Genomic DNA, 57671 nt, shown 5'->3' with positions numbered 1-57671 from the left:
TCTCCTTGAAGCTCGGCGCCCCGGTCCACCTGGGAGGAGGACTCCAGCGGGGCGACAGCCTCGAGCGTTTCAAGCGGGGCTTCGCGAACGCGACCTCCCAGTTCTACACGCACGAGCTCATCTGCGACCCGGAGCGATATGCCAGCCTGTCGGCGGGCAGCGCCCGGACGGACTACTTCCCCGCCTACCGCGCGCCGCGGCCCTGATCAGCCAAGAGGTCCAGGCTGCTGCCACGCACCTGAGGGGCGCGCGGCCTGGGCAGGCGTGTACCCCAAAGGGGCTGAGCGGCCTGTCCACTGGCCGGGAGCATCGCTCGGGCGGCCCCGTCAGCGGTCCTCCTCGGCCCCTCTGCACCCTCCCTCCCCCTCAACAGGGCCCCCATCCCTCTGATGCGTCCGGGTCAGGTCGACGAAGACGCTCTCCCGATCGAAGACGATGTCCATCATCCCGCCGAGGTGCCGGTAGTTGCGCAGCAGCGGGTGGAAGCGGACGAACTCGCCCCGGAGGGCAGGTCATCTGTTGTCTGGGACTGGGGCCCTATTGCCTTCCGGACACCGGACTGTCCACGGCTTTGCTTGCGCGCCATCCGCCCACGAGGATTGAGCAGCCGAGAGATCAATCGCTTTCTTGCTCGAGGTCACAACAACGCGGGTTTGAAAGCATGGGTGGGAGCCCGGAGGAGATCAATGAGGTGCGTCCTGCTACTGGCCGGGGTGCTGTGCGCGAGCGCATGCGCGTGGGGCCCTGGCATGTATATGGACGAGTCTGCCTTCAGGAAGCGGCACGCCGAGATGGCAGACGCGGGCACCGATGGCGGCGCATATGAGATCATCCCGATCGATGCGGAGCTGTTGGGCAAGCAACAGGCGGCGCTCCTCCAGACGCGGCCCGCACCGAAGCAGGACCCGCTGGCGGAGGTCGCGACAGACTATCAGTACCGGGTGACCGCCCACGACGTGCTGAGCGTCATCGTCTGGGATCATCCCGAGCTCACCATCCCAGCGGGTGAGTTCCGGTCCCCCGAGGCCACCGGCCACCCGGTGTCGTCCGATGGGACGATGTTCTACCCGCATGTGGGGGTCGTCCAGGTCGCGGGCAAGACGCTGCAGGAGATCCGGGAGCTCCTGACGCAGCGGCTGGCCAGCGTCATCGAGCGGCCGCAGCTCGACGTGCGCGTGGTGGGCTTCCGTGGGCAGAAGGTCCAGGTCACCGGAGAGGTGGTCTCTCCCAGCAGCATTCCCGTCACGGATGTGCCTCTGCGGGTGCAGGACGCCATCAGCCAGGTGCGGGGACTCACCGCGGAGGCGGACCTGCGCGGCGTCACGCTCTCCCGGGGCGGTAAGACATTCACCCTGGACCTTCAGGCGCTCTACGAGCAGGGGGACGTCAGCCAGAACTGGCTCCTTCAGGACGGAGACATCATCAACGTCCCCGACCGGAGCCGTAACAAGGTCTTCATCCTCGGCGAGGTCCGCAGACCCTCCTCGCGCCTCATGGTGAAGGGCCGGATGACGCTCGCGGAGGCCATCGGCGACACCGAGGGCTTCGACCCGGTCAGCTCGAACCCGGCGAGGGTCTATGTCATCCGCGGGAACTTCAACCTTCCCACCATCTACAAGCTCGATGCCAGGTCGCCGGACGCGCTCCTGCTCGCGACGCAGTTCCAACTTCAACCCCAAGACGTCGTGTTCGTCTCGCCGCACGACCTGACGCGTTGGAACCGCATCATCTCCCAGATTCAGCCAACGGTTCAGGTGCTCTGGCAGGCAGTCGATCTCGGAAACAGGGCACTCACCTTCCAGCCGCAGAACCCACCATGACGCGCACCCCCGGCCGCAGCGCTCCCGCCCGTTCAAAACACAAAACACCCGACGACGAGCTCGATCTGGGCCGATACCTCGGCATCCTGCGCGAGTACCGTGGGTCGATCGCCGCGACGCTCGTCCTGACGCTGGGGGTGGGCGTCGCGTACATGACCGCCACGACACCCGTTTATCGTGCGAATGCCGTCATCCAGATAGAGAAGAAGGCCAACCCTCTCGGGCAGCTCGGCGAGCTGCTCTGGGACTTCTCCGGCGAGGCGTCCACCGAGATCGAGATCATCAGCTCGCGGGCGCTGCTGGGAAAGGTCGTCGAGGAGCTCCGGCTGGAGGTGGAGGCCACACCGCGGCACTTCCCGCTCGTGGGCTCGGCGCTCGCTCGCGCGTACGAGGGACCGGGCCTCGCCCGGCCCCTGTGGGGCATGGACACGTTCGCCTGGGGAGGTGAGCGCATCCGGGTGGCGCGGGTGAGCGTGCCGCCGGAGCTGGAGGATTTCCCGCTCACGCTCGTGGCGGGAGAGGCCGGTGCCTACACGCTCCTCGGCCCGGGCTCCACTCCGCTTTTCAGTGGGCGCGTGGGCGCCCCCGCCGCGACACCTCCGGGCTCGCCCCGGCAGGTGGAACTCCTCGTCTCCGAGCTCGAGGCACGCCCGGGGACGCGGTTCTCGGTGACCCGGCACTCCCGCCTCGAGGTGGTGGAGCGGCTCCAGGGCGCGCTGCGCGCGAGCGAGAAGGGCACCAACACCGGCGTCCTCTCCGTGGTCCTCGAGGGGCAAGATCCGGCGGAGCTCTCCGCGATGCTCGAGGCCATCACGCGCCACTACGTCCGGCACAACGTCGAGCGCAGGAGCGAGGAGGTCGAGCGGACACTGGTGTTCCTCGACAGCCAGCTGCCCGGGCTGCGCAAGGAGTTGGAGCGCGCGGAGGAGGCCCTGAGTGCCTACCGCGCCGGGAAGGGAGGCGTCGACCTGGGGATGGAGGCCCAGGCGCTCCTGAACCGCAGCGTCGACATCGAGAAGTCGATCTCCACGCTCTCGCTCGAGCGCTCCGAGCTGCGGCAGCGCTTCACCGAGAACCACCCGATGCTCACCGCCGCGGACCGCAAGATGGAGCGGCTGCTGGCCGACCGGACCACCCTCAACGCCCAGCTCAAGGGCCTGCCGAACACGGAGCTCGTGTCGACCCAGCTCATGCGGGACGTGAAGGTCGCCACCGAGCTGTACCTCCAGCTCAACAACAAGGCCCAGGAGTACCGGGTCCTGAAGTCGAGCATCGTCGGCAACGCGCGCGTCCTCGACGAGCCCGTGGTGACCCGCCAGCCGGTGCGCCCCAACAAGCCGGGCGTGCTCGCGCTCAGCCTCGTGCTGGGGCTGACGCTCGGCATCACGCTCGCCTTCACCCGGCAGGCGCTCCGCCGCAAGGGTGTCTCGGACCCGGTCGCGGTCGAGGCGGAGCTCGGTCTGCCGGTCTATGCCACCATCCCCCTCGGCCAGGTTCCGTCGCGCCGCCCCCGTTGGAAGCGGACCTCGTCCCAGGAGCTGCTCGCCATCCTGGCCCAGACGCATCCGCGCGACCTGGTCACCGAGAGCCTGCGCGGCCTGCGCACCCGCCTCCAGGTCGCGCTGAAGGACTCGCCCAACAACGTGGTTTCCATCACCGGACCGAGCCCGGGAGTGGGCACGTCCTACATCTCCATCAACCTCGCCTGGGTGCTGGCGGACTCCGGCAAGCGCGTCCTGCTCGTGGACGCCAACCTGCGTGGAGGCTGGCTCCACCGTTGCTTCCGCGTCGAGCGCTCCCCTGGCCTCACCGAGGTCCTCGGCGGCACGGTCGCGCTGGAACAGGCGCTCCTGCGGGCGCCCGGACAGAGCCTGTCCTTCCTGTCCGCCGGAGCCCTTCCTCCCAACCCAGCCGAGCTGCTGCTGAGTGAGGGGTTCACGGCGCTCGTGGCGCGGCTGTCGGCCGAGTACGACCTCGTCCTCATCGACACGCCGCCCATCCTGGCGGTGACCGACGCGGCGCTCGTGGGCCGGCACGCGGGCGTGAACCTCGCCGTGGTGCGCGCGGACGCCCACCCGATGAGGGAGGTCCGCGAGGCCGTCGACCGGCTCGAGCAGAACGGCGCTCCGGTGCGGGGCGTCATCCTCAACGGGGTGCCGCGCTCGTCGGCGGGACGCACCGTGAATGGCATCTACCAGTACGAGTACCCGACCGCGAGCTGAGCCCGGGCTGGAGCCTTCCCCATGAGCTGGATCCGCTGCACAGGTCTGGGCTTCATCTCCGCGCTCTACGTGCTCGCGGGCCGCTGGGGCCTCCACCGGCTGGCCTCCACGGAGGCCGAGCCGGATCCGTTCCTGGAGCTGCGGCTGTGGATCGTCATGGGGGGGCTGGTGCTCGCGTCCGTGGGGCTGGTCCACCGGGCCCACCGCGCGGCGAGGCCCGGCGAGACGCAGCCCGATACCCGGCTCACGAAGGCCCTGCTGCTGTTCTTCGGGTACATGTGCACCAGCGCGCTCTGGGCACCCGACGCGGGCTTCGCCCTGAGCAAGGTCTACGATCTCACCCTGGTCGTCGTGATGAGCGTGGGCTTCGGGCTCGCCGCGATCCGCCAGCCCACGGGGCGTGTGCTGGACGCGTTCTGGGGCGTGGTGGTCGCGGCCACGGCGGTGCTGGCGCTCACCGGCGTGCGCCAGTTGCTGGGGGGCGGTGGCGGCGCGCGGCTGGCCGTCCTGGGAGGAGGCCCGAACGTCTTCGCCCGGCTCATGGGGATGCTCTCGCTGGGTGCCCTGTACTTCTGGAGCCGGCGGGGGCAGGCGTGGCTCTGGATTCCGATGGCCGCCACCGGGGTGCTCCTCGCACTGCTCACTGGCTCTCGCGGCGGAACGGCCTCCATCCTGGTGGCCATCGCCATCTTCCTCGGAGTGGCGCGCATCCCGCTGCGCCGGCTCGCCCTCCTGGCGCTGCTCGCCACGGCCGCCAGCGTGGCGGTGATCACCCTCTCACCCCTGGGCAAGGCGCTCACCCAATCCATGGAAGAGCGCTTCCTCCGGCTGACCCTGAAGTACGAGGGGCACGGGGACTCGGAGAGCAAGGTGTACCTGTCGGGGCGCGAGTCCCTGTATGCCGCCGGGTACGACCTCGCGCTGCGCAACCCGGTGGCGGGTGCCGGGCTCGCGGCGTTCCCCGCGCTCGGGCTGGGCGTCTACCCCCACAACATCTTCCTCGAGGTGTTCTGCGAAGGCGGGGCACTGGGCCTCGCGTTCCTCGCGTGGCTCCTGCTCACCTTCGCGCACTCGGCGTTCCGAGGGCGCCGCGGCCTCGATGGCGCGACGACCGGCGCGGCGGTGCTGGTGCTGGTCGGCAGCCAGTCCAGCGGCGACCTCTACGACAGCCGGGCCCTCTTCCTGCTGATGGTGATGTCCACGTGTACCTCGGCCGCCGGCGAGGAGCCGGCGCGCCCCCTTCCTGACCTCTACTCCACCACCGCCCACGGAGCGACCTGACATGAAGATCACCTACCTCCACCAGTACTTCACCACGCCCTCGATGCAGGGAGGGACCCGATCCTACGAGCTCGCCCGCCGCCTGGTCGCCATGGGCCACGAGGTGCACATGGTGACGTCGGACACCCAGCCTTCCGCGGACACCAGCAAGGGCTGGCGCGAGACGAACGAGAGCGGCATCCACGTGCACTGGCTCCCGGTGCCCTACTCCAACTCGATGAGTTACCCGGACCGGATGCGGGCCTTCAGCCGCTTCGCCATCAACTCCTCGCAGCGGGCGATGCAGCTGGGGGGAGACGTGGTCTTCGCTACGAGCACGCCACTGACCATCGCGGTCCCCGGCATCCTGGCCTCGCGTTGGAACAGCAAGCCCATGGTCTTCGAGGTCCGCGACCTCTGGCCGGCCATCCCCATCGCGGTGGGCGCCCTCAAGAGCCGCCCGGCGATCCTCGCCGCCCAACTGCTCGAGCGCGCCGCCTACGCGGGAGCCGAGCACATCGTCGCGCTCTCACCGGGGATGAAGGCCGGAGTGGAGGCGGCGGGCGTATCCCCGGAGAAGATCACCATCATCCCGAACCTCTGCGACCCGGAGCGCTTCCAGGTGCCGGCCGAGGCGGGCGCGAAGTTCCGGCGGAAGTACCCGTGGCTCGAGGACCGGCCCATGGTGCTGTACGCGGGCACCCTGGGTCTGGTGAACGGAGTGGACTACCTCGTCCGGGTGGCCGCGGAGATGCTGAAGCGCGACCCGGAGGTGCGCTTCGTCATCATGGGGGAGGGGCGGGAGGAGGGCGCGCTGCACGCGCTGGCCGATCAGCTCGGCGTGCGCAACCGCAACCTCTTCTTCCTGCCCGCCGTGCCCAAGGCGGAGGTGCCCGCGGTGCTCTCCGCGGCCAGCATCGCCACCTCCTGCTTCACCGACGTGCCGGGCATGCAGGACAACTCCGCCAACAAGTTCTTCGACGCGCTCGCCGCCGGCCGCCCCATCGCCCTCAACTACGGCGGCTGGCAGGCGGAGCTCATCGCGCAGGAGCAGTTCGGCCTGTGCCTGCCGCCCAAGGACACGACCGCCGCGGCGGAGATGCTGGCGAGCAGGGTCCGCGACCCGAAGTGGCTCGCTGAGGCGGGGGCGCGGGCGGGACGGCTCGGCGTGGAGCGTTTCTCCGCGGATGCCGCGGCCCGCAGGCTCGCCGAGGTGCTGCGGCGCGCGGTGACCAGCGCATGAGACAGCGGTCGGTGGGGGGCAACTTCGCGTGGACGCTCACGGCCGGGCTCGTGTACGCGCTCGCCCAGTGGGGCGTGATGGTGGCCTGTGCCCGGCTCGGCACGATGGAACTGCTCGGCGAGTTCGCCCTCGGCCTGGCCATCACCGCCCCGGTGATGCTGCTGGCGCGGATGAACCTGCGCACGCTCCAGGCCACCGACGCCCGGAGCGCCTACGGGTTCGAGCACTACCTCGGGTTGATGGTGCTCAACGTGCTCGGGGGCGTGCTGCTGTGCTGTGCCATTGCCCTGGTGGCGGGGTACTCGGCACGCGCCAGCCTCGTCATCGCGCTGCTGGCGCTGGCCAAGGGCTTCGAGGCCATCAGCGAGGTGTTCTACGGAGCCCTGCAGAAGGCCGAGCGGATGGGCCTCATCGCCCGCTCGCTCATCGTCAAGAGCGTGCTCTCCGTGGTGTTCGTGGCGCTCGCGCTCCAGCTCACGGGGAGCGTGGTGGCAGCGGCGGCGGCCCTGGGGCTTGCCTGGGCCGTCGTGCTCTTCCTGTTCGACGCGCACGCGTACCGGCGCGAGTTCGGGGGAGGGAGTCCCTGGAGCCGGCTGTGGCGGACGCCCTGGAGCGACGAGGGCGTGCGGCTGAAGAGCCTGCTGGGGCTCTCCTACGCGCTGGGAATCACCGCGCTGCTGGGCTCACTGCGCCCCAACGTCCCCCGCTACCTGCTGGAGGCGAACTTCGGCCAGGAGGAGCTGGGCATGTACGCCGCGCTCGCGTACTTCACGGCGCTGGGGGGACGGGTGGTGCATGCGCTCGGGCAGGCGGTGAGCCCCCGGCTGGGGCGCTACCACGCGGCGGGAGATCAGCGCCGCTATGGCCGCATGCTGTTGGGCTTCGCGGGAGGGGCGGCGCTGGTGGGCGTGTGTGCCATCGCCGGTGCGGCGCTGTTCGGGCGCTGGGCGCTGACGCTCTTCTATGGGGCGGCCTACGCGCGCAACCTCGAGCTGTTCGTCTGGCTCATGGCGGCCGCCGCGCTGGAGTACGTCTGCGTGAGCTTGCAGACGGGGCTCACGGCGGCGCGGGAGTTGAAGGCACAGGCGCTGATGCTCACCGCCTCCGTCGTGGTGGTCGTGCTGGGGAGCGCGTGGTGGGTGCCCTCCATGGGGCCCATCGGGGCGGCATGGGCCCTGGCGCTGGGCTGGTTCGTCGAGCTGGCCGCCAGCGCATGGCTCTCCGTGCGTGCCTGGAGGCGGCTCGGACTCCAGGAGGCGGGCTCGGTGCCCGGAGTGGACACGGCATTCTGAGGCCCGCCGCGGGGCCGGGTGCTCAGACACCAACACATGGTTCCGGCTCCGGGGAGAGTGGTGAGCGAGCAGGGGGCCCCCTACCTTCTCGCTCGCTCCTGGCTCCTCTGGCCAGGCTGAGGGCAGACAGGCATGAAGATCGCGGTGATCGGTACGGGTTACGTGGGCCTGGTGGTGGGGGCCTGCTTCGCGGACTCGGGCAACGACGCAGTCTGCGTGGACATCAACTCCGAGAAGATCTCACGGCTGCGCGCGGGCGAGGTACCCATCTACGAGCCCGGGCTGGCGGAGCTCATCGAGCGCAACGTGCGCGAGGGACGGCTCGCCTTCACCACCGACCTTGCGGGCAGTGTGGGGGAGGCCCAGGTGGTCTTCATCGCCGTGGGGACACCCGAGGGCGAGAGCGGGGACGCGGATCTTCACTACGTCCTCGCCGCGGCGGAGGAGCTCGGACGCGCCCTGCGGCAGTACACCGTCGTCGTGGACAAGAGCACCGTCCCGGTGGGCACGGCGGAGCGGGTGCGGCGCACCATCGCCGCGGTGACGCGGGTGGAGTTCGACGTGGTGTCCAATCCCGAGTTCCTCAAGGAGGGCGCGGCCATCGAGGACTTCACCCGGCCGGACCGGGTGGTCATCGGGACGGACAGCGAGAGAGCGCGCGCCGTGATGGCCGACCTCTATGCTCCCTTTGTGCGCACGGGCAGCCCGCTGCTCTTCATGGATACGGCCAGTGCGGAGCTGACGAAGTACGCGGCCAACGCGATGCTCGCCACCCGCATTTCCTTCATGAACGACATCGCCTGTCTCTGTGAGAAGGTGGGCGCGGACGTGGAGATGGTGCGCAAGGGCATGGGGGCGGACAAGCGCATCGGGCACTCGTTCCTCTTCCCGGGCGTTGGCTACGGCGGGAGCTGCTTCCCCAAGGACGTGAAGGCGCTGGGAGCCACCGCGCGGGAGGTTGGCTTCGAGTTCGAGCTCCTGCGCGCCGTGGAGCGCACCAACGAGCGGCAGAAGCGGCTGCTCGTGCACAAGGCGCTGCGCCACCTCGGCCCCTCGCTCGAGGGGCGCCAGCTCGCGGTGTGGGGCCTGGCCTTCAAGCCGCGGACGGACGACATGCGGGAGGCGCCCTCCGTGGAGCTCATCGAGGGTCTGCTGGCCAAGGGCGCGCGCGTCGTCGTGCACGATCCCGTCGCGATGGTCAGCGCGCGGCGGGTGTTCGGCAACCGCATCACCTACGCGCCCGGCCCCTACGCGGCGGCCGAGGGCGCCGAGGCACTCTTCATCGTCACCGAGTGGAACGAGTTCCGCCAGCCGGACTTCGAGCGCCTGAAGAGTCTCATGAGGGCGCCCATCATCTTCGACGGCAGGAACCTCTTCGAGCCCGAGCGGATGCGCGCACGTGGGTTTACCTACTTCTGCCTGGGGCGGGGCTAGCACATGCAAAGACAGACCGGAGCGGGGTTGTTCTTCAAGAGGTGCATCGATCGGCTGGCCGCGGCCCTGGGGCTGCTGTGCCTCGCGCCGGTGATGGCCATCACGGCGCTGGCCATCCGGGCCACGATGGGCGGTCCCGTCCTCTTCCGACAGGTGCGGCCAGGCCGCGGGGGAAGGACGTTCCAGCTGGTGAAGTTCCGCACCATGCTCGATGCGAACGACGCGGATGGCAATCCGCTCCCCGACGAGCAGCGCCTCACGCGGACCGGGCAGTTCCTGCGCGCGACGAGTCTGGACGAGCTCCCGCAGCTGTGGAACGTGCTGCGCGGCGACATGAGCCTGGTGGGACCGCGGCCGCTGCTGGTCGAGTACCTGCCCCGCTACTCCCCCGAGCAGGCGCGGCGCCACGACGTGCTCCCGGGCATCACCGGCTGGGCCCAGGTGAACGGGCGCAACGCCCTGGGCTGGGACGAGCGCTTCCGGCTCGACGTCTGGTACGTGGACAACTGGAGCCTGGCGCTGGACGCGAAGATCCTCGCCCTGACGCTGCTGCGCGTCGTGCAGCGCCAGGGCATCTCCCACGAGGGGAGCGCGACGATGTTCAAGTTCCAGGGGGCCGGCGCCCTCAGCGTCGTGAGCGATGGGGCACGGCCTTCATCACCTCCACCACCCGCGCCAGGTCATCCGGGGTGAGGTTGGAGCCGGACGGCAGGCAGAGCCCGTTCTGGAACAGCTCCTCCGCGACGCCGCCCCCCCGCCGCTCGAACGCGGCGAAGACCGGCTGCAGGTGCATGGGCTTCCACACGGGCCTCGCCTCGATGTTCTCCCGCTCGAGCGCGACCCGCACCGCCTCCCGGTCCGCGCCGAACCGGGCCGGATCGATGGTGAGCGTCGTCAGCCAGCGCGTGTGGCGTCCCCAGGGGGCCTCGGGCATGAACGTCAGCCCCGGTACTCCGGCGAGGGCGCGCGCGTAGAACTCGTAGTTCCTGCGCCGCGCGGCGACCCGGTCCTCCAGCACCCGGAGCTGCCCCCGGCCGATCGCCGCCAGCACGTTGCTGAGGCGGTAGTTGTAGCCAATCTCCGAGTGCTCGTAGTGCGGCGCGGGATCGCGCGCCTGGGTGGAGAGCTTGAGGGCGTGGCGGACGAGCCCCTCGTCGGGCGACACCAGCATCCCTCCACTCGAGGTGGTGATGATCTTGTTGCCATTGAAGGAGTAGATGCCGGCGCGGCCCAGCGTGCCGGGGACCCGCCCCTTGTACGTGCTCCCCAGGGCCTCGGCCGCGTCCTCTACGAGCGGCACGCCGTAGCGGTCGCATGCGGCCAGGATGGGATCCAGATCGGCGCTCTGCCCGTAGAGGTGGACCACGACGACCGCGCGCGGCAGCCGTCCGCGCCGGGCTCGCGCCTCCAGCTCCTCGCTCAGCAGCGCGGGGTCCATGTTCCAGGAGGTGCGCTCGCTGTCGATGAAGACAGGGGAGGCGCCCAGGTACCGGATGGGGTTCACCGTGGCGGAGAAGGTGAGCGTGCTCACCAGCACCTCGTCTCCCGGGGAGACGCCGAGCAGCTGCAGGGCGAGGTGGAGCGCGGCCGTGCCGGAGCTCAGCGCGAGCGCGTGTGGCGCTCCAACGCAATGAGCGAACTCCGTCTGGAACGCATCGACGTGAGGCCCGAGCGGGGCGATCCAGTTGCTCGTGAACGCGTCGTCGACGAAACCGCGCTCGAGACTGCCCATGTGGGGCGATGACAGATAGATGCGTTGGGACATGCAAGGCTCCTGAAGGGGTGGTGCCGGGTTCTCCACCCGGCACCACTCTGGAGCCTGCGCCCCATCTCCCTCCCGCGCTCTCGGGCGGGAGGGAGGGGGAGGTGTTCGCTACATGCCGGCGGCCGCTTCGGACAGCTTCCTCACGTTGTACGCGGCGTTCCCGTAGAACTGGGTGTTGTTACCGACGTTGAGTGTCTCGAACCGGCGCTGGAGGTTGGCGTCGTAGCGGCCGAGCTTGATGAACCCGTCGTTGAACCAACCCGTGCCGCCGCCCGAGCCGTCGACGTAGTTGCCGTACCGGCCGGCCGAGGGCCAGATGACGGAGTTGAGCGTCTTGACGAACTTGCCGATGTCGTCGCTCGTCCACTCCATGCCCGCGTCGCGCGCCTCGACGATGTATGCCATTACGCCGTTGCCGTGCGCCACGTCCTGGCCGGGACGGGCGGTGAGACCCCACGAATCGTTCCAGTAGTACGCCGCCGAGTTGACCGGGCTGGCGCGCATCTGCCCGCGCAGGCCCGCGTTGTTGCCATAGTTCGGCAGATGGCGATTGATGTTGTTGAAGACAGTCAGGTAGGTGGCCTTGCGGTTCGCATCGGTGGTCATGCGCGACAGGTCCATCGCGATGTAGGCCCAGTGCGAGGCCATATGCGTGTTGACGCGGTAGATGTAGCTGTTCGCGCCGCGCTTGTACCACTTCTCGAACATGTTCTTCTCCGAGAAGGCCAGGAGCTTGTCGTACTGCGCACGGTACGTGGCGTTGTTGTAGAGTTCGGGCGTCTCACGGATGACGCGCAGCAGGCGGGTCACGTAGCGCCAGCAATAGCTCTCGAACAGCGGCACCTCCTGACCCAGCGTATCCGAGCGCGCCGAGGCCCAGCCGAGGTACGAATCCTTGAACTGGCTCTTGGAGAGCGACGAGGAAAGCCTGGCGTTGTTCACCACGTTGTTGACGTAGAGCAGGGCGCGGTCGAGGTACTGCGTCTTCCCGGTGGCCCGGTACATCGCGGTGTTGCCGTCGATGCCGTAGGCGAGGTTGTAGAACTGCCAGCTATCGAGCGAGGTGCTCATGGGCAGGAAGCTCGAGGTGTGCTCGGCGTTCCAGTTGCCCAGGAACAGCGTCTCCCAGGCCGCCACGGAGCGGAGCCCGGAGGGGGTCGGCAGGGGGGTGAGTGCGCTCTGCTGCGCGCCCAACTCCGGGGTACTCCCTTCGGTGTTGCCGGGGGCGGTCTCCCGTCCGGAGGCATCCAGCTCGCCCTGGGGACCACAGGCCACCACGAGCGGAAGCGAGAAAGACATGAGAGAGAACAGGGCGAAACCCCGGATGCTTCGACGACTGAAATTCAACATCAATGGTGTCCTTGGGGGAGGAACCCACCGGTCGCCCGGAGGGCTACTCTGCAATGGGAACGCCAGAGTGCGTTCATTCCGGCAGCCAGGAACGTATGTCCACGAATTGAATTCCAAACAGATTCCCGGGGCGGCAAGGACTCTCTTCCCGGGTAAGGGAGCGATTCGACGTGGGCCTGTCTGCTCAAGCCATTCCAGGCAGGGGAGCGCAGGATCGGGGGAGCAAGCGAGCACATGACGACGACGACGATGCAACCGAGGGCCGTCCTGGTCCCCGATGAGGGGAAGTCGGCACTGTCGGAGGACTACTTCCGCTCATCGCAGCACCTGCGTGCCGAGGGCGTGACGCACACCCTTCTCATTGACGGAGGAGTGGGAAGAACGCTGCGGCTTCCGCTCATCGTGCGGCCCATCGAGGGGACACCGTACCGCGACGCCATCTCTCCTTATGGCTACCCCGGCGCGCTACTGGAAGGGCCGGGCGAGGTCGACAAGGAAGCGGTGGATTGGCGAACCACCGAGCTCGTCAGCATCTTCGTGCGCGACCGCGTCACCGGTTCCCACTGCTTCGCGGGTGGGACGGTGCGCAACGAGGTGTTCTTCATCGACCCTCGCCTGCCCATCGAGTTCCGGGAGATGCACCGCCGGCACATCCGGCGCAACGCCCGGCTGGGCTTCGTGAGCACTTTCTGCCCAGCCCGCGAGGCCTCGAGCGAGGAGCGGGAGGGATTCAAGGACGCCTACCGGCAGACCATGGTCCGCGACGGGGCGAGCTCCCAGTACTTCTTCACGGATGCGTACTTCGAGGAGTTGTTCTCCTCACCCCTCGCCTGGCTCGCGACGACGCGCGCACCGGATGGCCACATCGCCTCCTCGGCGGTGGTCGTCTCCAGCGACGGGGTGATGCACTACTACCTCGGCGGGACGACGGACGCGGACCTGGCGCGCTCGCCGGCCAAGAATGGCTTCGCGGCTCAGGTCGAGCACTGCACGCGGCTGGGGCTCCCGCTCAACCTGGGGGGAGGCGTCCAGTCGGGTGACAGCCTCGAGGAGTTCAAGCGAGGCTTCTCCAACACGAGCTGCCGCCTGGTCACCCATGAGATCATCTGCGAGCCGGAGGTGTACGCCCTCCTGTCGGAGGGCGCAGCCGGCGGGAGCTACTTTCCTGCGTACCGTGCACCGCGTCGCTGAGCGCTCACGCCCGCTCGCCCACCTGGAGCTGCACCGGGGTTTTGTACGTCGGAATGAGGCCGCGGAGGGCGAGCTTCACGCCGGACGCGTCACCGGCCTGCGCCGCGTGCCGCAACCGCTCCAGCTGGAGCTCGAAGTCCGGCGGAGGGGCCGGGCTCTGGGCCACCTTGATGCGGTTGCGGACCTGCTGGGTGCGCTCCTCCTCCTCGCTCAGTAGAGTCTCCTCGAGCTTCTCGCCCGGACGCAGCCCCGTGTAGACGATGGGGATGTCCTTGCCCGGTACCAGGCCCGCCATGGTGATCAGGTTCGCGGCGAGCTCGGCGATGCGCACGGGGGTCCCCATGTCGAGGATGCACAGCTCTCCGTAGCCTCCCAGCCCCGCCAGCACCACGAGCCCGACCGCCTCGGGAATGGTCATGAAGTAGCGGGTGCAGTCCGGATGCGTCACCGTGACCGGCCCGCCGCGCTGGATCTGCTGCTTGAAGAGTGGCACCACGCTGCCAGCCGAGCCGAGCACGTTGCCGAAGCGGACGGCGGTGAACGCGGTGCGCGACTGGGTCGCGATGTCCCGGATGACCATCTCGGCGAGCCGCTTGGAGGCCCCCATGACCGAGGAGGGATGGACCGCCTTGTCGGTGGAGATGAGCACGAAGCGCTCCGCCCCACACGCGTCCGCCATGTGCGCGACGTTCCGGGTCCCGAAGATGTTGTTCTTGATGGCCTCCTCGGGCGAGTCCTCCATCAGGGGCACGTGCTTGTGCGCGGCCGCGTGGAACACGTACTGCGGCGCGTGCTCCCTTCCGAGGCGCATCAACCGGTCCTGGTCCCGGATATCCGCCACGATGGCATGCACCGGCAGCTGCGGGTAGCGCTCTTGGAGCTGGCGCACGAGGAAGTAGAGCTCGTTCTCGTTGATGTCGAGCAGCACGAGCGAGGCGGGCGCGTGCCCCGCCACCTGGCGTGCGATCTCACTGCCGATGGAGCCCGCGCCCCCGGTGACGAGGATGCGGCGGCCGGTGACGAGCCTGTGCACCTCCGCCTGGTCGAAGGAGATCGGATCCCGGGGCAGCAGATCCTCCGGGCTGAGGTCGTGCAGCATCGCGGTGGTGATCTTCTGGTCGAGATAGGCGAAGGAAGCGGGGATGATCTTGAAGCTGACGCTCTGATGCTTGCACAGGCCCAGGATGTGCCGGATCCGCTCGGGGGACAGGCGGGGTATGGCGATGAGCACCTGGCTCACGCGGTGCTTCATCACCAGGTCCGGCAGCTCCTCGATGGAGCCGAGCACCGGCCTGCCATTGAGGAAGGTGCAGCGCTTGCCCGGGTCGTCGTCCACGAGCCCGATGACGTGCCAGGGACTGTCGGCGCTGTGCAGCAGGTCGCGCAGCAGGAGGTCACCGGCGCTGCCAGCCCCGACGATGAGCGTCCGCTTCGCCCCCTGCGCCCGGGAGCGCAGCTGGTCGAGGTACCACTGCCGCGCCATCCGCGGGGCGAACCGGTGGGCCCCCATCAGCGCCGTGGTGAGGAAGAACTCGATGGCCACCACCGAGCGGGGCAGCGGCTCGACGAAGAGGGGCCGGAGCGCCTCGAGAATGAGGGTGGCGACCGAGTTGACCAGGACGAGCCGGCCCGCCTCGCTGAGGCCGGGGCTGCGGAACGACCAGTAGTGCAGCCCGAACCAGACCAGGGTGGTCAGACGTACCGCGAGCAGCAGGGGCAGACAGTGCTCGATCGCCACCAGCCATTGCGCGGGCAGCTCTCCCTCGAAGCGCAGCAGCACCGCGCCGAAGAGCGCACTGGAAATGATTGCCGCGTCCAACAAGACGACGAGCAACGAGCGCAGATGTGGCGAGTAACGTTGATGACCCTCCACCCGCTCCACCACGCGAAGGACGCCGCCTCTCATTGCTTGTGCCACGAGCCCGCCTCCTTGGGGAGGCAGAGGGTGGAGTTCGTGGACCGGATTTCCAATCTGCCCTGGAGCGCATGGAATTTCAGGGTGAGCTGCTTGATAGGTATTGGGCGGGAGTCCCCTCCTTGCCTGCTCGAGTCTCGGTTTCCAATCCGGTGAGTCAGCGGGAGGCGCAGCTGACGCCCTCGCAGTTGCCCGCCCCGTTGCCTCGAGCCGCGTTGCCGCCCCCGTCGATCACTCCCGGCACGTAGAGGCCCCACCCCGTGTTGTCGAACGCGCGGTTGCGGGACACCCTGAGGGTGCTGGGAACCGTCACCCGGAGGCCGTCACCCCGGTTGCGCAGGAATTGGTTGCCGCTGACCGTGCCCGTGAGCTCGGGGGGCACGTACTCCGGCAGGTCACCCAGGGTCAGGCCGCCCCCGTTTTCCCGCCAGGTATTGCCCTGGATGTCGACCGTCCGGGTCCGGACCTGGAGGCCATTGCCGTTGTCGGTGACCCGCGAGTCGCGCAGCACGAACTCGAATGGCTCCCAGTTCGGCTGATCGGTGGGGGCGAACGAGCCGTTGCTCGCGATCACCGTGTCGACGAAAGACGCCACGTTGCAGAAGCCATAGCCGAACTCGCCAATCGGAAGCCGGCCCACGGCCCCGTTCCGCTCGAGCCTGCTCGAGGTGAAGGCGACGCTGCCATAGGGACACCAGAACACGAGCTCGTTGTAGCTGAAGGTCGAGCGGGCCACGTCGACGGAGTGGAAGTTCGCGTCGAAGGCGAGCCGGTGGCCGATAAAGAGCGTCGACCGCACCTCGTACGTGCCGCTGCTCGCGTCCTGCTCACTGGCCACCCCCACGCCGTTCCACATCAGCCGCGAGTCCGTGAGTGTCAGCGTCGCATTGCCATTCCGGTGGGAGATGGCGGTCGCGTTGTGGACGAACGTGAGCTGGGACAGCCACACGTGGTCCGGTTGATACTCTCCGTCCGAGTCGAGCACGTACCCGGTCTCGAATCCCCGGATCGTGCCGTTCCTCAGCGTGCTGTTGGCCAGCACCACGATGCCCTCCGACCCATGCGATTCCGGGCCCACGCGGAGCACGGTGTGGCCGCCGAGGTCGAGGACGACACCTTCGCCGACGACCCGGAGCGCGGGACGGTCCGTCCCCGGGCACGCGAGATCGTGGGTGAGACGGGTACTCCGGGTGACCGTGTCGCCGCATCGGATGCCGCGAACCGTGAGCTCACCTTCGTTATCGGCCCGCGCGGCGGGCGGCCCCGCGAGAAACGTCGCCAGGCCCACGGCGACGGAGACAAGACCTCGTGCTCGGTGCATGACATCTCCCCCCAGAGGGTGCTCCGGCCTCGGTCGAGTGGGGAAGCCAGACACCGGCCCGGACCCCTGCCGCCGTCCCGTAAGCGGACAGAGAGTGATGCCTCGGGCAGCAGATGTCTCGCGACAGGAGCCGTGCTGTCCGAAAGAGGGCGGACCGCTCGTCCGGTTCCAGGCGTCAATGCGCCTGAGCCCCGGACCGGCCTGTCTCCGCTTTCCTGCCAGGGTCTGTGGCCCCCGGCTCCAGGACGGCTACTGTGCGGACTCGAGATGCGCTTCAAATTCGTCCACGCCGCCGATCTGCACCTGGATACCCCCTTCCGCGGCGTCCCCGCGGACTCGGGGCTGCTGGGCACCTTCCAACAGGCCACCTTCCGGGCCTTCTCCCGCATCGTGGACCTGTGCCTGCGCGAGCATGTGGCCTTCCTGTTGCTCGCGGGAGACCTCTTCGATGCGAAGGACCGCTCGGTGCGAGCACGCCTGGCGCTGCGGCGCGAGCTGGACCGGCTGGATGTGGCCGGCATCCAGACCTTCATCGTCCACGGCAACCATGACCCGTTGAGTGGAGACACAGGAGCGCTCGGACTGCCCGGCTCTGTGAAGGTGTTCGGCGCCGATTGGGAGGAGGTGGAGGTCCGCCGCGAGGGGAAGCTCCTGTGCCGGGTGCAGGGCATCTCCTATCCGGAGGTGGAGGTGCGCGAGAACCTGTCGGCGCGGTTCCGCAGGATGGCACCTGACTTCACGGTGGGCCTGCTGCACGCCAACCTGGGCGGAGCGGAGGGCCATGCCAACTATGCACCCTGCACGGTGGAGGACCTGGCCGCGCGCGGCCTGGACTACTGGGCGCTGGGCCATGTGCACACCCGTGCCGAGTACGTGCTCTCTGGTGGCGCGGTGGCCGTGTACCCGGGCAATCCGCAGGGGCGGCACGTGAACGAGCCGGGCGAGCGCGGCTGCGTGCTGGTGGAGGTCGAGGACGGGCGGACGCGGCGCCGCTTCGTGTCGGTGGACTGCGTGCGCTGGCACCGGCTGGAGGTGCCGCTCACCGGGCTCGGGTCGCTCGATGCACTCGTGGCCGCGGTGACGGAGCAGGTGGATGCGAGCTGCGCGGACGAGCTGGAGGGTCACGCGCTCCGCCTCACGCTCACGGGCCGGGGTCCCTTGCACCGGGAGCTGTCCCGGCCGGAGGCGCTCACCCAGCTCGAAGCGGACATGCGCGAGCAACTCGCCCGGCGTCACCCGCCCGTGCTGGTCGAGTCCCTGCGTGATGCGAGCCGGCCCGAGCTGGACCTAGAGACGGTGCGTCTGGCGGGAGGTTTCTCCGGGACGCTGCTGGCCGAGGCCGAGGCCCTGGCGGACCCCGAGGCCCTGGACGAGCTGTGGGCGGAGGACACGGAGCTGCGCTCGTTGAGCCAGCGCTTGCGGAGGCTGGGCGTGGACGCACTGGAGACGCGCCGGCCGGAGTTGGTGGAGCAGGCGGGATGGCAGGTGGTGGAGCTGCTCCACGAGGAGGACGCGTCGTGAAGGGAGGCCTGAGACTCGACGTGCTGCGCGTCCACGGCTTCGGCCACTTCTCCGGCTACGAGCTGGAGCTCGGGCCAGGGCTCAACCTGCTGTACGGGCCGAACGAGGCCGGCAAGAGCACACTGCTCTCATTCATCCGCGGCATGTTGTTCGGCCTCGAGAAGCGGGGCCGCTCGGAGTCCCGGTACGAGCCCGAGGCGGGGACCTTCGGGGGCGAGCTGTGCGTGAGCTCGGGGGCCGGGCCGCTGGTGGTGCGCCGCGTGGCGGACAGGCGAGGGAAGGCGGCGGTGACGGTGCTCAGCCCGGAGGGGCATGAGCTGCTCGCCTCGCGGCTGGACGAGGCGCTGGCGCATGTCTCCCGGGAGCTGTTCTGCGAGGTGTTCGCCTTCAGCCTGGATGAGCTGTCCAGCTTCGAGAAGCTGGCCGAGGAGGATGGCGTCTCCCGGGCGCTCTTCGCCGCCGGGCTGAGGGGCGCGCGCAGGCTGCCGGAAGTGGAGAAGCACCTGGAGAAGCGGGCCGGAGAGCTCTTCAAGGTGAGCGGGAAGAATCCCGAGCTCAACCAGGTCCTCCGGCAACTGGATGAAGTGCGGGCACAGCTCGACACACTGAAGGACCGCCCGGAGAAGTACTTCGAGGAGCGTGAGCGGCTGGCGTCGCTCGGACGGCAGCAGGAGGAGGCGGCGGCCCTCCAGGAGAACATCGCGCTCGAGCTGGAGCGGCTGTCCCGGCTGGAGGCGGCGCTCGGAGACCTGGGCGAGCTGGCGCGGTTGCGAGCGGAGCTGGCCACGTTGCCGGACCTGTCCGCCTTCCCGATGGGAGGCGAGGCGCGGCTGGAAGAGCTGCTCCAGCGCTCGAAGGAGGCTTGGGCCCAGCAGGCGCGCGTCGAGGACCTGTTGTCCACCTCCGGGGCCGAGCTGGACCGGCTGTCCGCGGCCTCGGCGGTTCGGGAGCGGGAAGTGGCTCTCCGCTCGGCACTGGTGGGTTTCACGGCGCGGGCCGAGCTCCTGCGCGCGTTGCCGGGCCGCCGCGCGGCGCTCGAGGCGAGGCGCCGGGAGGTGGAGCAGGCCCTCGGCGGTTTGGGATTGGAGGTGGACGCGGTGGGCCTGCTGGCGCTGGAGCTGGGAGCGGCGGCACGAGGCTCCCTGGAGGCCCTGGCGGATCGGTGGACGAAGGCGGAGGGGGAGCGGCGCGAGGCAGAGGTGGCGCTCGGGCGGGTCCGCGTGGAGCGCGAGCGCTTCGAGGCCTCCCTGGCGCGGCTCCAGGCGGAGCGCGCGAAGCTCCCGGACGTGTCCGCGGCGGAGCTGCGCCAGAGGCAGGCAGCCCTGGGACGCGCGAGGTTGCTGCGTGTGGAGCGGGACCAGGTCGCGGCGCAGCGGGCCGAGTTGCAGCAGCGGCTCCAGTCCCTGCGAGCCCAGGCCGAGCCCGAGCCCGGAGCGGCCCCCGCGCCCTGGACGGTGCTGCTCGGCGTGGGCGTGGCGGTGGTCTGGGTGGGCGCGATGTGGCTCCACGCGGGCGTGGTGGAGGCAGCCATGGCCCTGCTGGGAGCGCTGCTGCTCGTCGTGCCTCTAGCGCTCGGCTACCGGCGCTCGGTGAGGAGCCACCAGCAGACCGTGGAGTCCCACGCCACGCGCCAGCACCAGCGTGCGCAGGAGCTGGCCCGGTTGCAGTCGGCGCTGGACACCCTGTCGGGGCGGCTGGTGGGGCTGGATCGCGAGCTGGCGGCGGCCGCGAGCGAGGCGGGCGTGGCGGCCCAGGCGGCGGCGGCCGCGCTCGCCGGGGCGGATGCGGCGTTGGCGGAGGCGCTGCGGCAGGCGGAGCGCGTGGAGCACCTCGAGCGTGAGCGTGAGGCACGCGAGGCGGAGCGGGACGGCGTGGTGCGCGAGGCTCAGTCCGCCGAGGTGGCGGGACGCCGGGCGGACATGCTGCTGCGGACGCTCCGGGCCGAGCTGGCCGCACTGCTGGATGCGAGGGGCTTTCCCACGGACCTCTCTCCGCAGCGGGCGCTGGCGCTGTGGCGCGACGTGGCCGAGCAGCGGCAGCGGCTGGCGGACTTGAGAGCGGACGAGCGGGCCCAGGCGGTGGATGAGGCGGCCTGTCACGCGATTGTCTCTCGGTTGCTCGCGGAGGCCCGGGCCGCGGGACTTCCGGAGGGGCCGGCGGAGTCGGTCGCAGCCCAGGTGGCCTCGGCGCTGGAGGAGCTGAAGGCTCGGGACGTAGAGGCGCGGGCCCTTCGGGCGCGGAGGGACGAGTGGGCCGCGGACAAGGCCCGGTTCACGCGCCTTCGGGAGTCCGAGGAGCAGGCGGTGGCGGCGCTGCTGGCCCAGGGCGGAGGCGACACGGAGGAGACCTTCCGCCAGAGGGCGAGGCAGGCGGAGCGCTTCGAGTCCCTCACCCGCCGGGTGCGCGAGCTGTCCGGGCGCATCGAGGCCGCCACGGGCCTTTCGGAGGAGGTGGCGCGGGAGTCCATCCTGGCGGCGGGAGGCGAGGAGCGGCTGAAGGAGAAGCTGGGGCAGCTCCGGATGCAGGAGCCCGCCTGTGCCGAGCGTCTGAAGGTGCTGCACACCGAGTACGGCGCTGCCCGGAGCCAGCTCGCGCAGTGGGAGAGCGACGAGCAACTGGCCACGTTGCGCATCCAGGAGGAACAGTTGAGGGCGCGGGCGGCGGAGCTGGCCACGCGCTACGCCGCGGACAGACTGGGGCTGGCGCTGCTGGCCCGGGCGCGGCGGCGCTTCGAGGAGGAGCAGCAGCCCCGGGTCATCCAGCTGGCCTCGGAGCACTTCGCGGCGCTCACGGGAGGCCGGTACCGGCGCGTGTTCGTCCCTGCGGGGGGCAAGCGAGAGCTACGGGTGAGCGATGCTCGCCGCGACTGGAGCGCGGAGCAGCTCTCACGGGGCACTCGGGAGCAGCTCTACCTGGCGTTCCGGCTGGCGGTCATCCAGGACTTCGGGGAGACGCGCGGGGCGCTGCCGCTCATCCTGGACGACATCCTCGTCAACTTCGACCTGGAGCGCACGCGCGGCACACTGCGGCTGCTGGCGAGCCTGTCCGAGCACCATCAGGTCATCGCCTTCACCTGCCACCCGTGGCTGCGCGAGCTCTTCGAGGCCGAGGGCGCGCGGGTGGTGGAGCTGGCGCCGGGTGGGCCCACGAAGACCGAGGCCGCGAGCCCCCGGGGACAAGCCTCGGGAGTCGCGGCCCTGGTAGGGCGTCAGGGGTGAGGGAAGAGAGAGGAACAGAACCTCACCCGGCCCCGTTCACTAGAACTGGTGCGCCTCGGTGGAGTCGTTGAGGGCCAGGGTGCTGGCGCAGCCGCCGGAGATGACCTCGGCGACCTTGTCGAAGTAGCCGGTGCCCACCTCGCGCTGGTGCCGCGTGGCGGTGTACCCGTCCTTCTCCGAGGCGAACTCCCGCTGCTGGAGCTCGGAGTAGGCCGCCATGCCACGGTCCTTGTAGTTCCGGGCCAGCTCGTACATGCCGTAGTTGAGCGCGTGGAAGCCGGCGAGCGTGACGAACTGGAACTTGTAGCCCATGGCACCCAGCTCGCGCTGGAACTTCGCGATGGTCTTGTCGTCCAGGTTCTTCTTCCAGTTGAAGGACGGCGAGCAGTTGTAGGCCAGCAGCTTGTTGGGGAACTTCGCGCGGATGCTCTCGGCGAACTTCTTGGCCTGCTCGAGGTCCGGCGTGCTGGTCTCACACCAGATGAGGTCCGCGTAGGGCGCGTACGCCAGGCCGCGAGCGATGGCGCACTCCAGGCCGCCCTTGAGGCGGTAGAAGCCCTCGGCCGAGCGGCCCGCCTTGCGGTCGATATGGGCGTGGTCGTACTCGTCCGCGTCGCTCATCAGCAGCTTGGCGCTGTCGGCATCCGTGCGGGCCACGAGGACGGTGGGCACGCCCATCACGTCCGCGGCCAGGCGCGCCGCCGTCAGCGTGCGGATGAAGTTGTTGGTGGGCACCAGCACCTTGCCGCCCATGTGGCCACACTTCTTCTCGCTGGCCAGCTGGTCCTCGAAGTGCACGCCCGCGGCGCCCGCTTCAATCATCGACTTCATCAGCTCGTAGGCGTTGAGCGGCCCGCCGAAGCCCGCCTCCGCGTCCGCGATGATAGGGGCGAACCAGTAGCGCTCGTGCTTGCCCTCGGCGTGCTCGATTTGATCCGCGCGGCGGAAGGCGGCATTGATACGGCGCACCACGTTGGGCACGCTGTCCACCGGGTAGAGGCTCTGGTCCGGGTACATCTGCCCGGCGGTGTTGGCGTCGGCCGCCACCTGCCAGCCGGACAGGTAGATGGCCTCGAGGCCCGCGCGCACCATCTGCACCGCCTGGTTGCCGGTGAGGGCTCCGAGCGCGTGCACATAGTCCTTGGTATTCATCAGCTCCCACAGCCGCTTGGAGCCCATCTCGGCCAGCGTGTAGCTGATGCGGATGGAGCCGCGCAGCTTCTCGACATCCGCTTCCGAGTAGTTGCGGCTGATGCCCTCGAACCTGCGGGCATGGAGCTTGGAATGGGGCGAGGCATCGTTCTTCGTCGTCACGGCGTCGTACATGGCGGCTCCTCAGCTCGTTGGAAATGCGTTGAAAAGAGACAGAACTGCGGGTTTCACGACGGCCTCTCAGCCGTGGGACATCAGGGCTTCGTAGGCGGGCAGGGTGAGGAAGTCCTCGAACCGGGGTGCGGTGGAGAGCTTCTCGAACAGGTCTCGTGCTTCCTTCAGGCGCTCGGCGCCGTAGCGCTCGCTGGCGCCCTCGGCTTCAATGCGTTGCATCTCCTCGGTGAGCTCCTGGCGGAAGCGCTCCGGAGTGACGGGCTTGCCATCGGCGAGACGCACGTGGTGGTGGATCCACTGCCACACCTGGGCGCGGGAGATTTCGGCGGTGGCCGCGTCCTCCATGAGGTTGTAGAGCGGTACGCAGCCCAGACCCCCGAGCCATGCGGCCATGTACTGCACGCCCACGCGGATGTTGTGGCGCAGGCCCTCCTCGGTGCGCGTGCCCTGGGGCATGGCGATCAGGTCCGCCTCGCTGATGCGCACGTCCGGGCGCTTGTTGGCGAGCTGGTGGGGCCCCGGCATGTGCTTGTCGAAGATTTCCCGGGCCACCGGCACGAGGCCTGGATGGGCCACCCAGGTGCCGTCGTGGCCGTCGCGTACCTCGCGCTCCTTGTCCGCACGCACCTTGGCGAGCGCCGCCTCGTTGGCGGCCGGGTCGCTCTTGATGGGGATGAAGGCCGCCATACCACCCATGGCGTGCACGCCGCGGCGGTGGCACACCTGGATGAGGCGCAGCGAGTAGTTGTGCAGGAAGGCCTTGTCCATCGTCACCTGCCCGCGGTCGGGCAGGACGAACTGGGGATCCGCCTGGAGCTTCTTGATGAAGCTGAAGATGTAGTCCCAGCGGCCGCAGTTGAGCCCTGCCGAGTGCTCGCGCAGCTCGTAGAGGATTTCATCCATCTCGAAGGCGGCGGGCAGCGTCTCGATGAGGACGGTGGCCTTGATGGAGCCGCGGGCAATGCCCAGCTCGCTCTGGGCCAGGTGGAACACGTCGTTCCACAGCCGGGCCTCCAGGTGGCTCTCCATCTTGGGCAGGTAGAAGTAGGGGCCGCTGCCCTTCTCCAGCAGGGCGCGCGCGTTGTGGAAGAAGTAGAGGCCGAAGTCGAAGAGCGAGGCGGAGACGGGCTTGCCATCCACCTCCAGGTGGCGCTCCAGCAGGTGCCAGCCGCGCGGCCGGGCGAAGAGCACGGCTGTCTTCTCGTGCAGCGCGTAGTGCTTGCCGTTGTCGGCGGTGTAGCCGATGGTGCCGCGCACCGCGTCGCGCAGGTTGAGCTGCCCGCGCACCACGTTGTCCCAGGTGGGGCTGTTGGCGTCCTCGAAGTCCGCCATGAAGACGTTGGCCCCCGAGTTGAGCGCGTTGATGATCATCTTGCGCTCCACCGGGCCGGTGATCTCCACGCGCCGGTCCAGCAGATCCTTCGGCAGCGGGGCCACGGTCCACTCCGACTCGCGCAGCTCCCTCGTCTCGGGGAGGAACCGCGGACGCTCGCCCTTGTCGTAGGCGGCCTGCACGGCCTTGCGCCGCTCCAGGAGTGCCTCGCGCCGGGCCCCGAAGGTGCGCGCCAGCTTCACCACGAGCTCGACGGCCTCGGGCGTGAGGACCGTCGCATACTCGGGCAGCCAGGCCCCTCGGAGAATCACACCCGGTCCCAGGGTCCGAGGCTCTCCGGTACCCGGCGAAGAGGAGGAATCGGGAATGGCGGCGTCCATGAAAAGCTCCTTGACGGAGTGCGTTGTAAAAGTCGCCAACGGGGTCGAATCTGTGCCTTCTCAGAGGCAATGTGAAGCCCTTGCGTCCCATAGTCGACGATTTTGTAAGGATGTCAACAGGGCTGGGATTAAATTTGTAAATTCACCGGCCTGAGAAAAACGGTCGGCGAGCGGGCGATGGCGCAATGGAGGGGGACCGGGCGCGTAGGAAGGAATGAGGCCGGCGGTGAGCGCGCCTCCAGGAGGAGCGGAGTCATGGAAGAGACCAGGCAGTGCGTGGCGTGCAGGATGGACATCCGGGCCGATGCCACCAAGTGCCCCCACTGCAGGGAGCGGCAGCCCGGGGCCGAGCCGATGAATCGAGGAGGGCCGGGGCGGGTGGTGGGCGGCGTGTGCACGGCGTTGGCGAGGCAGCTCGGCCTGGACGTGGGGCTGGTTCGGTTGGCGTTCGTGCTGGCGCTGGTGGTGACGGGCGGGACGGCGCTCGGGGTCTACCTGCTGCTGTGGGTGCTCACGCCGGCGACGGCCGCGGGACGGGCGCCCGTGCAGCGTGTGATGGGTTGGGTGGGCAAGGTGGCGGGCACGCCCGTGGAGGAGCCCCGCTGGGAGCGCAGGGTCTGAAGCCCGCCTGCTCCCAGTAATTTTGTAAAAGCCCCGCCCGGGGCAGGCGTTCGAGCCCGTTGACGCGCTCCCCTGCCCGGGGAGCGACAGGATGTCAGAGGTCAGGTTCATGTTGGGCACATGAACCAGGGGCTGGGTGGGGAGTGGGGGGAGCGGCTTGCGGTTGCCGAGGTGAAACTGCATCCTGAGGGCATGAGCGACGAGCGGTCGCGGCGCGATGCGCTATACGCGGAGCTGGAGAAGCTCTCGCCCAACGTCACAGGTGAGATTGTTGGGGGCGAGCTGTACGTGAGCCCGCGGCCGAGGCCGAGGCACGCCCGGGCAACCGTCCGGCTCGCCCAAATATTGGAACCATTCGATCGAGACTCAGGGGGGGAGGGGCCCGGAGGCTGGGTCATCCTCTTCGAGCCCGAATTGCACCTGGGCAACGAGGTGCTGGTGCCGGACCTGGCTGCATGGCGCCGCGAGCGCATGCCCGTGCTGCCCGAGGAAGTGGGAATCGAACTCGCTCCGGATTGGGTCTGCGAGGTGCTCTCTCCCTCCACGGCCGCGCTCGACCGGGGCCGGAAGATGGGTTCGTACGCACGCGAGGGCGTGAAGCACCTGTGGCTCGTGGACCCGGTGTCGCGGTCGCTGGAGGTCTACCGACTGGAGAGCGGCCGTTGGTTGCTGACAGGCACGCACGTAGGCGAGGTGACGGTGCGAGCCGAGCCCTTCGAGGCGCTTGCCCTGGAGCTGGGCGCGCTCTGGCAACGCTGATCAGGGCAGCTTGGGACGGATGGGGCGGGGCGCGTCCGGGTTGACGTCGAGCAGGCGCACGCCGTCTCCCTCCCGCACCGTGCCGCCGCGCAGCACCTTCGCGAGCTGACCCCGCTGGCCCCACGACTCCTTGAGCAGGCCCGGGCGGAGCCGCTCGAGCTTCGAGCAGGGCACGCAGGGCTCGGTCAGCTCCACCACCACCTCGGTGCCCAGGGCCAGGCGCTGCCCTGGGGGCAGGGACTCCAGCGGCAGCCCGGCGATGACCACGTTCTCCTTCAGCTCGCCCGCCCCGAGCCGCAGCGAGACATGGGAGGCCTCATCCAGTAGCAGGAGTTGCCGCTTGCCGTGGGGCTTCTTCTTGGCGTGGCGGTCGCCGCTGAACCCCTGGCCCTCGAGTGCCTGGGCCTCGGGGACGCGCTTCATGGGGGTTCCCCGCTCCTGGGCGAGCAGCAGTGCGCGGATGGTGCCGGTGGGAATGTCCACTTCCAGAATCCTGTGCGCGGCCTCGTTCCATCGCAACACGGAAACGGGGGCTCGTGGACGGGCGAGACGGCTGGGCCCGTGTTATCGCACCGGCTCCCGCCGAGGAGGCAAGCACGTGAGCAAGCAGGACGTCCGCATCGAGAAGGACACGTTCGGTCCCATCGAGGTCCCCGCCGAGCGCCTGTGGGGCGCGCAGACGCAGCGCAGCCGGCAGAACTTCGCCATCTCCAGCGAGCGCATGCCGCTGGCCCTCATCCGAGCCCTGGCGCTGGTGAAGAAGGCCGCGGCGATCGCCAACATGGAGAATGGCACGCTGCCGAAGGACAAGGGCGAGGCCATCGTGAAGGCCGCCAACGAGGTGCTCGACGGCCAGCATGACGAGGAGTTCCCGCTGCTCGTCTGGCAGACGGGCAGTGGCACGCAGACGAACATGAACGTCAACGAGGTGCTGGCCAACCGCGCCTCGGAGTTGATGGGCGGCGAGCGGGGTGAAGCGCGCAAGGTGCACCCCAACGACGACGTCAACAAGGGCCAGAGCTCCAACGACGTCTTCCCCACCGCCATGAGCGTAGCCGCGGCCGAGGCCGTGGTGCGCAATGTGCTTCCCGAGCTGCAGGCATTGCGCGACGTGCTCGCGGAGAAGGCGGCGCGGTTCCGGGACATCGTGAAGATTGGCCGCACACACCTGCAGGACGCCACGCCGCTGACGCTGGGCCAGGAGTTCAGCGGCTACGTGGCGCAGCTGGAGCACGCGCGCAAGCACCTCGAGCTCGAGCTGCCGCACCTGTCCGAGCTGGCGCTCGGGGGCACCGCGGTGGGCACGGGCCTCAACGCGCCCAGGGGCTTCGCGGAGCGAGTGGCGCAGGAGCTCGCGCGCCTCACGGGCCACCCCTTCGTCACCGCGCCCAACAAGTTCGAGGCGCTCGCGGCCAACGACGCGCTGGTGCAGGCTCACGGCGCGCTCAAGGGCCTGGCGGCCGTGCTCTTCAAGATCGCGAACGACGTGCGATGGCTGGCGTCGGGGCCGCGCTCGGGCATCGGGGAGATCACCATCCCCGAGAACGAGCCGGGCAGCTCCATCATGCCGGGCAAGGTGAACCCCACGCAGTCCGAGGCGCTCACCATGCTGTGCGCGCAGGTGATGGGCAACGACGTGGCGGTGTCACTGGGCGGCGCGTCGGGCAACTTCGAGCTGAACGTCTTCAAGCCGTTGCTCATCCACAACTTCCTGCAGAGCTGCCGGCTGCTGGCGGATGGCATGCGCAGCTTCCGGCTGCACTGCGCGGTGGGGATTGAACCGAACCTGCCGCGCCTCAAGGAGAACCTGGAGCGCTCGCTGATGCTCGTCACCGCGCTCAACCCGCACATCGGCTACGACAACGCGGCGAAGATCGCCAAGAAGGCGCACAAGGAGGGCAAGACGCTCAAGGAGGTTGCGGTGGAACTCGGCCTGCTTACCCCCGAGCAGTTCGACCAGTGGGTGCGCCCGGAGAAGATGATCGGCAACCTGTAGGACATCAGGACGGGGCCTCCGAGGCTCTTGAACCCGGGCGGCACCTGGGGAGTCCAGAGCCGCCCGGGTTCACCCCTCCACCCGCCTCAGCCGCAGGTGCGGGTGGCGTACTGGCTGGGGAAATCCGTGAAGAGGGTGCACGCGAACGAGGCCATGGACTGGTTGAGGCGGACTGCCTTGTTGCGCGACGGCGTGCAGTAACCCGTGCCATACGCATGCGGACCGACGATCCATCGGCCCCCCTCATACCAGCGGTAGGTGGGCGAGCCGCTGGAGCCGGGCTCGGTGTCCGCCTGGTGTGTCAGCAGGTTGGGGCACGCGCTGGGGCCCGCGACGTCGATGATGGACGAGGCGTAGTACTGGAAGGCCCCGCACCGGCTGCTGGCGAGCGGCGAATCCACGCAGGTGTAGTTGGCGCCCGGGTACTGCAGCACTCCGATGGACACGCCCTGCAGCACCGTCTTCGGCTCCCACCAGCCGAACCCGAACCAGCCCAGAGACGCGGTGCGCGGCTCGTCCTCCAGCAGCATGAAGCCAACGTCATAGTTGGGGTCCTTATTGGACACCCAGCCATTCCAGGACCAGAGGCCCACCACGCGCCGGGGCGTCCCGTTGGCGAAGCGACTCGAGTCCTCGCCCCGGTGGCCGGGCGAGAACCACGTGTTCCAGCTCCACGCCTTGCTGTCTGGATCATACACACAGTGGCCCGCCGTCAGCACCAGCCGCGGACCGATGAGCGCGCCGCTGCACCAGCCGTTGATGTCCGTGGAGTTGGACAGGATGGTGCCCACGGCGCGGTACGGATAGGTGGTGTAGTTCGCGGTGCCGATGACCGTCTTGTCGTCCGTTCCGATGAGCGACTGGCCGCTCACGCCGCCGCCCTCCTTCTGGCTGGGTGGGGCCAGCAGGTCTCGCACCTCGGGTGGCAGCTCCGCGCGCGTCTTGCGGAACTGACGCCCGTCGGCGAGCACCAGGATGCCCTCCTCCGCGGTGCGTGCGTCCATCACCCCACGCGGAGCCGGCGCCTGCCCCTGGAGTTCCATGCGCCGGACATAGTTGTTGCCGAAGGCTGCTTCCGGCACCTCGAGCGAAGTGCGGGCGCGGCCCTCCGCCACGTAGCCCTTCAGCTTCAGCGGATCGAGCCCCGCCACCATCCCAGCGCGCAGGCGCGCTTCCGCCGCGGCGGCCTCTGGCGAGGGCCTTGCCTCCCGAACGACTCCCTCGGTGGCCTCCGAAGACAACTCCGTGTCCACCGTGCCACCACAGGCGGCCAGCGTACCGCCCATCGTCAGGCCTACCAGGGCCGCATACAGTCCCATGCGCATCATCGTTTTCCCCCTTGAAAGACAGGTGACTGGTTTCGTCAGGGAGAACGGGCGTCGCGGAGGATCTTCCCGGGCGGGGATTTCTTTCGCGATTCAGTCCGCCAACGGACCTCGCATTACGGCGAGGGCGTGGTCTGGTGGACCTTGCTGCCCATGTCGACCGCGCCGCCGGGCTTCATGGCCGGGCGCATGCTGGGCGTGGCGATATGGGCCAGCTCGATGGACTTCTTCCAGGCCAGCTTCGCGTAGGGCAGCCATTCACTCCCGTCGTGGATGGACGGCGGTGGCGGCGGTGGATCCCCACCTGGAAGCTGGCTGATATTCGAGATTTTGTCGCGCGGAGGAAGCCCCGCGTCCACCGGGTCGGAGGACCCATCGTCTGACAGCATGCCCCGGAACGTTGAAAGATCTCTCTTGTCGCCCGCGATGAAGAAGACGTTCCGGCTCTGCTGGACATCGAACCCGTACGCGAAAAAGCGGTTGGGGGCTCGCGGGCCGCTCTCGAAGATGATCGTGTAGAGGTTCTTCGCGACGTCCGGCTGCCAGCGACGCGGGATCCGGGACCACTCGGAGAACTCCACCGGTTGCTTTGGTACGGAGGGCATCGCCGGAATGATCAGTTCCGTGCCGGAGGTGCCTCCGTCAGTCTGGACGCGGACGGGCCCGGTGGACGTCTGTCCTTGCGTCCGGCCCTGGGTGCTCTGGCTCCTGGCCCCGGGCGTGCCAGCCATCGCCATGCCGGCGGCGACGAGCCCCCCCGAGATACACAACACACCTGTCCTGATTCGTTTCATTGGGGTTTGTCTCCTGACACCACTCATTCGAAGACGATGACGGTGCGGACCCAGCTCTGGGCATCCTTCGCCAGGAAGGCGGTCCGCTCATTCCGGACGGCGACTGCCGGAGACTCTCCCGCGCGGATGCGGGCGCGGACGGCCTCGAAGAAGGGGCCGGCCTGCTCGTCCGGAATGTCCGTGGGTGACGCGATCACGGCGCGTGCGCCCGCCGCCAGGAAGGCGTTGGGCAGGCTCCAGGGCTCATGAAGGAAGGGCGCGGTGTAGGCCGCCCGGCACGAGGCCAGCACCACCACCGGTGCGTGCTTCAGACGGTGGTGCCGCACCTGGCTGGCAGTGAGGGCGTAGGCGCCATCCGTCTCGGGCGCGAGGACGATCAGGGACGCGTCCGACAGGCCGAGGTTCACCAGCCCGTGCGCGTGGATGTCGATCTCGTCCGCATCCGCCATCTCCGCCACCACGCGCGAGGGCGTGGCCGAGGGACCCGTCAGTTCCACCTCGCGGCCCGTGCTCCGCGAGGGGGACCAGGGAGTGAGCCGGGGCAGGTTCAGCGAGGATGGAGCGGCCACGTCGCTGACCACGAGCCGCCGAAGCTCTCCTGTACCCGCCACGAGCGCATGCTCCGGGCCCGAGCGGTAGCTCCAGGCGAACGAGGGTGGCAGCAACCCGGCCCGGCCGTGCAGCGGGTAGCGTGCGAAGACGTCCACGTGCTCGCAAGGTCTCAGCGCCTCCAGCACTGGCACCGGCACGAGCCGCTCCACGTCGAAGTCCGGTGTCCGGCGCGAGCTGTCATACGTGCCCACCACGTCGCCAGCGGCGCCCCGGGCGACGAGGAGGGTCCGCTCGTCCGCCAGCTCCAGGCCCAGCGCGCAGCGCGAGGGCGCGGAGGCATGGAGCTCCTCGGCGAAGAGCGCGAGCGCCTCGGCGTACTCGCCGGCCTTGCCCGCATCGAGGATGAGCTCGGAGTAGCTGGCGGTGCGCGCCTTCTCCGCGCTGGTGTCCTCGTGCGGCAGCGCGTCCGCCGCCGTGATGACCTGCCGGAGCAGGCGCCGCCCGGTGGTTCGGTCGTGCGTCACCCGCACCCGACCTTCCAGGTGGTCCAGCAGCAGGCTCATCCCGGGTTGGAGATTCTTCGCGGCGCGCAGCGTGGAGAGCAGGCCCAGCACGCGCTCCGCGTCACCAGGCCGCGGCGCCATGCGGACCAGGTCCGCCAGTGCCCCCGCGCTCAGCAGCGAGGGCTGGGCGCCACAGTCGGGGATGCGATCCAGCTCGGCGCGGGCCTCGTCCGGGCGCAGCTCGAACATGCGGACGTTGGCGAGCGACTCATGCATGTACACCTGCGAGGGGCAGTAGTCCGGCTGCCGCAGCGCGGACTCTCCGAGGTAGGCACGCGTGAGCGCGAAGGCGTTGCGGAAGCGGGCCATCCATCCCAGCCGCTCGATGAACTGGTTCTCCAGGCCGGCGTCCCCCATGGACCGCGCCTGGGACAGGCCACGCAGGGCATGGCCGCGCGCCTCCGCCAGCCGGTGCTGCGTGATGTAGACCTTGGTCAGCAGCGACTCCATCTCGCCGCAGCGGTAGTCCAGCCGCTGCTGCTCGCACGCGGGCAGCGCCATGAGCAGCGTCGTCTCGGCCAGGGACAGCTCGCCCGCGCTGAACTGACCCAGGGCGCGCTGTATCTCCACGTTGGCCACGAACCAGGGGTCCCCCACCGAGCGCACTGCCGCCTCATAGTCCTGAAGCCGGGCTGGCAATTGGTTGAGCAGGACGAGTGCCCCGAGGAGGATGTCCTGCTCGCCGGCCGCCCGCAGTGCGCGCACGTAGGGCTCGGCCTGGTCTGGCGGGAGCCGCCCGGCGAGCACCTCGGCGAAGGTGGACGCCAGGGGTCCACGCCGCTGGAAATCGCGCTTCGCCGTGCGCTCCACGTACCGCTGGAGGACGTCCCCGTTGTAGATGCCGTCCAGCTCCTTCGCTATCGGGAGTAGCGCCCGCACGCGCTCGGCGGAGGGGGCGGACCAGGCGGCCAGATAGAGGTACTTGCGCACGAGTGATGGGGCGGTCCGCACCATGCCCTCGGGCAGAGGCGTGCCCTTGTCCGCGAGCGCCTTGCATGCCTCCCACGTGGCCTGCCAGCGCCGCTGGCGCTCCCGGGTCTGTTGCTCCACGGCGGCGGCGCGCTCGCGGGCCTCGTCGCTCCAGCCGGGCTCGTGGAGGGCCTCCACCTGGCGGAAGCTCTCCGCCGCCATCAGGTCCAGCTCCAGCTCGCGCAGCACGAGAGCGCGGTTCCACAGCGCCTGCGGGTGCTTCGGCTGCTTCTCCAGAATGCCCTCGAGGATGACGAGCGCCTCCTCCAACTCCCCCTTGGAGAGCGCGAGCACGGCCCTGTCGCTGACCACGTCCGGTGAGGCCCCCGCCTGTCGCAGGTACTCGGCGGCCCGGTCCGGGTCCCCGCCCAGCAGCGCGCCGGCGGCGAGCCCGTGGAAGTCCCTGGCCTCCTCCAGCCTCGCCAGCGTCTTCATGGGCACCAACTCTCGCGGGCGCTCGTCCCCGGAGCGTTTCACGGCATAGGGGCGGTAGCCGGCCGCACCGCCATAGGCCAGCCGTGCCTCCATGGCGCGCGTGGGCGCGAGCGCCAGCACCTCGGTGGGAAGGGGGCCAGCGGTCTCCAGGGAAGAGGTTCCCAGCAGGGCCAGGCTCACGGCCGCGGCGAGCGAGCCTCCCAGCACCATCGCCCGCACCGCTCGGCTCCGCCAGGCCGGACGGAAGGCGCGCGAGCGCGGGGCCATGGGCTCGGGGGGGCGCGCGAGCGGGGCTTCGTGTTCGGCCAGCCGGGTACCCAGAGCCTGGAGCTGGAGGATGTCCTCCAGTTCCGCCTGGCATTGCTCGCAGGTGCCCAGGTGCTCGCGGAAGGCCTCGGCCTCGGGGGGATCCAGCTCGCCGTCCGCGAAGGCATGCACGCTGTCGTGGAGGTCGCTCATGCTTCGGTCTCTTGGGGGGTGGGGCTCAACAGCTCTCGCAACTTGCGGCGTGCCCGGACGAGGCGCGTGCCGACGGTGGCCTTGGGGATGCCGAGCTGCTCGGCGATCTCGTTGTACGAGCGGCCCTCGATATCATGGAGCCGGTACGTCACGCGGAACTCCTCGGGGAGCTTCTCCAGCGCGGCGAGGAGCTGCTCGGGGCTGATGGAGGCCCAGTCCGGAGCCACGTCTGCCGCGGGGGCGGCGATGCGATCCGCCAGCTCCTCCACGGGCGTGTCGGAGTAGCGCTCGTGAGTGCGGGTGCGGTAGCGGTCGAAGAAGCGGTTCTTGAGGATGGTGAGGAGCCAGGCCCGCACGTCCGAGCCCGGGCGGAAGTGGGCGAGGTTGCGAAGTCCACGCTCGTAGGTGTCCTGCACCAGGTCGTGTGCGTCGGTGGCGTTGCCACACAGACGCAGCGCTGTTGTCCGCAGGGCGGCCTCATGCTGCCGGGCCATGGTGGCGAACCACCGTTCATCCACGACGGGGACGGCAGCGGCGGTCTGGGGTTGCACGCGCGAAGCGTGGACCGACCCCTCCTGGCCCGTCAAGGTTCGCTGCGGAAGCGTTCCCGGTGCTTCGATGACCCAGGGGGACGCGGCCGAGCTCATGGCCTTGTTCCCTCATTCCGCCACCCGACGATCGCCTTCTCCATGGTGAGCATCCCCCCTGCTGGCCTCGGCTTTCGCCGAGGCTGCGCAGGAAGAACGGAGCGGCCGGCAGATCTTCCCGCCGCTCTATTTCCACATGTTTTTTCCCGCCGGCTCTCATCTCGGAGCAGGTCGTTGGCACGTCAGGCGCTCGAGATGGCCCGAGGTCTCACGCGAAGCGAGGCCATGCGCGTGGGAAGAAATAATGCCTGCTCCGTTACTTCAGTGAAGCCGGCGGCGGACGGTCAGACAGCGTACGCCTCTCCGCCCCGCCATCCGGCTCAATCACACCAACACTGGAGTTCGGGGGGAATTCGATCATGAGCGGCATCGACACCAAATACGCGCAGCTTGGCGGGAGCAGTGGCCTCCTCGGTGCACCGAAGTCACCGGAGACGAGCTGCCCGGATGGAGTGGGCCGCTTCCGCCACTACGCCTTCGGGTCCATCTACTGGAGCCCCGACTCAGGGGCTCATGAGACCCACGGCGCGATTCGCAACCGGTGGGCTCAGCTCGGCTGGGAGAAGAGCTTCCTCGGTTATCCGACGACGGATGAGACGACGACGCCGGACCAGATCGGCCGCTTCAATCACTTCCAGCACGGCTCCATGTACTGGAAGCCCACCCTCTCCGCCCATGAGGTTCATGGCCTCATCCGCGATTACTGGGCGCAGCATGGCTGGGAGAAGAATCCGAACCTCGGCTACCCCATCTCCGATGAGCTGCCTGCCGCCGACGGCTCCAAGAACCGGTACAGCGATTTCGAGAACGGTGTGCTGTACTGGCGCTACGGAGCCTCCCACGCCTCGGAGCTCAGCAAGTTGACCCTGGGCAACGCCAGCAGGACCGCGGCCGAGGTGCTGGAGGAAATCAAGAAGATCGCCGTCCCGCTGATGACCAAGAAGGTCGATGGGCACCAGCTCTACATCACCAGTGGCCCGTTGCTCGGCGGCCAAGAGCCGCTGGGGGGCCCCTTCAACATGACGGAGTTCATCAAGCCGGTCACCGACTACTCGTTCAACGGCCAGCGCGTCATCAACCGGCTCTACAAGGTGCACACCTCGCTCGGTATCGAGGTGTCCGGCTCCGCGGACATCAGCGCCGTCCTCGACCTGCAGCTCGAGGTGTTCTTCGACAAGAAGACCCGGACGGTCAACGCGGCACCTCGGAAGTGGTGGGTCTACGTCAACGTGCCGTGGCCGACCTCGTGGGCCGTCTCCGCGGATGAGATTGTCGAGAAGTTCAAGGGCGTGGTGGGCCCGGAGATGAACAAGGTCCACCAGATCGCCACGGTCCCCAGCGGCATCAATGTCCTGTCCGTCAAGGTGATGCCCAATGGCGATCTGAACGTCTACATCGAGCCGCTGCTCTGACGTTCCTCTCGCTGGCTTCAGGCGCCCCCTTCGTCCACCGTGCGCTCACTGGCGGCGATGAGGGGGGCGCAGTAGCCTGAAAGACAATGTCAACCCCGGAAGACTCCGAACCCAAGGTGATTGCCGTTGTGGGCGGCCTTGTCGATGAGTCGAGTGCCTGCATCGCGCTCTACGGCACGGACCTCGACCCATCGGACATCACAGCACGGCTTGGCTGTCAGCCTACGTCCTCTCACCGACGGGGAGAACGTCGGTCGCCGAGGAGCAAACCCTACCACACCGGCGCATGGTTGCTTGAAGCGCGCGGGACGGCTCCGACAGGCCCGGATGCTCTCATCCGGCGCCTGTTCATGCGATTGCCACTCGATGCGGAGCTCTGGCGGTCGCTTTCAGACAAGAATGAACTCCAGGTCAGGATCGCCGTGCACATGTCCGGGTGGAACCAGGGGTTCAATCTTTCTCCAGAGGTGGTGGGTCTGATTCACCAGATTGGAGCCCAGGTCGTCTTCGACATCTACGCGTACGATGAGCAGGAGGAGTAGCTGGGGGCCGGGTTAGGCTGGGGCCCTGGCCGGAGGTCCGGCGCGGGGAGGTACAGCTCGGATGCGCGAGGAGCATGAAGTCGAGTTGCGCGTGGCTGTCGCCGAGGGACTCCTGTCCCGCGAAGAGGTGGACTCGCTGCGTGAGGAGGCCCGGCGCCTGGGGCACAGTCCCCTGCGGTTGCTCGTGGAGCGGGGCCGGCTCTCCGAGGAGAGTCTGGTGTCCCTGCGGGGGCTTGTGCTGGAGGCCGCCCGTCCGAAGGAGGCCAGGCCGAACGAGGAGCCCACCCAGACCGCGCCGCGAATGCCTCCGGCGCCCCGCCCGGACGAGCTGCCGTCCTTCCCCGTCCCGGGTTGGGACCGCTACCAGCCGGTGAGGTTCCTCGGCCAGGGAGGCATGGGGCGGGTGTTCCTCGCCTACGACCCCCGGCTGCGCCGCAACGTGGCCCTCAAGTTCGTCCGGGATGGCGACCCCGAGCTCACCCGCCGCTTCCTCTCCGAGGCTCGCGCCCAGGCCCGGGTGCGCCACGAGCGCGTCTGCGAGGTGTATGAGGTCGGCGAGGTCGAGGGGAAGGTCTTCATCGCCATGCAGTACATCGACGGGCAGCCGCTCGGCGTGGCCGCCCGCGAGCTCACCGTCGAGCAGAAGGCAATGATGCTCCGGGACGCGGCGCTGGGGGTGCACGAGGCCCACCGGGTGGGGCTCATCCACCGCGACCTCAAGCCCTCCAACATCCTGGTGGAGCGGACCTCGGACGGGGCCCTCAGGCCCTACGTCATGGACTTCGGGCTGGCGCGGGACTGGAACGAGCAGGACACCGCCTCCGGTACGGTGCTGGGCACGCCCCACTACATGGCTCCCGAGCAGGCCCGCGGCGAGGTGACGACGCTGGACAGACGCGCGGACGTCTACAGCCTGGGCGCCACGCTCTACAGCATCCTCACCGGTCAGCCTCCCATTCCGGGTAGCAACGGCTTGGAGGTGCTCAACAACATCCCCACGTGGGAGCCGCGCCCTCCGCGCGCCCTCGTCCCGGACCTGCCGGTGGACCTCGAGGCCATCGTCCTCAAGTGTCTGGAGAAGGACCGCTCCGCCCGCTACGGCTCGGCGCGTGCCCTGGCCGATGAGTTGGAGCGCTTCCTCGCGGGCGAGCCCGTCCAGGCCCGTGCCGCCGGGCTCGCGTACCGCCTGCGCAAGAGGCTCCGCAAGCACCGCGCCATCGCCTCGGTGGCGGCCGTGTCGCTCCTCGCCGTGGTGCTCGCCCTCGGGTGGGCGGGGCTCCAGCGCCGCGATGCCGTGCTGCGCGAACGTCTGGCGCGGCGCTTCACCGAGCTCGTCGAGCGCGTCGAGTCCGCCGCCCGCTACTCGGACCTCTCCCCCCTGCACGACACGCGCGCCGACCACGAGGCCCTCCGGGCGCAAATGGCCGAGCTCGAGGCGGAGATCCGCCAGGGCGGCGAGCGCGCGGTGGGGCCGGGTCATTACGCACTGGGGCGCGGCTACCTCGCCCTGGGCGATGAGGCGAAGGCCCGCGAGCTGCTCGAGTCCGCGTGGGCTCATGGCTTCCAGGAGCCTCGGGCCGCCTATTCTCTGGCGCTCGTGCTGGGCCGCCTCTACCAGGAGGCGCTCGATGCGGCGCGGCGGCTTCAGGATCGGGACTCGCGTGAGGCCCGCATGCGTGAGGCGGGACGCCGCTACCGCGACTCCGCGCTCACGTACCTGCGGCGGAGCGAGGGCGCGGCGGTCCCCTCCACCGACTACGTGGCGGCGCTCATCGCCTTCTACGAGGAGCGTCACGAGGACGCGCTGGCGCGGCTCGATGCCGTGGGGGACTCGCTGCCCTGGTTCTATGAGGCCCCCCTGCTGCGAGGAGACATTCTCGTGGCGCGTGCCTGGCGGCGCTGGGAGCGGGGCGAGCGCGACGGGGCCCTGGCGGACTTCGAGGCGGGCCGTCAGGCCTATGCGAAGGCCGCGCGCATCGGCGAGAGTGTGCCCTCCGTCCACCGGGCCCTGGCACGGCTCGAGTTCTTCGCGCTGGTGACGGAGCTGTACGGGCGGGGAGACGTCCTGCCTCCCTTCACCCGATGCCAGGAGGCGCTCACCCGCGCGCTCACCGCCGCGCCGGACCACTACCCTGGCTGGGTCCTCCAGGCCCTTCTCCACTTGCGGCTCGCCGAGTCCCGGCTCAACCAGGGCGGCGATGTCGAGACGCCCCTGGGCCAGGCCGAGGAGGCCGCGCGGGGTGCGCTCGCGCTCGCGCCCACGTTGCCCGAGGCCCCCTTGGAGCTGGCGCAGTTCCACTGGGTGTGGGGAAGCTATCTGGAGGGCCGTTCCCAGGATCCACGCGAGCACCTGCGTCAGGCTGCCGGGTTGTTCGGCGGTTGCTCAACGTGCTTCCGCGCGCATCACCCACTCCACGAAGCGCGAAGCAGCCCGTCGAGGCTGGAGGAAACGACATGACCATCTCCCGTTTGATTCAGATGAGCTTCGTCAACAACACGTCCGCAGCCCTGACCTACTTCCTGCCAGCGAACCAGCCCGTGCATGGGATTGGCCCGACGGTGACGAATTCGAACCTCGGTCCGCTGGGCTCGTCGGCCAATACCAGCACCGTGTCTTCCAACTGGAACAACGCACTCGCTCCGGGTCCGGAGGGGACGTATCAGTGGAACCTCGACGCGTCGAACGTCTTCACGGTGAGCTACGACCACCCCGCGGGTGCCAGGGAGACCTGGGTGAAGGTCGTCTGCCCGCCGGGGTACGTCTGCAGCTCCCCCAGCACCGGTTCGAATGGGGTCAACACCTTCACGGACCCCTCCCTGGAGCAGCACGAGGCCGCCATCACCATCACGATCTCGCCGGTGTGACAGGGATGTCACCGGGGCCGCTGAAGGGAGCCGGGCTGGAAATGGCCGGGGGGCCGGAGTGGAGTTATGGCTCCGAGTCATGGACAAGAAGCCCCTCCCGTCTCCTCCGCCCACTCCACCGGGGCAGCAGGCCAGCCCCGAGGTGGTGATGCGCACCTGTCCCAACTGCAGTGCGCGGCTCGAGGAGCGCAAGTGCAAGCTCCTCTGCACACGCTGCGGCTATTACATGAGCTGCGCGGACTACTACTGAAGCCCGCGCGTCGCGCTCACGGGGGTGTCAGCCGCTCGAGGATGCGCACCGTGTCCACCGCGGCGGTGGAAGGCACGAGCGCCGTGTCCGCGATACCCGACACCACGCGGGTGATGTCGTGGTCCACCGTCCCCGCCTGCGCCCAGGTGTCCACCGTGGGCGCGGTGATGTAGACGGAGAAGGCATGGTGTCCCGAGCCGGGCCGCTCGCCGATGATGTGCAGGATGGCCCGGCGCGAGCCCTTGTCCGGAAGCGAGCCGTACAGCACCTCGCCGATGTGGTAGCCGGCGCGCACCCGTCCGGAGGTCACCACGATGGGCTGGGGCGCCACCTTGTAGCCTGCGGCCTTCAACTCCGAGTGCAACCGCTCCAGGTACGGCGCGAGATGGCCCTCGTCCGTGAGGGCGAAGGCGTTGAGCCCGTCGGAGATGACGATCTGCACGTTGTACTGGCCCGCCTGTGCGTCCCGGAGGGCTCGCAGTGAGTCCAGCGCGGGCTCCGAGACCTGCTCTCCCGAGGGCGGGTGGAGGATGTAGTCCGAGCGGTCCTTGGATGCGGTGACCACGGTGACGGCGCCGGGCAGGGCGCTCGTGAAGGTGGCGGGCAGCTCGGCCCAGATGCTCTTCCTTCCATCCTCGTAGAGGTGACGGATCTCCTGGTCCAGCTCGGGGTTCAGGTCCCACGTGTTGACGCCGTGGCCCTCCGCGAGCCACACGCCGTGCTCGCGCACCTGCTCCATCTGTGTCCGGGCCTCCGCGAGGATGTCCGCGTCCGGGCGTGTGTCCCCCTTGCGCCGTCGGTACTGGAGGTACACCCAGGAGGGGTCGCCGAAGTGCTCGGTGGGCTGGCCCTGGGCGTCGATGACGCCGAGTTCCTGGAAGAAGGCCCACATCCGATCATCCACCTTGTAGCCGAACCTCTCGCGGATGCGGACGTGGTCCTGGAACGCCGTGGTCAGGTAGCTGAGCATCGGGTCGTTCTTGGTGGGCAGCGCCATGAGGTAGGCGGGGTTGGCGGGCATGATCTGCTCCAGGCACCAGTCGAGGTCGTCCAGGTTGACCTCCATGTGCAGGGTGGAGCAGACGTCCAGGCCGAGCGTCAGGCCGTGCAGCTTGCCCATGACGATGTCCTCGAGGCAGCAGCGCACGAGCTGCTCGCGGGTGCGGAACACCTCGGGGCCGATGAAGCCGGCCACGTCGTTGAGGTGCACCCAGGGGGCGGCCGCCCTGCCGGCCCCGAGCTGGGCCTGGGCCACGCGCTGCTTGAGCACGCGCGCGAAGCCGTACTTGCGTGACTCGTGCACCACCATGTCGAAGCCCTCGCCATGGCCGTTGGTGCCATCGGCGCCCTGACCCGTTTCGAAGTAGAGGCCGTATTTGCCGGTGCGCCGGGCCGCGTGGCCCAGCATCTTGGGGAGGGTGACGTCGAATGTCTGGTTGGCGCCCTCGGTGCCGCCGAGGCTCTGGAACCAGAGTGCGGTGGAGCCGGGTTCGAGCTCCTCCACCTGGGCCTGGATGTCGATATGGGACAGCACGCAGTGCGGCATCACCTCCGCGATGCCGAACGTCTCCAGGGTGTCCCGGAGCGCGTTCTCCACCTGGTGCACCGAGGCCACTTCGCTGGAGACGGGGTTGGTGCCGAGCACCACGTCACCCACGGCGAAGGCCCAGCCGTTGAAGACCTGCCAGCGGATGTCGTCGGGGTGGTCCGTGGGCGAGTTGGGTTGGATGCGTGCGCCCAGGTAGCCCTTGGCGCCGATGTGACTGCCGGGCAGCGGGTTGAAGACCTTGGCGCCCACGGCGATGAGCTCCTCGTTGGTCATCAGCTTCACGATGCAGCCGATGAGGTCGCTGCTCAGCCCGGGCATGATGGCCTTGATGTCCGCCTCGCCCTGGTCGAGCAGGAAGCGCTTGAGCTCACCCAGGGTCCAGCCCTTCACGGAGTTGGCCGCCGCGGAGTCCACGCCCTGCTCGATGAGCGTGAAGAGGCCGTCCTCGAAGAGCGGATGGGCGCGCAGGTCCCCGAGGCGGGTGTTGGCCAGCAGGGTGCGCGCGTTGGCGCGAGAGGTGTCGTCCGCGGCGGCCAGGCCCGCGGCCTCGTCGCCCTCCTTGTACGCGTTGGACGCGCCGATGAGCTGCCGGTACAGGGTGAGCTCGAAGCCTCCCTTCTTGCGCTCGAGGTAGGCGAAGAGGTCCTCTCCGGGCCGTACCTCGGGGACGTAGACTCCCGAGGGGGGCGGAGTCACCTCGGGTGGCTTCTCCTCCTTGCACCTCGCGAGGGCCAGCGCGGAGGCACCGAACAGCACCGAGCGCATGAATGTGCGGCGGCACATCCTCACCGCTGGCCAGAGCGGGCCCGTGGGTGGAGACATGGGGCTGCGAGGCATCCCCTGGCGTGGCCGGACCCGATTCATGGTCTTCATGGTTGTTCCTCTCGGCGAGTTGAGAGCGGAGCTCCGCGCGGCCCCCTCGCCGCGCGCGGAGTGACTGGAATTGTCGCGGGGCTCGGACACGGAAGGCAAAACAGCCCTGTCTGGCATTGCACAGCAGTGAGCGTTGCGCGGCGGCCGGATTCCGGAGACCCTCGGCCGTGCATGAAGGAGCCCGTCCCCCCACCTGGGAAGAGCGAAGACGATTCACTGGAGGACCTCGAGCTGCCGTTCCTCGAGGCCGTGGCGCTCCGGGTGTCCGTGTTGCTTATTGGTCTCTTCACCCGCGTTACGGATGTGCTCGTGCTGCTGGTGCGTCCCGGGCTGCTGCGGCCCTACCTGGGCATCTGGCTGGCCGAGCTGCTGCACTCGCCCTACCGGCCGCGGCGCACCTTCGAGATGACCCGTGCGCTGAAGGCCAGCGGGCAGGGGTTTCGCGAGCTCATCTATGGCGAGACACCGCTGCTCACGGCGTTGCGGCTCTTCCGGAGGGCCGGAGTGGGCCGGGGCAGCCGGGTAGTGGACGTGGGGGCGGGACGGGGGCGGGCGCTGCTCGCGGCGAGGCGGCTCGGAGCGGAGGCGCGAGGAGTGGAGCTGTTGGTGGACCACGTCGCGAGCGTGGCGGGACAGCTCCGGCCCGCAGGCATCACCCTCACCGTGGGGGATGCGACGCGGGAGGACCTGGGAGATGCGACCCATGTCTTCGCCAACTGGACGGCGTTGAGCCCCGAGACGAAGGCCCGGCTCACCGAGCGCTTCCGGGCCTGCCGTCCGGGGACGCGCTTCGTCGCAGTGACGCGGCCCATCGAGGGAACGGACTTCGCCACCCTGGGCCGGTACCGGATGCTCTTCACCTGGGGCTTCGAGTCGGTATGGCTCCAGGAGTACCGTCCCGGACCCGAATGAGCCTTCCATCCCTGGACAGCATCGAGACCCCGGCGGCGCTCGTGGACGAGGATCGCCTGGAGAAGAACCTGCACAAGGCCGCCACGTATATGCGCGAGCACGGATTGCGGTGGCGGCCGCACACGAAGACACACAAGGTGCCGGAACTGGCGGCGAGGCAGCTTCAGGCCGGCGCGACCGGCGTCACGGTGGCCACACCACGCGAGGCGGAGGTGATGGGCGCGGTGGCCGAGGACGTGCTCCTGGCCTATTCACCCGTGGGGGCCTCGAAGCTCACGCGGCTGATGGCGCTACCCCGGCGCGTGCGGCTCTCGGTGGGGCTGGACTCACGGGAGGTGCTGTCCGGGCTGGCCGGGGCCGCTCGAGGGGCGGGGCGCACCGTGGGGGTGCTGGTGGAGCTGGACCTGGGGATGCGCCGCGTGGGCGTGCAGACGCCGGAGGAGGCGGTGGCGCTGGCCCGCGAGGCCGCCGGGGCGGAGGGCCTCGAGTACCAGGGCGTGATGTTCTACCCGGGACACATCCGCATGCCGCTGGCCGAGCAGGGCCAGGCGCTCGCGGAGGTCTCGAGGCGGCTGGGGACGTTCCTGGACGCGCTGGGGGCGGCGGGGCTGAAGCCGGGCGTGGTGAGCGGTGGCTCCACGCCCACGCTGTGGCGCTCGCACGAGGTGGTGGGGATGAATGAGGTGCGTCCGGGCATCACGCCGTTCTTCGACCGGGCCAGCGCGTGGATGGGAGCGTGTGGCTGGGAGGAGGTGGCCTACTCGGTGCTGGCGACGGTGGTGAGCACGGCGGTACCGGGGCAGGCCGTCATCGACGCGGGCTCCAAGGCGCTGGCGAAGGAGGAGCTGCCCGTGGGTGGGTACGGGGCTCTGCTGGACAGGCCGGAGGTAGCGATGCATGCCATCTCCGAGGAGCACGGGATTCTGGACCTGTCGCGCACCACGTGGAGACCGCGCGTGGGCGAACGGGTGAGGGTGGTGCCCAACCATGTCTGTGTCTCGGTGAACCTGCAGGACGAGCTGTGGGCCGTGCGCGGCGAGCAGATCGTGGGCCACTGGGACGTGACGGGGCGGGGCCGGGGGCCGGCGTAGCGTGGAGGAGCAAATGCGCGAGGAGAGGTTCTCGACAGCGGTAGAGGCCGGTCACATGGGATGGGTCTACATCCGGATTCCGTTCGACCCGTCGGTGACTTGGGACGCACGGTCCCGCCACTTCGTCCGGGGGCGCTTGAACGGAGGAAGTGCTCCCCTCCGCCCTCACCCCGCGAGCGCTCGTGCTCGGCAGCCTCATCGGCGCGCTCATGTGTCTGTCCAACCTCTACGTGGGGTTGAAGAGCACAACCTGCTGGAAAAGCTGCAGCTGCCGGGACGCGCGCAAGCCATGCGGCGCGTGCGCGACGCGCCGTGGCTGGCGCCTTCCGCGCCGGGTAGGAAGCAGGGCGCTTAAAGGAAGTCGTTCAGGGTTTGATTTTGGAATCTGATACGTAAGCGGAAATTCATCTTCACTTTGTCCCGGTCCTTGGGCTCGAACAGCTGAAATGGCCGCAGGTGTGCGCCTGGAGCGAAGACGTCGTGGGTGCGACCAGGCAATCCTGGTCCGAAAGGAGCGCCAGGCCCGCGCCCGCGAGCGCCACCATCGCCGGATAGGGCGTTCCGAACCCGTCTGGCGGCCCGCTCGCTCCTCGACCGCTCGAACCGTGGAGCCAATGGGCTCTCGAGGTCTGCTTCATCAGGGAGCGCAGGAAGTCCCGCCCCGAGCGGGCGCCGGAGGACGGAGTCCCGCTCACTCGCCCAGCATCAACGCGGCACGCACGTGCCGGGCGAGGTGGTCGATCAACGCGCTCACGGGAGGCGGCAGGCCCCGGCGGCTGGTGAAGACAAGGTGCACCGTGCCCTCCGGCGCGTGCCAGTCCGGCAACACGTGGACGAGCCGCCCGGAGCGCAGGGCGGTGGCACAGACATGGTCGGGCAGCAGCGCCACGCCGAGCCCCGCGACCGCCGCCTCGCGCAGCGCATGGAAGTCCCCACACGCCATCCGCGGCTGATGGCGCACGGAGGCCCCGCGCTCCCCGGGCCCGATAAGCTCCCAGACGTCCCGGCCCTCCTGCTCGGTCGGGCTGAGCGTCGGAACTTCGCCCAGGACCTCCACTTCCTTCGCCCCACCGAGGCGCTCGGCCCACGCGGGGCCCGCCACGAGGATACGGCGGCTCTTCGCGAGCGAGCGCACGGTGAGCGTCGCATCCGTGTCGAGCGAGGTGCGCACCCGGAGCGCCACGTCGACGCGCTCGGCGATGAGGTCCACCCGCCGGTTCGTCGCCACCACCTGCAGGTTCACCCGGGGATGGCGCTCCATGAAGCCGGTGAGGATGTCCGTCAGGGGCACCATCAGGCCCAGCGGACAGCTGAAGCGCACCGTCCCGTGCGGCTCGCCCTGGGTTGCCGCCACCGCCGCCTCGGCCCGCTTCACCTCCGCCATCACGTTCTGACAGTGGTCGTAGAAGGCCTGCCCCACCTCGGTGATCCGGAAACGGCGCGAGGAGCGCTCGAGCAACCTCACTCCCAGCTGCTCCTCGAGCCGCGCCACCCGGCGGCTGAGCTTCGACTTGGGCTGCCGCAGCGCCCGGCCCGCCGAGGCGAAGCCCCCATGTGCGACGACCTCGGTGAAGAAGAACAAGTCGTTCAGGTCCTGCATGGCGCCCTCATCGTTCCAAAATCAGAACGTAGGGTGCCACAAAGGCCGCCTACCGACCTCATCGTTCCACCTTTAGGTTCTTCCGCGTGAACGGCGGGCTCCACCGCCGCACGGACCAGGAGCAGGACGATGAGCAACAGACTTCAGGGCAAGGTGGCGGTGGTGACGGGCGGCAGCGCGGGGATTGGTCTGGCCACGGCCAGGCGCTTCGCCGCCGAGGGCGCCACCGTCTTCATCACCGGCCGCCGCCAGGCGGAGCTGGACGCAGCGGTGAAGGCCATCGGCCCCCAGGCCACGGGCATCCGGGCGGACATGTCGAAGCTGGCCGACATCGACCGCCTCTACGAGGTGGTGAAGCAGAAGCAGGCCCCCATCGACATCCTCTTCGCCAACGCGGGCGGCGGCGAGTTCGCCCCCCTGGGCTCCATCACCGAGAAGCACTTCGACGACACCTTCGCCACCAACGTGAAGGGCGTCCTCTTCACGGTGCAGAAGGCGCTGCCGCTGCTGCGCGATGGGGCCTCCATCATCCTCACCAGCTCGACGACGAGCATCCAGGGCAACCCGGCGTTCAGCGTCTACAGCGCCACCAAGGCCGCCGTGCGCAACTTCGCCCGCAGCTGGATTCTGGACTTGAAGGACCGCCGCATCCGCGTCAACGCCATCAGCCCGGGCCCCATCAAGACGCCCGGCCTCGCGGGCCTCGCCAGGAGCGAGGAGGAGACGCGCGCGCTCTTCGACCACATGGCGAGCACCATCCCCCTGGGCCGCCTGGGCGACCCCGACGAGGTGGCCCGGGCCGCGGTGTTCCTGGGCTCGGAGGACAGCAGCTTCATCAACGGCATCGAGCTGTTCGTCGACGGCGGCGCGGCGCAGATTTGAGCGGGTCAGCCCTGCCGGATGGAGCGGAACGCCTTGCGCAGCTCGTCCGCGAACAGCATCGGCTGCTCGAAGGCGGCGAAGTGTCCGCCCTTGTCCACCTCACCCCAGTAGAAGAGATGGGGCCACATCGCCTCGGCCCAGCGCCGGGGCGCGCGGTAGAGCTCATGCGGGAAGATCGTCGCCGCCATGGGCAGCTCGATCCGCCCCGCCGAGAAGCCGCTCGGTTTGCCCTGCGAGTTCTGCCAGTAGATGCGTGCCGACGAGGCCGCCGTGTCGGTCAGCCAGTACAGCGTGATGTTGTCGAGCATCTCGTCCATCGACAGGGCGTCCTCGGGATTGCCCTGGTTGTCGGTCCAGGCCTGGAACTTCTCGTAGATCCACAGCGCCTGGCCTGACGGGGAGTCCGCCAGGGCATAGCCAATCGTCTGCGGGCGAGTGGCCTGCTCCTTGAAGTAGCCATACTGCTCGTTCGCGAAGCGCCCGGCGGCGTCGAGCGCGGCTTTCTCCTCGGGCGTCGGGTTGTCCGGCAGCTTCTCCGGAAACACGAGTGGCCAGTTGACGTGCGCCGCGGCCAGGCCAGCAGGACAGACATGGCCGAGCGCATGGGTGACGCCCGAGCCCCAGTCACCTCCCTGGGCGACCCACTTCGTGTAACCCAGTCGCTGCATCAGCACGCCCCAGGCCTTGGCGATGCGAACGACATCCCAGCCCGTCTCCGCAGGCTTGTCGGAGAAGCCAAATCCCGGGAGCGAGGGGATGACGACGTGGAAGGCGTCCTCCGCCCTTCCGCCGTGCTTCGTGGGCTCCGTGAGCGGGCCAATGGCCTTCAGGAACTCGACGATCGAGCCAGGCCAGCCATGGGTGAGAAGGATGGGCAGCGCGTCGGGATGGGGAGATTTGACGTGCAGGAAGTGAATGCCGAGCCCGTCGATCTGGGTCCGGAACTGGGGGAAGGCATTGAGCCGCGCCTCGAACTTCCGCCAGTCGTAATGGTCTCGCCAATAGGCGATCAGCGCCTGCGCCTTGGCGAGCGGAACACCCTGCGACCAGTCGTTCACCGTCTCGCGCTCGGGCCACCGCGTCGCCGCCAGCCGGCGCTTGAGGTCGGTCAGCGCCGCTTGCGGAATCGAGACGCGGAACGGTGTCACGTCCGGGGTTGCGGGAGATACGGTGGCTCCCGCCGCCTCGGCGCTCGTCTCGCCCCCCACGGCGGCGAGGGCCGTCGCTCCCGCCATCATCTGCAGGACGAGACGGCGAGAGGGAGTGCTCGCGGAACTCTTGATGTCGGTCATGATCTGCTCCGGATGAGACGCGGTGGCTATTTCAGGAAGTCGGAGAGGTAGCCGATGGTGGCCTCGGGCTTCTCCTCGGCGATGAAGTGCCCGCTGCCCTCGACCTTGAGCACACGCAGGTCCGTGGCCTTGCCCGTCAGGGTGGACTTCAGCCACCCGTACCCCGGGCCACCGAGGCCGAGCACCGGCATCGTCAGCTTCGCGTAGGTCCCGTCATCGACGATGTCCTGCGGAAAGGCCTGGTACCAGGCGTTGCCCGCGCGGATCGCCTCGCGGCTGGAATAGGCGGCGGCATAGACGGCGCGATCCCTCGCATCGATGGCGCGCTCGTCCTTGAGCAGATAGCGGAAGAACCATTCCTGCTCGAGCTGGACGCGGCCCTCGAGGAGCTGCTCGGGCAGGCCTTTCACCTGATGGAAGGCGAACCACCACGCGAAGGGGTGGGCCTCATCGATCTTGTCACCGAAGGTGCCCACGGCCGGGAGCAGCGGCCAGGTGGCCAGCTGGGTGTCCGGGTGTGGCACGTCGAGCATGACGAGCTTGCGCGTGGCCTCCGGATGATTGGCCGCGAAGCTGAACGCGACCTGCGCGCCGATGTCGTGGCCGACGAGGTCCACCTTGTCGTAGCCGAGTTGGTGGACCAGTTCGAACAGGTCCTGGGCCATCGTCTTCTTCTCGTAGCCGCCAGCCGGCTTGTCGGAGCCACCCATCCCGCGCAGGTCGACCGCGATCACCCGATGCTCGCGCGCCAGGGCGGGCATGATCTTATGGAAGGCCCACCACGTCTGGGGCCAACCCGGCAGCAGCAGGACCGGCTCGCCCTTGCCTCCAGCGACGTAGTGCAGCCGCACGCCGTTCACCGTCGCGGAGCCTTCGGTGAAGCCCGGCAGCGTGCGGACCAGCGCCGCATCGGATACGGCCGCGGGCTGCTTGTTGGCGGCCTGGGCCAGGGCCGGGCCGAAAATCGAGGTCGTGACTGCAAGCGCCTGGACGGCGAGTGCGATGCGGCTCTTCATGGGGTGCTCCTGTCGAGGTCCTGCTCTGGGGCAGAGGTATCGACACGCCCACCCGTGCGAAATAGAAAGGCCTGCAACTCATCGTTGCAGGATTGTCGATGTCGAAATTACCGGACTTCGAGGGACTGGCGATGTTCGCCAAGGTGGCGGAGGAGCGGTCCTTCGCATCCGCCGCCCGAGCCATGGGAGTGTCCGTCGCGACGGTCTCGCGAGGCGTCAGCCGGCTGGAGGAGCGGCTCGGGGCCCGGCTCTTCAATCGCACCTCGCGCAGGCTGGCGCTGACGGCGTTCGGGCAGAAGCTCTCGGAGAGCGCGATCCGCCTCTATCGCGACGCCGAGGAGGCGGAGGGCATGGCACGGGAGTTGTCCGCCCGACCGCGCGGCCTCATCCGCCTGGCGGTGCCCATGTCCTTCGGGTTGCGCTGGGTCGCGCCGATCCTGCCGGAGTTCTTCCGCGCCTATCCGGAGGTGTCCATCGATCTCCAACTCTCGGATGCGACCGTGGACATTGTGGGACAGGGCTTCGACGCGGCGCTCCGGATCGCGTTGGAGCTCGACGCATCGCTGGTCGCGCGGCGGCTCTGTCCGGTCTCGCGCTTCATCGTCGCGGCACCGGCCTATCTGAAGCAGCACGGCCGGCCGAAACACCCTCGCGACCTGAGAGGCCGGGCCTGCCTCGGTTACGCCTACCGTGCGCGGAGCGAAGCCTGGAGGTTCGCCAACGGAGAGGGCGAGGAGGAGGTCATCACGCCCCGCGGTCCGCTTCGCGTCACCAACGCGGATGCGCTGGTGCCCACCGTGCTCGCGGGACTCGCCATCGCCGAGCTGCCCGACTTCATCGCGGGCGAATACCTGGACGATGGGCGGATGGAGGTGCTCCTGAAGGACTGGCCCCTGCCGGTGGGCGGCCTCTACTTCGTCACGCCCTCGGCACGCGCGCGTCCGGCCAAGGTCGAGGCGCTCGCCGGGTTCCTCGCGAAGCACCTGTCGAAGCCCACGTGGCGTTGAACGCGCGGACGCAGCCGAGCATCTCCCGCACGAGCGGAACGACCTTGCGGGCATAGGGCCGGGCCGGTGGAGCGGCCGTGCAGCCCCCTTCAGGCGCACCCCTGCTCCGCTCCTGCCTCGCAGGTGCCAGGAGCGGCGCTCTGTCCTCTTGCGGCCCGGGCTCCGTTACCTCCTCTGGCCTCGGCCCCGCTTGGGGGAACGCTCCACAGCTCGTCTCCGAGCTGGATGAGAGAACACCCGCACCGACCTAGGCGCGCTTGAAGGCGGCTTCGAGATTCGGCAGGACCCCGAGCTGACCCAGCAGGACCGTTGCGGCGGTGTAGCAGTGGAACGACTGGACCTTGCCGTCCTTCAAGTGAAACACGTCACAGCATGGCGCGTGGATCTCCTTGCTCGTCGCGGGAATCGTTCCAGCAGGCAGCTCCAGCGGCCCCCTGTGCGTGCCATTCAGCGACAGCTCCACGATGACAACATCACCGCTCACGTAGAAGTCATAAAGCTCCCGGTGCATGTCAGGGAATGCCTTCGCGTAGATCTCGACCGTACGGCCGATCTCGTTGCCATGGTATTTACGGCCCGCGGACACATCGTAAAAATAGCCGTCGGCAGCGAACAAAGACACAAACTGCTTGACGTCCTGGACTTCCGCGGCCTGGTAGAGCGCGCGGATCACCTGTTCATTCGTAGGCATTGCAATCTCCTCGGTGGTGAGAGGTGATGCAGAGGTATCGGCACGCCCATCTTCGCGAAATAGAAAGTCCTGCAACTCATCGTTGCAAGATTGGTAGGTTGCACTGCCATGCCAGGAGGCGTCGAGATGGGTGTACAGAAGCAAGAGGTGGAGCTGTTCTCCGAAACGCTGCGGCTCGCCTTCACGGACGAAGGAGAGGGCCGCCCCTTCCTCCTCCTTCACGGGGGCGCGGGTCCTGCTTCGATGTCCGGGCTCGGCGGCGCGCTCGCGAAGCACGCGCGAGCCATCATCCCGACGCATCCGGGATTCAACGGCCAACCGAGGCCTGACAGGTTCGCGCGGATCGATGATCTCGTGCTGGCGTATCTGTCCTTGCTCGAGCGGCTCGACCTGAGGAACGTCGTCGTCGTCGGCAACTCCGTGGGAGGCTGGATCGCGGCCGAGCTGGCGCTCCGCAAGTCACCCCGCATCGCGGGGATCGTTCTTCTCAACGCGGTCGGAATCGATACGGGACGGGCCGACCGTTCGATCGTGGATCCAATGAAGCTGGCCCCCGCGGAACGGTCGGCGGTGTCCTTCCACAACCCGGCCCGGTTCGCGTTCGCCCCCTCCGGCCCCGAGGCCGCCGCCGCCATGGCCCACAATCAGCAGACCCTCCGCGTCTACGCGGGCGAGCCGTTCATGCACGAGCCGACCCTCCGGTCGCGGCTGGCGCAGCTGTCCGTCCCGGCCCTGGTGGCCTGGGGCGAAAGCGATCGCATCGTGGATGTGGATTACGGCCAGCTCTATGCCCACAGCATGCCGGGTGCTCGCTTCGAGCGGCTCCGCGAGGCGGGCCACTTTCCCCAGATCGAGCAGCTGGATGAGGTGGTGCGTCTCATCGGCGACTTCTCGGCCGGGCTCCGATAGGAAGGAAGGGGGTCCAGTCGCGGGGGGCAGCCCGGGGCACTGCGAGTCCGGCAGTTGTGCGCTCACCCCCTCCACTCGCTCCGGGCGGGCACAAGTGAGCTCGCGCACGGTGTCCGGACACCGTCTTGTCATGATGAACCCGAGCTGACCCGTTCCAACGCAGCTCGGATCCATCATGAAAAACATACAACTTCATACGAAAATCAATTGCTTCCTCATTCTCGCGGTGGGGCTCGCGCTGCGGCTTGCAACCGTTCCAGTCCAACGGGCGAATCCCCCCTCGAGACCGAGCCGGTCATCGGACGCCTGCTCAGCGACAACTACACTTCCAAGCTCCCGGACATGGCTACGGGGGGAAGAAAGTCACGACCATGACGACCTACGATGCCGCGGTGCGCTCGCTGAGCGAGAAGGTTCTCGAGCTTCTTCGCGAACGCGGATGGGGTGTGGACCGGAGTGTTCCCCTGGACGAGGCAAAGGCTTCATTGACGTCGCAGGGCGCCACGCTTCACGCCTACGCCGAAGAACTCCTCCACGCCTTCGAGGGGCTTCAATTCCACAATCCCGCCACGAGCCGGACCCTGAAGATGAGCGCTGTGGATACCTGCGCCTGGATGGACGAGGGGGAGTTGCCGTACGTCCAGGCCCTCTTCGCACCTTCCGCGTGTCCAGTTGCCCTGGGGGCCTACTCGTCTCCTGAGCTCCCCATCACGGATTCGCCCACCTTCTTCGGCAGCAGCTTTCCTGACTGCTTCTTCTTCGTCGCCGAGGATGGCCGATGGCTATGCATCGACATCTACTGGGCCGGGGCATGGTTCTTCCCCAAGCCACCATGCCTCCCGGCCCCGGGGGATTGCTTTCTCTTGGATGGCTTACAGGCTGCGCCCCTTTCGCGTATAGGAGGGATGGGCGCGGTGTTGAGGGAGAGGGCTGGATCCGAGGGGTGGAGACTGAGCAGCGGAGCCACTTGGGCCATGAGACTGCCCGGCAGCACCAGGTCCGCCACCCGCTTGACGAAGGACTCCGCCTCCCCATCCGCTATCCGCAACCCCTCGTACCGCACCAGGGAACTCACCAGGGAAATGTAGCGGGTGCGCGTGCGCACCAGCGCCTCACGCACCGCCAGCTGCGCCTTCATGTGCCTCTTGGCGTCCGAAGTGCGGTGCGCCGGCCGGTACGCCCCCAACTTGCACGCCTCCGCCAGGCTGCGCGCATCCCTCTTGTCTGTCTTCACTCGGCGGCTTCGCGTGGCGTACATGGGGGCGAAGTTGGGGTCGGCCACCACTACCTCATAGCCCAGCTCCTCCAAGTATCGCGCCACCCACTCGCTCTCGGTGGAGGCCTCCAGCAGCACCCGGGCCTTCGAGCGCTTGCTCAGCAACTCCCCCAACCGTCACAAATCGGTCCACCGGACTCTGTCTGGGAGATCCGCCCATGGGCGCTTCCAACAAGGCGCAGGCCTTGCCTTCGTGAAGAGGAGGAGGAGCGAAATGCACACGCTGCGCACCCTCGCCACAGGTGCTGTTCTCGTGGCCACGCTGGGCGCTCTCGCCGTCGCAGGCGAGGCGCGCGCCCAGCAACCCCTGGTTCAGGCTGATTCGAGCCCGAGCGAGAGTGCGCTGGGGCTGGGCGGCCAGAGGCGCCTGACCGATGACCTGGGGCGCTCCTACCCGGTACACGTCAGCCAGCACACCCGTCTGGTCGGACTCCATGACGGGAAGGCGCAGTTCGCCACCACCACCCTGCTCGGGGCCTTCCCGCTCCCCAGCATGAGAGCGGCAAGCTTCGTCCAGAGCAGTACCCTCGGTGGATGCGAGAACGACGGAAGCTACTCGGTCTTGATGTGCCTGACGCAGTTCTACGACCTGCGGAACGACGATGGCATTCCCTATGCCAGCGTCGACAAGTATGTCGCCAGTTGGACTCGCAACGACCTCCAGTTCGCGCTGCTCAAGGGCACCATCTTCGCTGGCGTCAACGGACCGTGTTCCCGGGACACGGAGCCTGCAGAGGGCTGTGGGAATGATCGTCAGCTCATGACCGTGAACTCTCCGAGCAGCGGAGCCGCCTACACGCTCTACCCGCGCTGGGCAGGCAGGTTCGTCCGTGTGGAGGCCTTCGCGCATTTCCAGTGTGCCTACAGCACGGTGACCGTGCGACGCGGCTCGCGCACCTGGACGATGACCCACTCGCACGTCTGCCAGGGGTCGACAGAATGGGACTGAGCGCCAGTGAGTGGGCAGGCCGGCCCGCGAACCGGTCGGTGGGGCGGCTGGTGTTGACTGTCCTCACCGCGTTCGCGGCACTCGTTCCATGGCTCCCTGCGACCGACGCCCACGCGGCGGTCGGCCCCGGCAACAACGTCCTCCAGATGATTCAAGGCTGGATTGACGGGCCCCACGCCCCTGCGCCCCACGCCCACGGGCCGGACGGCCCCTGCAACCGCACCGATAACATCTGGTACATCTGCAAGACGTACTACCGGGGCGAACAGAAGATCCATCTCCGTTACGGAATCCAGATTCAAGGTGGTGGAAGCGGGTGGGGCTACGAACACATCAAGGAACACGGCTGGAGCGCCATCCGTGACAGCTGGATAGAGCACACGCTCCAGGCAGGGACGCCTGAGTTCCAGAAAAAAAATCACCGGATGAGGTACACGTCCAATCCGGGCGGCGAGCCGGGGTGTGTGTTCTACGTCTACGTCTTGTTCGAGACGAAACCGGGGGAACCCGCGCCGCGCTTCATCGACACCGCGTTCGGCAACGACTTCTGCAGCATCCAGTGACATAGGCCTTCCAAACGGGAGGAAGGCATTGGACAGCAAGGAATGGCTGCACCAGGACGAGGACACCTGCCCTGCGGGCGTATAGGCGGGATGGGGGCGGTGTTGAGGGAGAGGGCTGGAGCCGAGGGGTGGAGGAGGGCTGCTGACGGGTGCCACGAGGGCTGTGCGCCGGGCCGGTGGAGAGGCGGTGCAGCCCCATGGGGCACACGCCGACCCAGTGGCCTCCCCAGGGGGAGGCAGCAGGGGCGTGGGCGTCTTTGGCACCGTGACTGCTCGAGGCTCAACACCACGCGTGCTGGGGTGGCCCCTGCGCTGCAGCCAGCTGAGCAGGCCGCGTGGGCAATGACAGGTGCGCCACCTCCGTTACAAAGGCGCGTCCCCCACTCTGTCTTGACGAAAGACCGACCACGGTGCGCGGCCGGTCAAACGACGAGCAAGCACATGACCGCATCGAAGACCGAAACCGCCATCGCTGGATTTCATGAACTCGAGCCATCCGAGCTGGAAATGGCCAGGGGGATGTTGAACCCGCAGCCGATACCGCCGGGGGTGGCGAGCCATCTCTCGTCGTTCTCCTGGGTGGCGCTGAATCCGCAGCCCCTGCCGCCGAGAGAACTCCCACTGCGCCAGGGGGTCATCGATTGGGGGTGAGCGCCCCTGAGGTCTACAGGTCCAGCCAGCGCAGCCGCAAGGCGTTGGAAATGACAGACACCGACGAGAGGCTCATCATCGCGGCTGAGAGGGTGTCAAAGAAGTTGGGTCTCGTTTGAGTCCCACCTTTCGAATCCTTTGACACCATCTCGGGGCACCCGGGACGACCGAGAGGTGGGGACGCGCTCGATCAGTGAGGAGAGGAAGCCGAGCTCGGCGCCGGCGTCTTGCCAGGGCTCGTCGTCTCTGGTGCCTTCTGGGGAGTGGGTGCCTTTGACTCCGCGCCCGCGCTCTCTGCCTTGGGTGCTGTCTGTTGCGTCGAGCCCGGGCCCGAACCCTCCGCCTGCGGAGCGGAGGACGTCGACCCGGTTGCCCGCATGAGGCCGCTCTTGTATTGGGTGTTGCCGTTCTCGTCGCCCTTGTGCATCCGGCCCGTCATGACATGCCGCGTTTCGGTGGTGTACCAGATGCCGGAGGACTCCTTGATCGTGTTGGAGGTTTTCGAGTCGATGACCTCGATGGCCCGTCCGTTGAGCGTGACGCGAGCGGGGCGATAGCGCGTGTTGCCGTTCTCATCGCCATCGTGCGCACGGCCGATCTCCGAGAGTGTCAAAGAAGTTGAGAGATGCGACGAGGGACAACACGCGGAGGGAAGGAGAAGAGAGGAAAGCGGGCCGAGAAATCTCCCCGCATCCACCGAGCGGCCGCCTCTCGGAATGCCGCGACGAAGGAACGGTACTGCACGCCAAGCTCCTTCAACGCCTGACGCGTGGAGGCATGTCCCAGGGGCCGAGGGCTGCGCTTGAGACGCTCGGGCCGGGTATGCGGGTGCTGCGCCTGCACGGCCCGCGCCCCCAGAACGGACTTCCCATGAGCACGGGCCTCGGCCTCCACCTCCTGCACCTCCCTCTGCCTGCGCTCTGCGAGGCCGAGTGCACCTCGCGGGCCAGCCCTCAAGGCCTTGAAAAGACTTGGAGAGCGGCAGGTCTACCCGTCCACGCCGAGTCCAGTCCTTGTTCGAGTCCCTCCTTTCGAATCCTTTGAACCATCTCGGGAGAATCCTTTGATAGCGGATTTCAGTTGAGTGTTCCGGTTAAACCATACAATCCACCCTGCTCGGCGCTCTCTCGGTAGAGCCTTCGATCGGATTCACTCGGGGATGAGGAATCCGCTCTCTGCGTGCGAGCAGGGCTTGATATAGAGAATAGGAACATTCAACTGAAATCCGCTATGACACCATCTCGGCTTGAGCTGGAACGAGTGCTCACCTTGGCCGGAATACGCACCCTGGCGGATCCGACCGGGCCTTGCGGGCCCAGCCGACGGAGACATTTACTCCCGAGCTTTCGCTGAGTCTGTCGCCCTTCCCAGCGTCGGGTATGACTACGATGGCATCTGGGTGCTTCCATCGATGGAACTTTCATCCATAAGAACGTTTGCTAGCTTCGCTGCACAGGGGATACCTCAGCCTACCAGGTCCACTCTCATGGAGCAGAACAAGGGCTGGGTCGCCCACTGGAGGAGCAATGGGGTAGCTACCCTATGCAGTGGGGGGACTCGCCCAGGGCCTGCTCGGTGGATACATAGAAAGAGCACATTGATCCAGGAGTCTCTAGCGACAGACTACTCTTGAACGTCAGCCAATTGAACTCATCCAGGAGTGGCTCTTGCGAAGTCCTCCTCACTTCCTGGCCTCATCGAGCTTCCGGAGGAAGCGCGACTGCTTGGAGTCTGTCTTAATCAAATCGCATCTGAAAATTGGGGGAATTCAGCTTCACGACGTGCGGAAAGTAGGCTCCGTATGACAAGTCAAAGAGTCATTCAAGCGCTCTGTCTCGCAGTCGTGGGCCTTCAGCAGACCGGCTACGGGGGGCCAACCGCTCTAGACTCCTCAAATGACAATGAACCTGAGCTGGGCATCACCCGGCAAGGCATCTCGGTGTCGTTGACCCGGCCGGATTACAGCGCGACCCATCTGCTTTTTCCGTCCAGCTTCACGAGCAAGGCAGCCGAAATACAAGCAGTCGAAGGCACTGGCAAGGTGACGGTCACGCCACTGGAGAGCTTGAGTCTCAACCGCACGCACAGCTCGGGCGCGGTGTACCCGACGACTGGCGGTCTGACCTTCTCGAGCTGGTTCCGTTGGAATACACAGGACAACGATGACGGCATCGTGGGCAGTGAATGGAATCCCCAGGGTATGTCCGGCACATGGGACTCGGGTGCTCAAATCGGCGCCGCTGACTGGATGGCCGTGACCTGGCCGCATCGCGATTACAACCTGAATGTGGATGATGCGCTCCGTATCTCATTCAGCAAGAGTCCATCGGCCACGGGTACCTACCGTCATGTGTTGCTCGTCAATACAGTGGCGGATAGTACCGTTCCAGGTGGTTACAATTTAACGGCCATCAAGCGGCACGGAGATGGTCTGGTCTGGTACAAGAAATACTTGTATGTCGCTGATGCGTGCAACGGGTTCATGGTTTTTGATACCCATCACGTCTGGCACATCTCCGACTACAATGACGAATCGGTTGGATGGGACACCGCGAGGAGCAGCTTTCACGCCAGATACCATCTTTACGCAATGCCGCTCATCGGCTGGTACCGATGGTCGACGGGTTGGAACTGCACCAACGGGGCCACGGGTACCGGGGAAAACCATCCCGCATTGGCTTCAGCGCATCTCGACCGTACGTCCGTACCGGGGGTACATACTTTGTACGGCACCTCGCTCGACGGAAGAGCCGTGGGCTGGACCCTCAACCAAACGACCGGTCTTCCAGTCCTCTCCTCCGACAACCTGGCTCACCCGAGCGTTGGCTACAAATTCGGCGGATTCGATGGCCTCACTCATCGACTGACGGCCTTCGCGGTTGTCGGCGGCAACGTCTATGCCGCGGACATAGATGGCGCGACGAGAGACCCCTACGGAACCGGTGGCTGCTTGCACTACACCGATTTGTACAAGGGAGCGAAGACGGGCAGCAGTCTCGCGTTCACCGGCTTCCTCAACTCGTGCACCGAGGCGCTCTCCTATCGGAGTGCAACCGGTCGCCTCTGGACCATCAACGAGACCCAGGGTCACAAGGAAATCAATTCATTCGTGCCGTAGCGTGGCAACGCCTCGAAGCGCACGCCGCATTCACATGTACAGCCAGCAGGTAGTAGACCGAGAAGTGCTTCGAGGCGCCCTCGGCGTATAGGAGGGATGGGGGCGGTGTTGAGGGAGAGGGCTGGAGCCGAGGGGTGGGGGAGGGCTGCTGAAGGGTGCCACGAGGCTGTGCGCCGGGCCGGTGGAGAGGCGGTGCAGCCCCATGGGGCACACATCGGCCCAGTGGCTTCCCCAGGGGGAGGCAGCAGGGGCGTGGGCGTCTTTGGCACCGAGACTGCTCGAGGCTCAACACCACGCGTGCTGGGGTGGCCCCTGCGCTGCAGCCAGCTGAGCAGGCCGCGTGGGCAGTGCCAGGTGCTCCAGAATGGCGCGCACTGCGTTGGGAGCCGTCAGGACGGCATCGACACACTGCCACGGGTCCGCCACCATTATTTGAGCGCGTGACCGTCACGCTGCCGGTCCATCCCCTCAAAGGAGTGATGCTGCCGGTCGCCCGGTTCATTCGCAGCCAG

The 57671-nt window shown here is 68.2% G+C and carries 45 protein-coding genes and 2 pseudogenes (1 of these 47 running past the window's edge); 29 read left to right on the top strand and 18 right to left on the bottom strand.

The genetic code is table 11. The annotated features are described in order from the left end of the window. From DAT35_RS23540 to DAT35_RS23500, 8 genes are all read left to right on the top strand, one after another. A protein-coding gene (locus DAT35_RS23540) for a GNAT family N-acetyltransferase (RefSeq protein ID WP_233261665.1) crosses the window boundary here: on the top strand, positions 1-206 show its final stretch. It extends 751 nt beyond the left edge of the window; 206 of the gene's 957 nt are visible here — the last part of the coding sequence; the start codon falls outside the window, past its left edge; it ends in the stop codon at positions 204-206. A 480-nt stretch (positions 207-686) separates the two neighbouring features. Continuing rightward, positions 687-1820 carry a polysaccharide export protein gene (locus tag DAT35_RS23530; RefSeq protein ID WP_108069382.1) on the top strand — a complete coding sequence of 378 codons (1134 nt, stop codon included), beginning with the start codon at positions 687-689 and terminating at the stop codon, positions 1818-1820. Continuing rightward, entirely contained in the window at positions 1817-4042 is a 2226-nt protein-coding gene (locus DAT35_RS23525; RefSeq protein WP_108069381.1) for a polysaccharide biosynthesis tyrosine autokinase, read from the top strand. Before DAT35_RS23530 ends, DAT35_RS23525 begins: the two co-directional genes overlap by 4 nt. A 21-nt stretch (positions 4043-4063) precedes the next feature. Next, positions 4064-5323 carry an O-antigen ligase gene (locus tag DAT35_RS23520; RefSeq protein WP_108069380.1) on the top strand — a complete coding sequence of 420 codons (1260 nt, stop codon included), beginning with the start codon at positions 4064-4066 and terminating at the stop codon, positions 5321-5323. Position 5324: 1 nt separating this feature from the next. Next, positions 5325-6545 (top strand): glycosyltransferase family 4 protein, encoded by a 1221-nt coding sequence (locus tag DAT35_RS23515; RefSeq protein ID WP_108069379.1) that lies wholly within the window; start codon positions 5325-5327, stop codon positions 6543-6545. Then, positions 6542-7837 carry a lipopolysaccharide biosynthesis protein gene (locus tag DAT35_RS23510; protein WP_108069378.1) on the top strand — a complete coding sequence of 432 codons (1296 nt, stop codon included), beginning with the start codon at positions 6542-6544 and terminating at the stop codon, positions 7835-7837. The genes DAT35_RS23515 and DAT35_RS23510 overlap by 4 nt, the downstream gene beginning before the upstream one ends. A gap of 132 nt (positions 7838-7969) precedes the next feature. Then, the gene (locus DAT35_RS23505) at positions 7970-9271 is read left to right on the top strand and encodes a UDP-glucose/GDP-mannose dehydrogenase family protein (RefSeq protein WP_108069377.1); all 1302 of its coding nucleotides are present in this window, start codon (positions 7970-7972) and stop codon (positions 9269-9271) included. A gap of 3 nt (positions 9272-9274) precedes the next feature. Continuing rightward, positions 9275-9964, top strand: coding sequence for a sugar transferase (locus DAT35_RS23500; RefSeq protein WP_108069376.1), 690 nt, complete (start codon positions 9275-9277; stop codon positions 9962-9964). Here the strand turns inward: DAT35_RS23500 and DAT35_RS23495 are convergent. After that, complete coding sequence (locus DAT35_RS23495; RefSeq protein ID WP_108069375.1) at positions 9897-11036, bottom strand: DegT/DnrJ/EryC1/StrS aminotransferase family protein; 1140 nt, start codon at positions 11034-11036, stop codon at positions 9897-9899. The two genes, DAT35_RS23500 and DAT35_RS23495, sit on opposite strands and share 68 nt — an antisense overlap. A 108-nt stretch (positions 11037-11144) precedes the next feature. Beyond that, a complete protein-coding gene (locus DAT35_RS23490) occupies positions 11145-12335 on the bottom strand; it encodes a hypothetical protein (RefSeq protein WP_233261664.1) in 1191 nt (396 codons plus the stop codon). Positions 12336-12620: 285 nt separating this feature from the next. On the opposite strand from DAT35_RS23490, the gene DAT35_RS23485 reads away from it, so the two are divergent. Further along, positions 12621-13577 carry a GNAT family N-acetyltransferase gene (locus tag DAT35_RS23485; protein WP_108069373.1) on the top strand — a complete coding sequence of 319 codons (957 nt, stop codon included), beginning with the start codon at positions 12621-12623 and terminating at the stop codon, positions 13575-13577. Between the two features lie 4 nt (positions 13578-13581). Here the strand turns inward: DAT35_RS23485 and DAT35_RS23480 are convergent, their stop codons facing one another. Further along, positions 13582-15495, bottom strand: coding sequence for a nucleoside-diphosphate sugar epimerase/dehydratase (locus DAT35_RS23480; protein WP_108069372.1), 1914 nt, complete (start codon positions 15493-15495; stop codon positions 13582-13584). Between the two features lie 154 nt (positions 15496-15649). After that, positions 15650-16813 carry a right-handed parallel beta-helix repeat-containing protein gene (locus DAT35_RS23475; RefSeq protein ID WP_108069371.1) on the bottom strand — a complete coding sequence of 388 codons (1164 nt, stop codon included), beginning with the start codon at positions 16811-16813 and terminating at the stop codon, positions 15650-15652. Positions 16814-17080: 267 nt separating this feature from the next. On the opposite strand from DAT35_RS23475, the gene DAT35_RS23470 reads away from it, so the two are divergent. Further along, the gene (locus DAT35_RS23470; protein ID WP_108069370.1) at positions 17081-18334 is read left to right on the top strand and encodes a DNA repair exonuclease; all 1254 of its coding nucleotides are present in this window, start codon (positions 17081-17083) and stop codon (positions 18332-18334) included. Then, positions 18331-21552: an AAA family ATPase gene (locus DAT35_RS23465; RefSeq protein ID WP_108069369.1), complete on the top strand. Its 3222-nt coding sequence runs from the start codon at positions 18331-18333 to the stop codon at positions 21550-21552. The genes DAT35_RS23470 and DAT35_RS23465 overlap by 4 nt, the downstream gene beginning before the upstream one ends. Positions 21553-21591: 39 nt before the next feature. On the opposite strand, the gene aceA is transcribed toward DAT35_RS23465, so the two are convergent. Then, positions 21592-22878, bottom strand: a complete 1287-nt coding sequence (gene aceA / locus DAT35_RS23460; RefSeq protein ID WP_108069368.1) for an isocitrate lyase — start codon at positions 22876-22878, stop codon at positions 21592-21594. A 66-nt stretch (positions 22879-22944) separates the two neighbouring features. Next, positions 22945-24591, bottom strand: a complete 1647-nt coding sequence (gene aceB / locus DAT35_RS23455) for a malate synthase A (protein WP_108069367.1) — start codon at positions 24589-24591, stop codon at positions 22945-22947. A 255-nt stretch (positions 24592-24846) separates the two neighbouring features. On the opposite strand from aceB, the gene DAT35_RS62120 reads away from it, so the two are divergent. Next, positions 24847-25212, top strand: coding sequence for a PspC domain-containing protein (locus DAT35_RS62120; protein ID WP_108069366.1), 366 nt, complete (start codon positions 24847-24849; stop codon positions 25210-25212). A gap of 192 nt (positions 25213-25404) precedes the next feature. After that, positions 25405-25971, top strand: a complete 567-nt coding sequence (locus DAT35_RS23445; protein WP_108069726.1) for a Uma2 family endonuclease — start codon at positions 25405-25407, stop codon at positions 25969-25971. Here DAT35_RS23445 and DAT35_RS23440 read toward each other — a convergent pair whose 3' ends face one another. Continuing rightward, the gene (locus DAT35_RS23440) at positions 25972-26454 is read right to left on the bottom strand and encodes an MOSC domain-containing protein (protein ID WP_108069365.1); all 483 of its coding nucleotides are present in this window, start codon (positions 26452-26454) and stop codon (positions 25972-25974) included. It abuts the gene before it with no gap. Positions 26455-26569: 115 nt separating this feature from the next. Here DAT35_RS23440 and fumC point away from each other — a divergent pair, with 115 nt between their 5' ends. Then, positions 26570-27967 (top strand): class II fumarate hydratase, encoded by a 1398-nt coding sequence (fumC, locus tag DAT35_RS23435; protein ID WP_108069364.1) that lies wholly within the window; start codon positions 26570-26572, stop codon positions 27965-27967. Between the two features lie 86 nt (positions 27968-28053). Here the strand turns inward: fumC and DAT35_RS23430 are convergent, their stop codons facing one another. From DAT35_RS23430 to DAT35_RS23415, 4 genes are all read right to left on the bottom strand, one after another. Then, positions 28054-29295 carry a serine protease gene (locus DAT35_RS23430; protein ID WP_108069363.1) on the bottom strand — a complete coding sequence of 414 codons (1242 nt, stop codon included), beginning with the start codon at positions 29293-29295 and terminating at the stop codon, positions 28054-28056. Positions 29296-29408: 113 nt separating this feature from the next. Beyond that, complete coding sequence (locus DAT35_RS23425) at positions 29409-30086, bottom strand: hypothetical protein (RefSeq protein WP_146209844.1); 678 nt, start codon at positions 30084-30086, stop codon at positions 29409-29411. A 23-nt stretch (positions 30087-30109) separates the two neighbouring features. Then, entirely contained in the window at positions 30110-33064 is a 2955-nt protein-coding gene (locus DAT35_RS23420) for a CHAT domain-containing protein (RefSeq protein WP_108069361.1), read from the bottom strand. After that, complete coding sequence (locus DAT35_RS23415) at positions 33061-33711, bottom strand: RNA polymerase sigma factor (RefSeq protein WP_233261663.1); 651 nt, start codon at positions 33709-33711, stop codon at positions 33061-33063. Before DAT35_RS23415 ends, DAT35_RS23420 begins: the two co-directional genes overlap by 4 nt. A gap of 359 nt (positions 33712-34070) precedes the next feature. Between DAT35_RS23415 and DAT35_RS23410 the strand changes: the two genes are divergently transcribed. The 5 genes and pseudogenes from DAT35_RS23410 to DAT35_RS59080 all read left to right on the top strand — a co-directional run bounded on the left by DAT35_RS23410 (position 34071) and on the right by DAT35_RS59080 (position 38780). Further along, a complete protein-coding gene (locus tag DAT35_RS23410; RefSeq protein ID WP_108069360.1) occupies positions 34071-35123 on the top strand; it encodes an LGFP repeat-containing protein in 1053 nt (350 codons plus the stop codon). An 86-nt stretch (positions 35124-35209) separates the two neighbouring features. Next, positions 35210-35665: a DUF4279 domain-containing protein gene (locus tag DAT35_RS23405; protein ID WP_108069359.1), complete on the top strand. Its 456-nt coding sequence runs from the start codon at positions 35210-35212 to the stop codon at positions 35663-35665. 61 nt (positions 35666-35726) lie between these two features. Further along, positions 35727-38039, top strand: a pseudogene (locus DAT35_RS23400) (protein kinase); the annotation flags it as partial. An 80-nt stretch (positions 38040-38119) separates the two neighbouring features. Continuing rightward, complete coding sequence (locus DAT35_RS23395) at positions 38120-38530, top strand: hypothetical protein (protein ID WP_108069357.1); 411 nt, start codon at positions 38120-38122, stop codon at positions 38528-38530. A 79-nt stretch (positions 38531-38609) separates the two neighbouring features. Then, positions 38610-38780, top strand: coding sequence for a hypothetical protein (locus DAT35_RS59080; protein WP_158501841.1), 171 nt, complete (start codon positions 38610-38612; stop codon positions 38778-38780). Between the two features lie 16 nt (positions 38781-38796). On the opposite strand, the gene eutB is transcribed toward DAT35_RS59080, so the two are convergent. Then, positions 38797-41202, bottom strand: a complete 2406-nt coding sequence (eutB, locus tag DAT35_RS23390; protein WP_233261662.1) for an ethanolamine ammonia-lyase subunit EutB — start codon at positions 41200-41202, stop codon at positions 38797-38799. Positions 41203-41373: 171 nt separating this feature from the next. Here eutB and DAT35_RS23385 point away from each other — a divergent pair, with 171 nt between their 5' ends. Together DAT35_RS23385 and DAT35_RS61835 are read left to right on the top strand one after the other, a co-directional pair. Beyond that, positions 41374-42114, top strand: a complete 741-nt coding sequence (locus DAT35_RS23385) for a class I SAM-dependent methyltransferase (RefSeq protein WP_199242975.1) — start codon at positions 41374-41376, stop codon at positions 42112-42114. After that, positions 42111-43205, top strand: a complete 1095-nt coding sequence (locus DAT35_RS61835; RefSeq protein ID WP_108069355.1) for a D-TA family PLP-dependent enzyme — start codon at positions 42111-42113, stop codon at positions 43203-43205. The genes DAT35_RS23385 and DAT35_RS61835 overlap by 4 nt, the downstream gene beginning before the upstream one ends. A 691-nt stretch (positions 43206-43896) precedes the next feature. Here the strand turns inward: DAT35_RS61835 and DAT35_RS23370 are convergent. Beyond that, positions 43897-44805: a LysR substrate-binding domain-containing protein gene (locus DAT35_RS23370; RefSeq protein WP_108069353.1), complete on the bottom strand. Its 909-nt coding sequence runs from the start codon at positions 44803-44805 to the stop codon at positions 43897-43899. Between the two features lie 129 nt (positions 44806-44934). Here DAT35_RS23370 and DAT35_RS23365 point away from each other — a divergent pair, with 129 nt between their 5' ends. Then, positions 44935-45687 (top strand): SDR family NAD(P)-dependent oxidoreductase, encoded by a 753-nt coding sequence (locus DAT35_RS23365; protein ID WP_108069352.1) that lies wholly within the window; start codon positions 44935-44937, stop codon positions 45685-45687. 5 nt (positions 45688-45692) lie between these two features. On the opposite strand, the gene DAT35_RS23360 is transcribed toward DAT35_RS23365, so the two are convergent. Both DAT35_RS23360 and DAT35_RS23355 read right to left on the bottom strand, forming a co-directional pair. After that, positions 45693-46979: an epoxide hydrolase family protein gene (locus DAT35_RS23360; RefSeq protein ID WP_108069351.1), complete on the bottom strand. Its 1287-nt coding sequence runs from the start codon at positions 46977-46979 to the stop codon at positions 45693-45695. A 26-nt stretch (positions 46980-47005) separates the two neighbouring features. Next, positions 47006-47995: an alpha/beta fold hydrolase gene (locus DAT35_RS23355; protein ID WP_108069350.1), complete on the bottom strand. Its 990-nt coding sequence runs from the start codon at positions 47993-47995 to the stop codon at positions 47006-47008. A 98-nt stretch (positions 47996-48093) separates the two neighbouring features. Here DAT35_RS23355 and DAT35_RS23350 point away from each other — a divergent pair, with 98 nt between their 5' ends. Beyond that, positions 48094-49002: a LysR family transcriptional regulator gene (locus tag DAT35_RS23350; RefSeq protein ID WP_108069349.1), complete on the top strand. Its 909-nt coding sequence runs from the start codon at positions 48094-48096 to the stop codon at positions 49000-49002. 247 nt (positions 49003-49249) lie between these two features. Here DAT35_RS23350 and DAT35_RS23345 read toward each other — a convergent pair whose 3' ends face one another. After that, positions 49250-49837: a nuclear transport factor 2 family protein gene (locus DAT35_RS23345; protein ID WP_233261661.1), complete on the bottom strand. Its 588-nt coding sequence runs from the start codon at positions 49835-49837 to the stop codon at positions 49250-49252. Here DAT35_RS23345 and DAT35_RS23340 point away from each other — a divergent pair. Together DAT35_RS23340 and DAT35_RS23335 are read left to right on the top strand one after the other, a co-directional pair. Further along, a complete protein-coding gene (locus tag DAT35_RS23340; RefSeq protein WP_108069347.1) occupies positions 49820-50602 on the top strand; it encodes an alpha/beta fold hydrolase in 783 nt (260 codons plus the stop codon). The genes DAT35_RS23345 and DAT35_RS23340 overlap by 18 nt on opposite strands. A gap of 371 nt (positions 50603-50973) precedes the next feature. Beyond that, on the top strand, positions 50974-51690 hold the full coding sequence (locus DAT35_RS23335; RefSeq protein ID WP_108069346.1) for an SUKH-3 domain-containing protein: 717 nt from the start codon (positions 50974-50976) through the stop codon (positions 51688-51690). A 38-nt stretch (positions 51691-51728) separates the two neighbouring features. On the opposite strand, the pseudogene DAT35_RS62415 reads toward DAT35_RS23335, so the two are convergent. Next, positions 51729-51923: pseudogene (locus DAT35_RS62415) on the bottom strand (hypothetical protein); the annotation flags it as partial. 169 nt (positions 51924-52092) lie between these two features. On the opposite strand from DAT35_RS62415, the gene DAT35_RS23325 reads away from it, so the two are divergent. The 3 genes from DAT35_RS23325 to DAT35_RS23315 all read left to right on the top strand — a co-directional run bounded on the left by DAT35_RS23325 (position 52093) and on the right by DAT35_RS23315 (position 54041). Next, positions 52093-52827, top strand: a complete 735-nt coding sequence (locus DAT35_RS23325; protein ID WP_108069344.1) for a hypothetical protein — start codon at positions 52093-52095, stop codon at positions 52825-52827. Further along, positions 52818-53390, top strand: a complete 573-nt coding sequence (locus tag DAT35_RS23320) for a hypothetical protein (protein ID WP_108069343.1) — start codon at positions 52818-52820, stop codon at positions 53388-53390. The genes DAT35_RS23325 and DAT35_RS23320 overlap by 10 nt, the downstream gene beginning before the upstream one ends. A 441-nt stretch (positions 53391-53831) precedes the next feature. Further along, complete coding sequence (locus tag DAT35_RS23315; protein WP_108069342.1) at positions 53832-54041, top strand: hypothetical protein; 210 nt, start codon at positions 53832-53834, stop codon at positions 54039-54041. Positions 54042-54231: 190 nt separating this feature from the next. Here the strand turns inward: DAT35_RS23315 and DAT35_RS23310 are convergent, their stop codons facing one another. Further along, positions 54232-54654: a hypothetical protein gene (locus DAT35_RS23310; RefSeq protein WP_108069341.1), complete on the bottom strand. Its 423-nt coding sequence runs from the start codon at positions 54652-54654 to the stop codon at positions 54232-54234. 1188 nt (positions 54655-55842) lie between these two features. On the opposite strand from DAT35_RS23310, the gene DAT35_RS58260 reads away from it, so the two are divergent. After that, complete coding sequence (locus DAT35_RS58260; protein ID WP_146209843.1) at positions 55843-57159, top strand: hypothetical protein; 1317 nt, start codon at positions 55843-55845, stop codon at positions 57157-57159. Positions 57160-57671: the final 512 nt, after the last annotated feature.

Source organism: Vitiosangium sp. GDMCC 1.1324, assembly GCF_003044305.1.
Taxonomy (GTDB): Bacteria; Myxococcota; Myxococcia; order Myxococcales; family Myxococcaceae; genus Archangium.
This window is presented reverse-complemented; position numbering and strand designations above follow the sequence as displayed.

Coding starts and splice junctions, on each gene's coding strand:
- DAT35_RS23530 (WP_108069382.1), top strand. CDS start 687: ATGAGGTGCGTCCTGCTACTGGCCGGGGTGCTGTGCGCGAGCGCATGC.
- DAT35_RS23525 (WP_108069381.1), top strand. CDS start 1,817: ATGACGCGCACCCCCGGCCGCAGCGCTCCCGCCCGTTCAAAACACAAA.
- DAT35_RS23520 (WP_108069380.1), top strand. CDS start 4,064: ATGAGCTGGATCCGCTGCACAGGTCTGGGCTTCATCTCCGCGCTCTAC.
- DAT35_RS23515 (WP_108069379.1), top strand. CDS start 5,325: ATGAAGATCACCTACCTCCACCAGTACTTCACCACGCCCTCGATGCAG.
- DAT35_RS23510 (WP_108069378.1), top strand. CDS start 6,542: ATGAGACAGCGGTCGGTGGGGGGCAACTTCGCGTGGACGCTCACGGCC.
- DAT35_RS23505 (WP_108069377.1), top strand. CDS start 7,970: ATGAAGATCGCGGTGATCGGTACGGGTTACGTGGGCCTGGTGGTGGGG.
- DAT35_RS23500 (WP_108069376.1), top strand. CDS start 9,275: ATGCAAAGACAGACCGGAGCGGGGTTGTTCTTCAAGAGGTGCATCGAT.
- DAT35_RS23495 (WP_108069375.1), bottom strand. CDS start 11,036: ATGTCCCAACGCATCTATCTGTCATCGCCCCACATGGGCAGTCTCGAG.
- DAT35_RS23490 (WP_233261664.1), bottom strand. CDS start 12,335: ATGTCTTTCTCGCTTCCGCTCGTGGTGGCCTGTGGTCCCCAGGGCGAG.
- DAT35_RS23485 (WP_108069373.1), top strand. CDS start 12,621: ATGACGACGACGACGATGCAACCGAGGGCCGTCCTGGTCCCCGATGAG.
- DAT35_RS23475 (WP_108069371.1), bottom strand. CDS start 16,813: ATGCACCGAGCACGAGGTCTTGTCTCCGTCGCCGTGGGCCTGGCGACG.
- DAT35_RS23470 (WP_108069370.1), top strand. CDS start 17,081: ATGCGCTTCAAATTCGTCCACGCCGCCGATCTGCACCTGGATACCCCC.
- aceA (WP_108069368.1), bottom strand. CDS start 22,878: ATGTACGACGCCGTGACGACGAAGAACGATGCCTCGCCCCATTCCAAG.
- aceB (WP_108069367.1), bottom strand. CDS start 24,591: ATGGACGCCGCCATTCCCGATTCCTCCTCTTCGCCGGGTACCGGAGAG.
- DAT35_RS62120 (WP_108069366.1), top strand. CDS start 24,847: ATGGAAGAGACCAGGCAGTGCGTGGCGTGCAGGATGGACATCCGGGCC.
- DAT35_RS23445 (WP_108069726.1), top strand. CDS start 25,405: ATGAGCGACGAGCGGTCGCGGCGCGATGCGCTATACGCGGAGCTGGAG.
- DAT35_RS23430 (WP_108069363.1), bottom strand. CDS start 29,295: ATGATGCGCATGGGACTGTATGCGGCCCTGGTAGGCCTGACGATGGGC.
- DAT35_RS23425 (WP_146209844.1), bottom strand. CDS start 30,086: ATGAAACGAATCAGGACAGGTGTGTTGTGTATCTCGGGGGGGCTCGTC.
- DAT35_RS23420 (WP_108069361.1), bottom strand. CDS start 33,064: ATGAGCGACCTCCACGACAGCGTGCATGCCTTCGCGGACGGCGAGCTG.
- DAT35_RS23415 (WP_233261663.1), bottom strand. CDS start 33,711: ATGAGCTCGGCCGCGTCCCCCTGGGTCATCGAAGCACCGGGAACGCTT.
- DAT35_RS23410 (WP_108069360.1), top strand. CDS start 34,071: ATGAGCGGCATCGACACCAAATACGCGCAGCTTGGCGGGAGCAGTGGC.
- DAT35_RS23405 (WP_108069359.1), top strand. CDS start 35,210: ATGTCAACCCCGGAAGACTCCGAACCCAAGGTGATTGCCGTTGTGGGC.
- DAT35_RS23395 (WP_108069357.1), top strand. CDS start 38,120: ATGACCATCTCCCGTTTGATTCAGATGAGCTTCGTCAACAACACGTCC.
- DAT35_RS59080 (WP_158501841.1), top strand. CDS start 38,610: ATGGACAAGAAGCCCCTCCCGTCTCCTCCGCCCACTCCACCGGGGCAG.
- eutB (WP_233261662.1), bottom strand. CDS start 41,202: ATGAAGACCATGAATCGGGTCCGGCCACGCCAGGGGATGCCTCGCAGC.
- DAT35_RS23385 (WP_199242975.1), top strand. CDS start 41,374: ATGAAGGAGCCCGTCCCCCCACCTGGGAAGAGCGAAGACGATTCACTG.
- DAT35_RS61835 (WP_108069355.1), top strand. CDS start 42,111: ATGAGCCTTCCATCCCTGGACAGCATCGAGACCCCGGCGGCGCTCGTG.
- DAT35_RS23370 (WP_108069353.1), bottom strand. CDS start 44,805: ATGCAGGACCTGAACGACTTGTTCTTCTTCACCGAGGTCGTCGCACAT.
- DAT35_RS23365 (WP_108069352.1), top strand. CDS start 44,935: ATGAGCAACAGACTTCAGGGCAAGGTGGCGGTGGTGACGGGCGGCAGC.
- DAT35_RS23360 (WP_108069351.1), bottom strand. CDS start 46,979: ATGACCGACATCAAGAGTTCCGCGAGCACTCCCTCTCGCCGTCTCGTC.
- DAT35_RS23355 (WP_108069350.1), bottom strand. CDS start 47,995: ATGAAGAGCCGCATCGCACTCGCCGTCCAGGCGCTTGCAGTCACGACC.
- DAT35_RS23350 (WP_108069349.1), top strand. CDS start 48,094: ATGTCGAAATTACCGGACTTCGAGGGACTGGCGATGTTCGCCAAGGTG.
- DAT35_RS23340 (WP_108069347.1), top strand. CDS start 49,820: ATGGGTGTACAGAAGCAAGAGGTGGAGCTGTTCTCCGAAACGCTGCGG.
- DAT35_RS23335 (WP_108069346.1), top strand. CDS start 50,974: ATGACGACCTACGATGCCGCGGTGCGCTCGCTGAGCGAGAAGGTTCTC.
- DAT35_RS23325 (WP_108069344.1), top strand. CDS start 52,093: ATGCACACGCTGCGCACCCTCGCCACAGGTGCTGTTCTCGTGGCCACG.
- DAT35_RS23320 (WP_108069343.1), top strand. CDS start 52,818: ATGGGACTGAGCGCCAGTGAGTGGGCAGGCCGGCCCGCGAACCGGTCG.
- DAT35_RS23315 (WP_108069342.1), top strand. CDS start 53,832: ATGACCGCATCGAAGACCGAAACCGCCATCGCTGGATTTCATGAACTC.
- DAT35_RS58260 (WP_146209843.1), top strand. CDS start 55,843: ATGACAAGTCAAAGAGTCATTCAAGCGCTCTGTCTCGCAGTCGTGGGC.